The organism is Burkholderia sp. SRS-W-2-2016 (assembly GCF_001931485.1).
Classification (GTDB): domain Bacteria; phylum Pseudomonadota; class Gammaproteobacteria; order Burkholderiales; family Burkholderiaceae; genus Paraburkholderia.
Genome location: NZ_MSDV01000078.1, coordinates 1 through 57671 on the forward strand (window position 1 = coordinate 1; position 57671 = coordinate 57671).

The window sequence follows — 57671 nt, forward strand, 5'->3', positions numbered from 1 at the left end:
TCTTTACGCAGATCGTTTCGTTCGGCCTTCCGTGTAATTACTCAACCCGCCTTAAACACGGAAATCCTGACACCCCCGTAGCGGTTGTCGCTGGCAATGATCAGCCCGGAATCGAACGTCGCGTCCGTGAACGTTTCCCAGGTATTTGAAGACGGGGAATCCCGGTTTGAAAAATACCGGCTCCCAGTAGATTCATTTTCACGCACGATGGCTTCCGCAACGGACATAGCCTGCTCCTGCGGCATACATTCCATCGAATAGGCCTGGTCCTTCCACAGCAAATTCGCAAGAATCGCAATGGCCCGCGTCCGATCGCATTCCATTAGATCTGACGCGGCCCCACACAAGCCCAAACTTTTATAACGTGCGAGATCGTTCGAGTAATCTTTGACGAACGAGATTCAGATCTCACCAGCGGTTCTTTCGGTCAAGATAATTTTGATTCCATTCACGGTCGTCGCTCCAAATTACCCGCCAACTGCGGCGCACTGAACGCCGCCCGCACCCCACCATGATCTTCTTCTGTCGACATTCGCATGCGTCGCCTAGTGATCCGCACGGCAAAGTTACTGGCTAACGACGAATCACGAAATGGGCGGAAGATGATTCGCGACGACCGCATTTCCCAAGTAGCGTACTGCCAATGACACCGGGTTCAGAGAACAAGGCCCCGGCGCGCGCAGCGCCGCCGGAAGAATGACTGCCTTGTCACCGAAGTGGAATGTGCGGGAACACAGATTCCAGATGCACCACTACCGGAAGTAGACCGAGGGACCCGCTTAAGAACTAGCGGTGTAAAGCTGCTTTCTTTGCCTACCTTTCTTTGCAGCAGTGTACGGACTGGAGACATAGCTGACAGGTGTACGAGGACATGGTTGACACTTTCGGGCAATCGAACGCCCGGAATCATCCATGCCCTGGAACGTAAAAGACACCATGAGCCTACGACAGGAATTTGTCTCTCTGGCCGCTGAACGGACAGTGCCGTTCAGCGAGCTATGCCGGCGTTTCAACATCAGCCGCCAGACCGGCTACAAATGGCTGGAGCGCCACGCGGCGCAAGGCCCTCAGGGTCTGGCCGACCGTTCAGGTCGCCCTCATGAGAGCCCCACGCGCTCACCCGATGCAATCGTCGCAAGCGTGCTCGAACTGCGTCGCCAGCACGGCTGGGGCGGGCGCAAGATCCAGCGGCGCCTGCTCGATCTGGGTCACAGCCCCGTGCCCGCACCGGCCACCATCACGGAGATCCTGCGCCGGCATGGGATGCTTGATGAACGACAGCGCGCGCAGAGCCAGCACTGGCAGCGCTTCGAACACGAGCATCCGAATTCGCTGTGGCAGATGGACTTCAAGGGCGACTTCCCCACGCTGGAGGCAGGCCGCTGCAGTGCACTGACCGTGCTCGACGATCACTCGCGCTTTAACGTCGTGCTGGCGGCCTGCGCGCGCACCACCACACAGGTCGTGCAGGCCGAACTGGAGCGGGCGTTCCGCTGCTATGGGCTGCCTTCGCGGATCAATACGGACAAAGGCTAGCCCACCGCGCCGGGGCAACTCACCGAGCTGGCCGTGTGGCTGATCAGGCTGGGCATTCATGCGAGCTCGCTCGCTGAAGGCCGAGGTCCTGCAGCGGCACGCGTTCACCACGCACGCCCACGTGCAGCAGGAACTGGAGCGTTGGCGTCACGTGTACAACAACGAGCGACCGCACGAAGCGCTGGGCATGGCCACGCCGCTCACCCGTTACCGGCCCAGCCCCCGCAGCATGCCGCCAACGCTGCCCGAGCCGGAATACGGCGCCACCGACGAGGTCCTGCAGGTCAATTCGAATGGCCTGGTGCGTTTCCGGGGCCCCGCGCTGCGCCTGTCGATTGCACTCAAAGGATTACGCGTGGCCGCCAGGCCTAGGAGCGACGAAGACGGCGTCATCGAGTTCTGGTTTGCCCATCATCGCGTCGCCCGACTTGACCTGAGCGAGCCCAAACCCTGACCATCATCTGTCAACGATGTCCTCGTACGCGTGTCAACCATGTCTCCAGTCCGTACACAGCATCAAAGAAAGTAGGTGCCGCCCCGCACAGGGGGCAATCCACGAAATTATCTCAATGCTGCCAAGCCCTTATGCAGCAAGGGTTTCCGCGATTTTCACGGTCTATGGCAGAAGATTATTATTTGCATCAGGACAATCTGAGGACAATCTTTGCGGCGTTTCTGCAACAACTGCGCTCGTCAGTCAATCAAGAAATCCCGAAGAGCCCGCCGATTCGCTGGCGGGAGGTGATGCCAGATATCATGCTTCGTCCCACAACTCACGTGCGCGGGCGGCTTCTAGTTCCCGTCGCTTTTGCGCCAATGCTGTCGTTTGATTGCTCAGGTCACGTTGCTTCGCTTTATATTGCACAAGTACAGGGAAGTCGCGGTCGTCAAATCCAGGATTGATTGCGTAGCGATATTTGCCGGGTCCGGTTCGTTCCCATTCGGGATACCGGTCGGCGCTTTCCGCGATCAGACCGTGTTTATCGAGCAGTGGAGCTAGATGATTTATCGCTCTACGAAACGAAGCACCAGCGTGGGATTCGCCTACCCCTGGCACGCTTGCCGCGCGTGAAGTAGGCGGTCGGCGATGGGGCCATTGATCTTGGTCTCCTAATGCGTTTTGACATATTTGTGGCAGCGCTTGAATGAGTGCATTGAGATCAGCCTTGATCTGCCTCACGGGTTCAACGCCACCAGCGTTGATCTTTGTAGCGTGGGCCTCAATTGCTCGACGAACACTGCTTTGCATCCACTTCTCGACTGTCGGGGGCAATTGACGACCAAACTCGGAGTAGAGCCGGTCAAGTTCCGCCTTTGCTGGCTCTAAGTCCGATTCCATTCGTTCGATTTGAGCCTGAATTTCACTGCTGGTCGGCATGATCTGTTCCTATTTTTAGCTTTCAGGACGCTCCCGCCGGTTCCATTGCAGGGCACACTCGAACTGGCCAGCCGAGATGTGAACGGCGGGAGATACCCGCCAAGGCGGATAATGCATTGCGCCCCTATTTATATCATGCTCCGTCAGTGGTCCTCTACGCTGTCCGTTGAATCTTCGAGCACTTCGAGCGTTCCCCGCACGTCCGGTAAATGCAGCAACGCCAGCACTCGCGCGGAAACCTGTTCGTCCTCCGGGTATACCTTGACGCGAAATGTATAGGGCACCGTCCCGCCGTCCATCGGGACGAACGACACCTTATCCACTTTCACGCCGATGAACGGAAGGTCTTCGTCGTGGTCGCCGTCGCGAAATGTCATACTCGCAAGGAAGCTTCCCGACCAGTGCAACGTTCCGAGTTCGGGGTTCTTCAGGTGGGGCGTGTGGTCCGGGTCGATCAGGTCGTACGCACTGTCTGCGTCATATAACGAACGGCGCAAGGTCGGAGATAACCGGTCCAGCGACGTGTTCGGCAGGTCCGTTGCAATCTTTAGATCAAGCGTTAGTACTTCATCGTCGCCGTGGTACTCCGTGCGGGTATTGATGTGCTCAACCCTGACTGGATGATTTTCAAAGTCCATCATTGTTCGCCCCCCATCTTGTGGCGTTTCGTGACGTAGAACTCTTCCAGCTCTTCACGCTGGCCTTCGTCCGGCACATTGCGTATCAGGTCGCCTGCAAGGTCCAATGCTTCAATCGCGACAGCCTTTTCAAGCCCGTCCATGACCTGCGCGAAAGTCAGCGCGACCGGCTCGGCGTCGGTTTCTTTCCTGCTTGCCTGGGAAGCGGCGCGGGCTGCCGCGATCTTGTCGGCGTACGCAGTGCGGGCAATTTCTTTCTCCCGGTCGGAACGCAACCGCGTTGCCTGTTCCCCGGCTGCCGTCAGTTCCTCGGCGGAATTCGCGTCGGCGATCAGGCGTAGAACGTCATCCAGCGTTGGCGCGGCATCGCGCGGCGGTGTATTTTTTTTCATGCGCTGTTTGACGCTATCTGTGCGCGACGATTCGGGCGCGACAGATTCGCGCCTGACTTCTTCGACTGGTCCCATATCGCGAACGCCCGAACCGACAACCTCCAGTTCGTCGGGCGTACGCACGCCAAAGACAACTTCGGACGTGTGCAGGCGCGACCACCGCTTACCGGACAGATAGGCAATCTGTTGCTTCGGGTCATCCGCCCACAATGTCGAGTTGCGGACGCGGGCCTGCTTCATCATGATTGTCAGCACGCGAGGTTCGCGCTCGCCCTTGAGCGTCGCGAAGCAACGCACGCCAAGCCCTTCTTCGTCTTCGATGTTCCATGCGGGCACGCGATATCGAACAGGCTCGCCGTGTTCGTTCTTCTTCGTCTTCGACTCGCGTTCAGCAAACTGCCCGACGATCTTTTCCCAACCCCCGAACCATTCCCAATTCAGGCGATCCGTCAGCAGGCCTGACGTGTTGACGGCGGCGATGATTAGCTGCGCTTCATAGCCAATCTGGTTGTTGACGAAGTGCGTTTTGGCCGCGACCGCGAAAGGATTCATGCCCCATTGCAGCGCCTGAATCGTCACGGCGGCGCAGTTGCCCGGCTTCCCGCGATACGGCTCAGGCACAGTGACGCCCGCTGTTGCCATCAGGTTCGCGAAGCGCTCGATATAGCCAAGCGTGTCCGCGGTTAATTCGAAGCGCTTCAGTGCGCGCGGTTCTTCTTCAAGAGTCTCGATCATTCGGTAACCTCCTTGCTTTCGTTCGGTTTGCTGTAGGTCAGCGTCGTGTAGTCGCACTCGTCTACGCTGTAAGCGGGACGGTGGACAACCTTGCGTTTATAAGCGCCACCGTTTGGAAGCCGTCCGATTGCGGCCTCCTGCATCGCGTGCAGAATATGGGCGCGTGCGCCGTCGCTAACGGCCTGATACGCCTTCACCTGTTCATCAGCTTCGATGCGTACGTTGTGCCAGTCCATCAGCGCCGCATCAAGCGTGATGGTTTCGCCGGTCGTGCCGGGATAGAGACGCTTCAGCATGTCAACGGCATGCCGGTGTGAGTAGTCGAAAGGTGGCGGCTCCCCGGTTTCAACGAACGTCCAGAACGTCATTTCCTGGTCGATCAGCAGTTCGGAAAATTCGGGATCGCGCTCGATGGTGTAGGTAACAAGACGATTGCCGCCGACCACCGCGCCGAGGTGCCACGCGTCGTAATTCAGCACTGTCAGGTAGTGATGGCACTGGCACAGATATTCGACCGGAACCTGGTCTGAACCCTGTTCGCCCCATTCGCCGGAAAACTTGAAGTAATCGACGTTGACGTTCTTCGCCTCGAAACCTTCGCGCCGACCTTCAACCAGTCGATCAATGGACGCGGCCATAAACGGATACTTCGCGTGCCGGATAATCTGGTTGCGGCGGCGCAGGCGAACGCCCATGCGATGCGCAAACATGTCGGCTGCAATGGCCTCCATCGCCTGACCGAACCGGGTCGTTTCATTTTCATTCCGTTCGCCAGTCGCCTGGCCGGTCTTGTCCAGCCACAACTCGTACGCTGTCAGGTAGCGTGACTGCCCGATGGCAGCGGCCGAATCGCTGCCGCCGATCCCTTTGCGGCGTTCCGCAAGCCAATCGTCCCTTGAGTTCATGGGCTTATTCCTTGAGCGAAAGACCACGCTGCGCCAGCATCGCGCGTATTTCTCCAAGCGCACGTCGGCCGATACCGTGTATCCGTAAGAGGTCGGGCTCCGACGCGACTGTCAGGTCAATGGCGAGGTAAATGCCAGCGCCCCTCAACGCGTTTCGCACGCGCGTTCTCAAAGGAAGATCGATGATCCGCGTAAGGCCAAGCTCCGCCACCATGGTCCGCACTTCTTTTGCAGAGAAGAGACCGATGCCTGGAACACGCAACAATTCGGCTTGAGTAATGATCGTCAGGTCGGCGACTGTGTGGAACCCAGCGGTGTTCAACGCGTTGCGCACACGGACGCTTAGTGGCAGGTCGGCAACCCGCGTACGTCGGATGACATCGCCGGGCCGCAGGACAGCAGTACGGGCTGCGTTCTCATCGCTGACGCCCTGGGGGAGCGTTGGCATCTGGTCGCCCACAGGCAGGCGGTTAGTCATTGCAGCGGCTCCGCCAGAACACGGATGAACACTGTCCACAGACCCGTTTCGATGTCCCGATACTGGCCGGTGATGACGGGTCGCCGCGCCGCGACAATTGAGTCCCGCACTGTTAGCGCGTATGAGTAGGTATTAGCGCTATTCGGTCCACGAACAATATGGTTGTTTCCACCTTCTTCATTGGGCATTGACCAGTGCTCTACAAAATCGATTCCCACGTTGCGCTCCCGGTCGAGAAACATGGCTCGAAAGATAGTCGAGCAGTGCAGCCCCATTCAAGGAATATAGAAAAACGCAATTGCGCAGAAATTGATAATTGCCGAATTTTTTGAGTTATTTCTTTGTATTTAAATTTTTTCAAGGGGCGTCAAAGCCCCGCCGGAAGGCGGTCTAGGTGAAACCACTTACGAAATAATTTCGTTTATGAAACGACGGTACACGTCTGCGTACTTCTATGCACTTTTGAAGCAAGTGACCGTGATTGACCGAATTCCTTTTCACGTCTAGTTTTTATTTTCGACGCTCGGAGAGAGGAAGTTCGGCATGGACCCGCTTATAGACGATCTGCCTTTTTCAACGGCTGGATAGGCTGGCGCGATGAATACCGTCGATCAACGAACGCGTCTTACTGGCTCAGACGGCAAGACGTATCCGCGCAGCTATAAGGCCAACCGCGAAACGATCCGGCAAGCCATTGAAACGGACCCAGCCGCGACGAACACGGCAATCGCCAGGCTGACCAATGCATCGCGCGATACGGTCATCGACGTGCGCCTGAACATGACGGCTCGCGCTGGCGCGATGGTTGATGCGCGCTATGTGACGATGTGTACCGCCATCGCCGAATGTCACCGTGTCGATGAAGTCAAGGACTTGCGCGACAAGGCACTCGCGCTCGAAGTCTATGCGCGGCAAGCCAAGAACACAGATGCCGAACGCAAGGCGTGTGATATCCGCATACGCGCGGAACGTCGCGCTGGCAAGTTGCTCAAGGAACTGGCCGCAGCGGAATTGCGCGCAACGAAGTCGCACGGTGGAGCGAACATCGCAACGGTGTCGCCTGGGGCGACACCGGTAGCTCAACCACAGACGCTTGCAGACCTCGGCGTCACGCGTGACCAGTCTTCGAAGTGGCAGAGGCTGGCGGAGATTCCTGACAAGGACTTCGAGCAAGCGTTGCGCGACCCGGCGAAGAAGCCTTCCACAAAAGCGCTTATCCGGGAGATTCGCGACGACGTAGCCACGACCATCAACCGCATTCCCGACGATGTGCTCTGGATATGGGGCCGCGTGCGCGACTTCGAAGGTGACGGGTATCTGTCGAAGAATCCCATCGCGATCTATGACGCGATGACAGACACGATGCAGGCCGACATGCGGCGCATCGTGCCGGGCATGGCTGCGTTTCTAAGCGCAATGTTGGAAGGGGTTAGCCATGACGGGAGTTAGCGCCACATCGCACCCCGCAGGCGGCGCACGCGAAACCATCGTGCGGGCGGTACGCAAGGCCATTCTCGAACTTGAAGCCGAAGATGTTCAGCGCGTCGAATGCAACACGGTTGCAGACCGCGCCCGTACGCGACTTGAAAGCGGCAACGAGTCGATATGCGCGAGATACGGGTTCATGCAATACCTGCTCGATGTCACACGCCGGGAACTGGCGCGCAGCTATGGGGCGGAGTCACACGAAACACAGGCCATACAGGGCGACCTATACACGGGCACGTTGCAAGCCCGCTATCCGGTTCCACATCAGCGCGGCGAAAGCCCGCAGTACGTGCTGCTCGATCTCCTTACACCCGAACAGGTTCGATGGAATGCGCGCCAGCATCGCAAGGTCGGGCGCGCTCACTTACGGCATGCGGATGCGCTCGACGCATACGCGCATACGAAGGCCAGCAGCGGCGACGCAGCCTAACCCGATGGTGCAACCATGACTGACTTCAGAATCGAAGGAAAGCGTGTCATTTTCGTTTCGACACGCGTGCCAACGCTGGCCGACTATGAGCGTGCGGCGCGTGTGGTACTACGCGACGCGGAAAACATCACGCATCACGTTGGCGGTCGTCTTGCGGCGCTGCGCGATCAGGACATGCGCGCACGGGCGTTGCTGTGCGATGCGTGCGGTACACCGGCCAGAGACCTACTGCTGGCGATCAACGACGCGTTGCAGTCAGAACAAACCTGACCGCCTGAGAATGTCTGCGGCAGCGGCACATAACAGCATGCGCTAACCCAAAGGGCGGCGTCATGAGCTGGCTCAAGATCGAATCCAACACACCCGACAAGCCCGAAGTGTGGGCGATTGCGGCCGCACTGTCGATGGATCGCGATGCGGTCTTCGGCAAGCTGTTTCGCGTATGGCGCTGGTTCGATGAACACACGGAAAATGGTAACGCTCGAAGCGTTACCAAAACGTTAGTCGATGAAACAGCAGGCGTTAGCGGTTTCGCAGATGCAATGATTGCAGTTGGCTGGTTGTCGATTGACGACGACGGTATTTCGATGCCGCATTTTGACTGGCACACAGGCGCATCCGCGAAGAAGCGCGCCCACACGGCCATTCGCGTCCATCGGCATAAAACGGCTAACGCTCAAGGAAACGCTGATGCTAACGATGCAGGTAACGCTTTGAGCGTTAGCGAAACGTTACCCAGAGAAGAGAAGATAAGAGAAGAAGTAAACCTAAAACCAAAACCTAAAAACATACGCGCTTCGCGCTTCGACGCGCAGGCGCGTCTTGAATCCTTTGGCGTCGAAACGCAGATTGCGAGTGACTGGCTCACGCTGCGCAGCGGCAAGCGGCTCAAACCGACAGAAACGGCTTTTGCCGGCGTGTTGCTCGAAGCGCAGAAAGCCGGGCTGTCGATGAACGACGCCTTGCGCCTCTGCTGCACACGCGGATGGGGCGGCTTCGAAGCACACTGGCTGCTTGACCGCACGCACCACGCGCACGGACCACCGCCCGCGCTCACCCCGTTGCAACAACGCGAAGCCGAACACCGCCGCGTTGCACAGGGGCTGACCCGGATGAACGGGTCAGCGCCGGAAGTCATCGATGGAGCGGTTACGGAGGTGCATCGTGTTGTCGGTGGAGACGATCCCGGAATCCTGGATGGTTAGCCTGTTCGCGCGGATGCAGGCGACTTTCGGTGCGCGCTTCACGGCACTGTGGGCCGACGCCGATCTCAACCTGGTTAAGCGCGTGTGGGCTGAAGCGCTCGTCGGAGTGAAGTCCGACGATCTGCGCCGGGCGGTGGTCGCGCTGGCAGGCGAGAAGCGTCCCCCCGACCTGCCCCGCTTTCTCGAACTGTGCGAACCTCGCCCGGCCGCGCAGCGTCCAGAGAACGGAATCGCACGTCTGCCGCGATACGAACGCGCTGACCCCGAGATTGTTGAAGCGAACCTTGCGCGTATGCGTGAACTTCTCGCGCCGCTAGCAAACCGCAAACCATCGCCGCAATGGGCGTTTGACATGCTGCTTCGCAGTTGCGGGAAAAATGGCGCGGCTCTCACATACGAGGCGCGGCGTATCTCGATTGACGCGGTGGTGTCGCTTGCTGGCCGCGCGTTCTATTCGAACGCGTCACCCGATCTTTGCGCGAAGTACCGCGCAGTCTTTGCTGCCGCTCTGCATGCGCGCGGTGATGCGCTGCCGTCCCGCGTGCCGGGCGAAGACGACGAAGAACCGCAAGAGGTGACCGTATGATCGCGCTCGCCTTCACGATCCTGGGTGAACCGGCCTCAAAAGCGAACAGCCGGGAAATTGGCACGCTCCGGTTCCGTGACGAAACTGGCCGCGTCAGAACCCGCCCGACAGTGCGCAAATCCGACAAGGCGCTTGCATTCGAACGATTCGCGCTTCGACAGATTCCGCCGCGTTGCCGTGTGCAGCTAACCGGCCCGGTGCGCGTCACGTTGCGGATTTTCTACGCATCCGAACGTCCGGACCTGGACGAATCGGTGGTTCTCGATGTGCTTCAGAACCGCTATGCAACCGTCAAGGTCGGTGGCATGAAGGTACGCGAACTGGTGCAGCGTGGCGTCTATGCGAACGACCGGCAGGTCCGCGAGAAGCACGTCTATCACGGCATCGACCACGCCAATCCGCGTACCGAAATCGTCATCGAGCCGCTGACTGCCCAACAAACCGCGCTGGCGCTCGAATCAACGGTAACGGTGGAGGTATGAGATGAACCTGAAACAACGGGAGATGAGAGTGATCCGCTCCGACCAGATACGCGCCCGCGCACTTCACGATGCCGACAGACTTCGCGAAGCGCTCGCGCTGATTGCGGACATCGCCGAAGGCTCGACCACCGCCAACAGCCTGCCGAACATCGCGCGCATCGCACGCGCTGCGCTGGTGGGTGCCGAACCTGCCGATCCGCGCCTGAGCGCGGAACCAGCAAAGCACTGACGACGAAGCGGTCAACTTGAGCACGTGTCAATTCCGATATCAGCCACCATGAGCACGAACACTTTCGCCTTTGAAACGACGGAAGCGGCGCTACGGTTCGCGTTGCGGTATGCGTCGCAGCAACACAGTTCATCCGAATTGGCTGGACTGATGCACAGTCGTACTGCGCCAGGCGTTGGGTTGACCGGAACGGACGGCGCGACCCAGGCCGGTATGGTACGCGCGGAAATAGCAAAGTTGACGCCCATACAGCAGGCGGTAATTGCCGGTCGTTACGCATTGCCTGATGTGCCTTGTACTTGTGGCCGTCCATGCTGCTGCGGACATACGCCGAACCGCGAGTGGATAGAGGCAATTTCCTGCCTCGCTCGCGAGACGACGCCCTTATTTGCCGGTCGGGTCACTTACTTTCGCCTGCGGCAAACTCTTATAGGCAATGCGTTGCAGGGTGTGCGCGTGACGGACACAGATCTGGCAGCAGAATATGGGGTTCACCGTCAGACGGTCGCGGAACATAAGGCCAAGCTCGAATCTACGTTGCTTGGCACCCGCCTCCAGACTGGCGAGTTTGAGAGGTCTTATGCGCGCGTCGACGCAATATTGCGGGGCGCTGGCATCGTTGGCGGCGACTAGCCTCGCCTTTAACAATGCCGACCTTCCATCATTAAAGCGGGTTATTCTCGGTTGTTAACACAGTCAGTCCAACTTATGTTGCCCGAAGTTCCATCGAGTTTATGAATTTGAAATCCTCGGCTTCCTTTCTCTTGAATGAGCAATTGAATTCGAGCGACACCAGGGGCAAGCTTGTCAGGATAGTTGCTATGACTCTCAAAAAGAGTCATACAAAATCGCGTATCTTCGGCATTTAGATAATCTCCTACTTGATAGCGATCAACCACTTCCCGAATAAATCTGATTAAATCATATTTTATTTTAAATAAATGTGCCCCGAGCGTAATGCTTATTGCGCGACCCATTCACATCCCCCTTGATATTTAAGATCGGTTATACAAGATTACTTAATTTGTATTGATTTTTCATCATGCGTGAATTTCGGCCCTACGATATATACTTCATTGTCTAATTCTGGGCACACACTCATTGTGGTCATGATGATCTGATGAACGACATCCGACCCCTTGGAATGGCTTGCTATGATCTTTTGGAAATTATAACTTCTCTCAACTTCCATTCCGCCGTCCTCGATGCCGTCCAATATCAGCAGCCGAGGATAGCGAAAATAAGCTTGCTCAAGAGAAGATAGCAGGAGCGCCAAGTGAAATCCATGGCGTAAAAATACCATGGAACTCGCCGAAAACTGCTTTTGTCTATCGATGGAAATTTGGTTTCCTGCGAAGTCAATATCAACTTCGCTCGCCTCTGCGAACGCCGCTTCCCGGAACAAGTCTTCCTTCAATATGGCTTTCAAATTATCGGCAATGGACAAGTATGCGGCGCTCCGACGGCCCGTTTGCTCGCGCGTTACTGCTTCGATGCGCCCACGTGTCCAATCCAGGCGACGCTCCACCTCACCGAGATTTACTGTTAGTTTATCAAGTAAATCGGCAAGCTTCTTCAGCTCTAACGCATTTCGAATTTCCTGTTCTTTACCACCGATTTCTCTAGATATATTTTGAATAATTATTTGCTCCGGCGATCTCCATTGAGTCTGATTTCTTTTGAATTCAGACTCTAGTGACTTCATGCCAGTCTCTGCAGATGGAATCTCCAACTCAATAGAGTTCAGCTCTTCCAATTGCTGAACACGGATGGCACCGGATTCACGTAGCTGTAGGGCAAGCTCATTTCTCATGCGAGCCAATTGAGAGCGTGCCGAATCTTCAGCGATGGCAGATTTGCACAGCGCACAAGTAGACTTATCTTCCTTCGTGCTTTCAAGCTTTGAAAAGCAGCTTGGGCAGAATGAGAACACTGCCGTCCCCAAGTAGGACTCCGCTATAACGGATTCCTCTAAGCTAGATATCCTCTCTTCAAGCTCTTTCAAAAACAGCTCAGAATCGGCAATTTCCGCCTGAAGGTCAAGTTTTCGTTGTTTCAGCTTCGAAAGTCGGGCATGAGCGTCACTTAACCTCTGCCTGAGAGAATTATCTTCTTTTGAGGAGGATGTTTTGCTCAGCAACCCATTGTTGAGATTTTCAATTCGAGACTGGAGTACTGATATCTCACTAGCAAGCGTTTGTATCTGATTGTCAAGGAACTCAAGTGATATATTGGTTCCTGATTGTCCAAACGTGTGATAGATCGTTTTAATACTCGTTCGAAGTGCAGAGGCCTCTTTGTCAGCGGCTGACTCAGTCAATCTCAATTCATAAAGTTCGGTTGAGTCGATTCCAAGAAGATAGTCCCCGACCGCTGCGCGCGTAATGCCACGATCAAACCGATCTGCCCGAAACAGGTCCGACGAGGGCGTTTCTTGATCCGAATAGACCAAGCGCATCAATTGATGCATAGTGATATTGGAGCCTCCATCACCGCGAAGCTCGGGCATTTCCAGTAGCCGAAACATCACCTGAGAAAAACTTTCTTTCAATTCGCTCCGTTTAAACGGATATTGTTGCCACATTGACGCGCTTGCTTCCATTGCGGTCAATGCACCACCCCAAAATATGGATAGCGGCTGCATGGGCTGTGTGCTAACGAATCGACGCAGTGTGACGACCGCCTCATTAGCGGTAATTTCGAGATAAATTTCGTTACACAGCTGGGCTATTTGATTGAAGCTAATATTTTCCGAACCGAGGGCAAAGGCAATGAAGCGAATTGCCGTAGTCTTGCCAGAACTGTTTTCGCCGGTGATAACATTCAACCCTGCATGGAATGAAATATCCATGACCGATCTGCCGTCTTTTTTTACAACCAGACGATTGACGAGAATGGTAGGCTTATGCAGGATCATATCTATGCTCTATTAGGCCAGAGCGGTGCTTTAGCCCATTGTTTCCGTTGACAGGTAGCTTGAGAAAGTCCGAAAGAACAAACTTCCCTACGACAGTTTGTCGATCTTGAAAGCGTGCGACCGCAGCTGCTAGGTCAGCTGGTAAGTCGTTTCCGGAAAGCGACAATATTCCACGCTTCAGCAAATCGGCGTCTAGAAGATTGGCTGCGACCAACCCGCTCAATGCTGCAAAAAATATCGGGCGCATTCTTTCGAACGCGGTCCGGTTTCCCGAAGTGCTGCGATATGGATTTTCTGTATCCTTTGCCGCCGTTCGCATACTCCGGTACTCGGCAGGAAAAGTAAAACTGAGCATTTTGTACGGGTAGACAAGGAAATAATCTGCAATCCGTGCTGCATCGATAGACAAGTTAATATTTATTCTGGAAGACGACTTTGCGACAGCCAATATTCTTATTGCCCCATGATAGGGATCAAGCGCTGGTTCGTATATCAGCATGCGTCCCACCTGATGTGGCAGTTTCCGGCCAAGAAATAGACTAACGCTTGGATGTCCATTTTATTTAGCATAAGCGGATTGCTTTCTAGCATTTGAAGCGCGGGCGATATAACTTTCTCCAACATCGCAGTGTCCACAACTTCTCGCGACGCATGTGCTTGCACCAGCGGTAATACCGATTGTTCAAAATTCACGACGATTTCTGCCATTAAGAACGTATAGATCGTCTGCGCTGATTTCGAACCTTGTTGGCGCATGATGGCTTTATAAGCCGATTGCTTCCGAATTAACGCAATCTTGAGTAAATCGCTACGCCCCGACGCGCTTAATTTCTCTTCAAGTCCACGAATATCCGAGCTGGTTTCGTTCGAAAGAAAATGTTCAAGTTTTTCTGTCCATGCAGACAGTGTTTGATCGGCGAGAGTTTCTGCGAGATATTGTTCAACAAGCCGCGCCATTGCCGTAGGCTCTCGAACCGCATGATACGTTTTGTTAATATCCCTACCCGCAAAGTCCCCGCCAGCTGTGTTGTCGCGGACTGTAGTCATAACGCTCGCCATATCGGACTATTACTTTTTATTAACGTCGCGTCCCGCAATGTCGCCGCCGGCCGTATTTCCCTTAATAACCGTCGAGTTTCGCGATCTATCGACAATGATCTTCAAAGTCCAGCCTGAAACCAAGCCACCGAGAAAGGTCAAAATTTGAGAAAGATGCTCCATGCATAGCCCCGTACATTGTTTTAGATCGGTAGCGCCAACCGGTAATCAATACTTAGTCGATCGCCTCGCATCGTAGCAGTGACCGATGTAGCCCGTCTATATTCGTCGGGAGAAAATGGGACGCCTCTCACACGTGTGTAGATGCAGATGGAAGAAAGGCGATGGGGAAATGCGAAATTCTTGACATTCGACAAAAACCGTCGAAAATACCCGGTGTTGACAGCGCCACAGCCATGTCCAAAGCCCGCCCCGTGCGGGCTTTGTCGTTTCTGGCGTCCGCATTTCTGCACCTCCGCAGGAGTTCTCCGATTGCTTCATCCATCTAACGCGTCTCCCGGCGCGCGGCTATGGCATATCCCTGTATGTCAGTGAATTTACGTGCGTAGTTGCGGCCGGTGCGGCGGCAACCCAAAACACTTACGTGACTATGTTCTCGCGCATCCGGACGAATTTGCGTTGCAGCCACCCCAGCAGCCTTCTGCATCGGATTGGTGATATCGCCTATGCAGGGACTGACGGCTGCGCATGCTGCGCACACGTTCGCCTCCTTGCTGTCGGCGTTGTGGTCGGTGCGCTGGTTGGCGCGGCGCTGATGCTCTCCATTGCGCTGTCGCTCGGCGATGTCTGATTTTTAATCAAAGAAATCAAAGAGGCGATGCAATGGCGCGAGGCGGCAAGCGGGATGGCGCAGGACGCAAGGCCGGAACCGTATCGCACCTTGGGCGTGAAGCCCACGACAGGGCTGCGGAAACGGGCGAACTGCCTCACGAATTTCTTTTGCGCGTCGCACGTGGCGAAGACCTGTTTTTCGATGTCGTCACGGTCAGCGGCCGGGCTCGGCGAACGCAGCGAAAGCCGACCTTTGCAGAGCGGATCGACGCAGCGAAGTCCGCCGCGCCGTTTTTCCAGCCGCGCCTGGCGACAACATCTGTCGCACATAGCGGGTCGGTCGGACTGCTGGAAGTCGCAAAGACAGTCAACGAGGAAACCAGCGTAGCGGTCGCAAAAGAAATGCTGCGCGACGCAGGATATGAGGTTGACGACTGACAGAACGCTGACGGACAGGTTTGCTGCGCAGGCCGTTGCCGCGCGTACCAATCTGATCGTCTACGCGCTGCTGGTCGATCCACGCTATCGCGCGAACGCTTTCCATCGGTATGTCGCTCGCGCGCTTGAGCGCGCCGTAGCGGCCGGGCGCGGACGGCTGCTGATTGTCGCGCCTCCGCAGCATGGCAAGTCGGAACTGGTATCGCGCAAGCTACCCGCCTGGATCATGGGCCGGTTCCCGGACTGGCCGATCATCGCGGCGAGCTATGGCGACGATCTGGTTGACCTGAACGGCGGCGCAGTGCGCGCGGTGTTGGCGTCGCCCATGCATCAGACGATTTTTGGTGCGTGCAGGCTTGACCCGAGCAACACGGCGAAGCGTGACTTCCGCACGACGGCAGGCGGCAACTACCTCGGCGTGACAATCCGAAGCGGCGGAACGGGTTTTCCGGCGAAGGTCTTCATCATTGATGACCCGTTCCGCTCGCGGGCGGATGCCGAATCGCCGACGTACCGCGCGCACGTGAGGGACTGGTATAGGTCAGTGGTGTATCCGCGCCTGACGGAAGACTCGATTCTGATTGTCATGCACACGCGCTGGCATGAAGACGACCTTGCTGGATGGTTGCTTACCGACCACGCACAGGAAAAGTGGCAAGTCATCAACCTGCCTGCACTCGCGGAAGATGGCGATCCGATGGGCCGCAAGCCTGGCGAACCACTCGTACCAGAGCGCTTCAGTGCGGCGGCGTTAGACCAGAAGCGCGTCGCCGTGGGCTCGCGCGAATGGGCGGCGCTCTATCAGGGGCGTCCGCAACCGGCTGGCGGCGGAACATTCCGACGTGACTGGTTGAAGTATTACGACGCGGGCGATATCCAGCGTGCCGTCTGGGCAATGAATCGCTATCTGCTGGTCGATCCGGCGCGCACACAGAAGAAGACTTCCGACTTCACTGCCATGCTTGTGATCGGTCTGCATGTGGACGACAACTATTACCTGCTCGATGCGCTGTACGACCGGATGAAACTGGCCGACCGTCCGAAGATGCTGATTGAACTGCATCGCAAATGGAAGCCGCTCGCAACGGGCTACAAAAAGACCGGTCATGAACAGGAACTGGAGTACATCACAGAGAAGCAGAACCGGGAAAATTACCGGTTCCCTGTGGTGGCACTGTCGGAAGCAGGACCGAAAGAAACCCGCATTGAACGTCTTGCGCCCGATTTTGAATCGGGCCGGTGGTGGCTTCCTGGTACGTTGTGGAAAGCCGATAGCGAAGGCGTGGTGCGCGACCTGATTGCGCAGTTCATCAACGAGGAATATCTACCGTTTCAGGCGGGCCGACACGATGACTTTCTCGATTGCATGTCCGGTATCAAGGATATCGGCGCACGGTTTCCGCGTCTGCGCGAACGGCGTCCCGCTAGCGGAAACGATGTTCTGATTGTGTAGACGGTTATGCACGTTGCCATGAAGGGTTTCACCACGGTCAGGCAGGACGTGGTAATCCCAGGCGCGCGCTTCGAAGAGGTCAAGGAAGAACAGCTTACCCAGCCTGTTAGCAGACTGGCGGAACATGTCCGTGGCGCATGGATCGTGAATCGCGACCATCGTGTCAGTAACGGCATCGAGCGTGTCATGTTGCAGTGTGCGCGGCAACGCAATGGTGAATATGACGCGGAAGATCGCGCGAAGCTCGGCGGCATCGATATCTTCATCAACATAACGGGATTGAAGTGTCGCGCGGCCGAAGCGTGGATCAAGGACGTTCTGGTCAATGCGGCCGATGAACCGTGGACGATAGAGGCGACGCCAATCCCGGACCTGCCCGACGACCTGAAAACGCAGGTTGTGCAGATGGTGCGCGCCGAAGTGCTGGCGCGCGGCTACGTCGATAACGCGCAGATTCGCGACCGGGTGAAGCAATTGAAGGCAACCGCGCTGCGTGAGATGCAGAAGCTGGCCGCTGAAGCGTCCGGCCGCATGAGCGACAAGATAAACGACCAGCTACAGCAAGGCGGCTGGCGTGCGATCTTCGAACAGTTCCAGAGCGATATCGTCACCTATCCGGCTGGTGTGATGAAAACGCCAGTCGTGCGAAACCGGCGCTCCCTCAAATGGGACGGCAACCGGATCAACACGACAACCGAAGCGATCATGGTCTGTGAGCGCGTCAGCCCGCTCGACCTGTATCCATCGCCGGAAGCGACGAACCCGCAAGACGCCAACAACGTCATCGAGCGTATGCGGATGACCAAGGCGCGGCTTTTCGAATGTATCGGTCTGCCGTTCTTTGACGAAGGCGCGATACGCATGGTCATTGCCGAGTATGAAAGCGGATTTCGTGACTGGCTTTCAATGGATGGCGAGCGCGCCCGTGCCGAGAAGAAGCAAGGCACGCTATGGCGCGATAACGAAACCATTGACGTGCTTGATTTCTGGGGCCGCGTGCAGGGTTCGATGCTCCAGGAATGGGGTATCGAAGTCGAAGACAAAGAGGCGCAATACGAGTGCAACGCGTGGTTCGTCGGCCACTATGTAATTCGTGCGCTCCTGAATCCCGATCCGCTTGGACAGCGCCCGTATCGCGTTACTTCGTTCAACAAGCTGCCAGGTCAGTTCTGGGGCGAAGGCATCCCGCAACTGATACGCGACCTGCAACGTGCCGGTAACAGCGCGGCGCGGGCGCTGGTACGCAATATGGCTTTCGCATCCGGCCCGGTCATCGAAATAGACGTAGATCGTCTGGACGAATCGGAAGACCGGCCAGACACGATTGTGCCGTGGTCCGTGCGTTACATGAAGTCATCCAGTGCGCCGGGCGGCGGCGGTCCCGCGATGCGCTACAACGTCGCGCCGTCGATTGCCAACGACCTGATGGCGATTTTTACCCGCTACATGCAGATGGCCGACGACTTCTCAGGTATCCCGGCATACACGTACGGCAACCAGAACGTAGGCGGCGCTGGGCAAACAATGGGCGGTCTGTCGCTTCTGTATGGCGGAGCGCTGAAAGGCATCAAGAACGTCATCATGAACATCGACCGCGATTGCATCGAGCCGATGATTACGAGCATCTGGACATACAACATGCTGTATGACCCGGACCCGAGTATCAAGGCAGACGCCAAAGTCATCGCCAAAGGCGCGGAAGGCATTCTTCAGAAAGAACAGGCGCAGGCCCGAAGCATCGAAACCTTGCAGGTTGTCACGCCGTTCATCCAGCAAGGCGTTGTGCCGCCACAGGGCGCGCAGTTCCTGATTCGCACATGGTTGCAGCAGAACGGCTATGACCTGTCTGACTTCTTCCCTGACAGCACGGTTGACCAGGAGATTAGCGGCGCGCTTGGCGCGGCTCCTGGAAGCGCACCAACACCGGGAAGCCCGCCACCTTCAGCGCGACCGGGAACGCCGCCGCCTGCCCTGGATGGAAGACAGGCGGCAGTGCAGCAGGTAATGCGGAACAGCCAGATACCCCCCGCATGACCCTATGAGTCACGCACCAGGAGCTACCCATGAGGCTCGACGGATTTGAGGTGCTGGTTGCCGATCCAGTGTTCGACCTGTTCTTTGGCGACGGCCGCGTACACAGCATTACGGCCGACGATCAGGCGGTAATCAGTTTTGGCAACCGGATGTTCACATACGATTCGCGCGGCATTGGCCAGCACGGACGGCGCTCGCTCTACTGGCATAACCCCGTGTTGCTGGTGCCAATGAAGAATGAACGCGAGTGGTCTTTGCAGCGTCGTCTTAATGCTGCGATTTCCGCCGAACTGCGGCCGGGAGGTTAGCAATGGGCCTTCAATCACTGGTCGGTCAACCCGGCGTATGGCAATCCGCCGACAGCGAACCGCGCAACCTGCTGTTTGGCCCCGACAGCGCGACCAACCTGTCACACATCATTCAGGTGGACGCGTCGCCCATCATCGTACGTGCGTTCAATCTGGATACGCATGACCGCGTACTGGTGGAAATGGTGGACGGTGAAGGTGCAGGCAGGCACTTCGCGCCGTTCTGTCCGCGCGGTGGTCAGGAAAATCTCGTTGCCTCGCGCAATCTGCTGCCTATCGGCATACCCGGCCGCTATCGTTTCGTGCTGGATCGCGACGACGGCGGAACGCCTGCCCTTGGACTGGTGACAGTGCGTTATCACGAAGTCACGATGATGCATGAGTGGCTGACCGCTTACCTGAAGTAGAGGAACCCGCCATGTCACTCGATGCCGGAACCGTCGCACGGACCAACACAACGGCGTTCCAGGACAGCGACCCGAGCAATGTCGTTTTCGATTCGTCCTCTGTGACCAACGTCTCGGCCGTGCTTCAGGTGGATGACGAACCTGTGATTATCCGCGCGCACCATCTGGGCAACGGCGAACAGGTATGTGTCGAACTGGTGGACGGCAGCGGCGCGGGCGAGCACTTCAGCCCGTTCATGCGCGGGGGTTCTCAGGTCCGGCTCACTCGCCGTTGCAATGTCGTCGTGCTGGCGATGCCGGGACGTTACCGGTTCGTTCTGAACGGCGTGCCGGGCGTGGCGTATGTGCGCCAGTTCCGCGCGTCGATGACACATGAATTTCTGCTGGAGGGTCAGAAAATGGGCTGCTGTGATGAATTCCCGACGAGCCTGCCGCCGTCCGGGCCAGCCGGTGGAGACCTGACCGGTAACTATCCGAATCCGGGTGTCGATCCGCTGAAGGTAGCCGATGGAATCGGCGGGAACAGTTCGGCGAAACTTATCCTCGCGGCTGCGCTGTGCAGCGCCATGCAGGAATGCTTTGCCCGCGTATTCACCAGCTGCGATGGTTCGTTTCATCAGGTTGGTGAGGCGATTCCGACCTGTGACGAGATGCGCCTCGCCATCGAAGCCGCAGCGCCGACACTCGTTGATTGCAATGGTATTCCGCTTGCGCGCGGTTCAAGCGTGCCGACGTGCATGCAGATGAACGCCGCGCTTCGCGATACCCAGGCGAGTCTGAGGGATTGCAATGACTCACTGCTCCCGTTAGGCACGAACGTGCCAACGTGCGAACAGATGGGTGACCGGATTACGGCCGCAATCGGTTCTATTCCGGCAGACCGGTTTCTTGAAGTCGTGGAATACGACCCGGTAACGCACACGATCACGTTTCGCGTCGGTGACGACGGCGCACCGTTCGTCGTCAACCTGTCGGACCTGTTGCCGGTAGTGGTCGGTGCGGGCCTGTCGGGCGACGGCACGATTGGCAGTCCCATAGCAATCCAGTTGCGTCCCGCCAGCGGCCTTGCCGTGGATTCAAACGGACTGGCGTTGCTACCGGCTGCCACGTCACCGCCATCCTTGGCGGAAGGTACGGATTTGCCCACTTCTGTCTTCGGCTCGCGCACCGCGTTGCTTGCCATGCCGGATGGCTGGATCGATATCGGCGGCCGTAAGGTGCCTTTCTGGAACTGACACAGGCTGAAGGAGAACAATGATGGTTTCCGCTATTCCCGTCGTCAATGATGCCACCCGACACCGACCGCTTTCGAACGGCGAGACGTTGCAGGCGAGCGTGATCCAGCTTTCCGGCGACGCAGGCAATGCCGTGCAGCTTGGCGCGGACGGAGGTCTATTCGCAAGCTCCGGGAAGCCTGGCCGATATGCGATGACCATCACCGACAGAGACTTCCAGCAATCCGACTGGATCAGCGCGGGCAGTCCATCGTCGTGGAACATCGGCGCGACTCAACTGGTCATACCCGACACGCTCCTGAATATCGTCTGCCTGTGTTTCGTGAATGTGAGCGTGTCGCCTGTTTCATCGAGCGCACTGACCTACTACGACTCCACCTTGACCGGGGGACAGAGCCAGCCACTTTTCATGCTCACAGGAAGTCCTGCCGGGCGTCTTACCGTCAGGCCCGACAGCAATGTTCCGGTTCCGTCGTGGGGCATCTATCTCGTCAATCCGCTGCGGGCGCAATTGCCGCCCGGCTCGACGCTTTCGCTCGGCCGGACTCTGAACGGCGTGAATTACACAGCCAGCAACGGCATCATTCGCGTCTATGAGCACCTGACGCTGGTTCCATTGAACTGAATGTGTGCAATACACCATCTGCTTATAAGAGGTGACCCATGACTTCCCGTCCGACATCGACGCCAAAACCGAAGGTTGTCCAAAGAAGTGTCCCAAATCCAATTCGCCCGCCTGTCATTCCTGTGGGCGTGAATGCTCAAACTGCTGCATCCGGCTCGGGCAGTTCTGGCGCTGTGCCCGTACGCTCGAAGACGTGCAACTGTGGCGGCACTGGTCTGAAATAGGTTTCACGCCGGTATCGCATCATGAGACCGCCGAACGCCCCACAGCTTGAGGCCATCGGGCAACTCCAGAGGCGCGAACTCGCATGGAGCGTACTGGTTGCATGGCTCAACGATAACCGGCTGCGCGCACAGGAAGAATGCGCGTGCGCCGATGACGATACGCATGTACGTCGCGCTCAGGGCGCGGCCCGTTGTCTTGCCGAACTGGTTGGCATCCTGACACCGAAGTAACCCCGCAATGCCCGACGATCAATCGCCGACCGGCAGCAATGCCCGTCGGCTTTTCTGTTTGTGACTCCGCCCGGCAGACGTGCCGCCCGGCTCACAGGAGTATCAACATGGGAATCCCGCGTCAGTTACAGGCCCGTCTCGATCAATACGAAGCAGAAGCGAAACGCCCAGCGACCGCTCCGTCCGGCGATGCTGCAACGGCTACCACCGGAGCGGCACCGGCCGACCCGGCCGCGGCCAGTTCTGGTGCGTCAGTCGCCGCCGACACGTCTGCACAGGACGGCGCACAGGGGGCGCAAGCGACCACGCAAGACGATGCAGACGACGTTTCCGCATTTCAGTCTGATGCGAGCGCAGTGCGGCCCGTTGGCGACTCTGCTGATTCGCTTTTTAATGACCCGCGTTACAGGCGCATGGAGGGACGATACAAGGCCCAGGTCAAGCGCCTGGAAGATCGCGTATCGGAGTTGACGGAAGACGCACGCGGAACGTCTGTGATTGCGGACCTGCTTGCGCAGACACGTTCTGAACTCGCCGAACTTCGCGCCGAGAAGCGTGGCAAGGCACAGCCAGAAGCACCGACCGAACCGGTCGTTCCTGAACTGACCGATGAAGAGAAAGACATGTTCGGCGACTTCGCGCCTGTCGCCGAAAAAATGATTGCGAAAAGCACCGCGCCGCTACACGCGAAGATCGCCGAGCTTGAACGGCAGACCGGCGCAGTAGGCCAGCGTGCATTGCAGACAGACGAAACGATGTTCGTTAATCGTGTGCGTGCCCAGGTGCCTGCATTTGATTCCATCGTGAACGATCCCGACTGGCCCGAATACACGAAGCGCAAGGTTCCGCTTACTTCGCTGACGCTATTCGATGCCTTGCAGGACGCTCATAACGCCCGTGACCTCGAACGCGTAAGTGCAATCCTCAATGCCTTCGCCTCCGGGCGCGCGCAAGACCCGGCAACCGCATCTACGGCAGCGGCGTCAGCGCGCAACGCAGGACACGTAACCGCAGCAACCGCAGCATCGGCCACTTCTGCCCCTGCCGGCGCATCCACGCCCCCAGCCGCGAACGGTCTTGCGCAGTTCGCTACCCCAGACCGAACCGCCGCAAACCCTTCGGGCAAGCCCACCCCGAAATTCCGCCAGAGCGATTACCAGGCGCGCATGAGTGACTTGCGCGGCCGACGTATCACGACCACGGAATTCGAGCAGTTCGACAAGGAATTCCAGGAGGCTAAACGGGCGGGCCTCGTCGCATAGCGCATTGCGCGACTCGTCGCGTCAGGCGCGCAGGAGTCCATCATGTCTATCGTCGCATCCGCTGGGTACAGTCAGTACTCGGCCGTGCTGATTACGCCGCTATTTGGTGACCGTCTGATTGCTCGCGCCTATTGCGAGTTTGTTGCGGGCGATATCACCAACACCGACTACAACGGCGACATCACCAAGCACGGCGACCGTATTACGTATTTCATCGAGCCGGAAGTCGAAGTCCGCGACTATCAGAAAAACGCGAAGCTCCAGCCGCAGGAACTGGAGAGCGAGACCGTAACAATGGTCATCGATCGCGCGAAGTACTACAACGTGAAGCTGGATCGCGTCGATGAAAAACAGATTCAGTTCATCGACAAATGGGTTGAAGCATTCCTTCAACGCGCGAGCTACAACGTCAAGTTGCAGATTGATCCTGACGTGATGATGCGGATGGCGCTGCAAACCGCATCAACCAACAAGGGCATGAATGCGGGCAAGTTGTCGCGCTCGCAGGCGCTGGGAGAAGTTGGCAATCCCGTGCCAATCACGGCCGCGAACGTCATCGAAGTACTGACACGCGTGCGTATCGTGCTGCGCGAGGCATGCCGCTGGCAGGACGGACAGATGTTTGTCGTGTTACCTGAAGCGGCTGAAGGCGCGTTGATGGGTTCGGACCTGAAAGCTGCATACCTCACCGGCATGGCGCAATCGCCGATTCTCAACGGAAAATTTCCGTTGCAGGTAATGGGATTCACGCTTTATTTCAGCAACAACGTTCCGTGCGTGCTCGACGTGGCAACCAACACTAACGCGTATTGGGTCATTGCCGGAAACAGAAAGGCGACAGGCTTTGCGCAGCAGCTTGAAGAACACGAAATCGTTTCAATGGATGACACGTTCGGCAAGTACTACCGTGGGTTGTGGGTCTATGGTCACAAGCCGTTCCTGCGCGATGCGCTCGCAGCGCTGTATTGTCACTTCTGAACGCTCCTGAATTCATTTCCTGCTGGAGAACGACATGGCTTATCACCGTCTGTATCACGGCGGCACAGGGGTATTTAATCCCGATTGGGAACAGTACCCTGCAATGCCGCTTGCGCCGGGCGATGCACTCGCACCGGCCGCGCACAAGGAACACGTCGCGTTCGGCATGACGCGCCTGCTTGACTTCGCGCAGTTTGATTCACGTCGTCAGGCCGGATTGCAACAGTATCTGGAACGTGCCGCGACGCTCGGTATGCCATTGCAGCAGGGCGACCTTGTTGGAATGTGCATTGTGCCCGCGAAGACGCTTTTCTACGGATACGCGTGGGAAGTCGAAGAACCCGAGGCTGGCGTTACGTTCACGATTCGTAGACACAGCAACGGCGAAGCTCTGGCGACTGTGAACGGCGCTTATGCCGATTCTAATGGCGAAGCGTTCGCCCTCCCGGTATGGATGCACGATAACGACATCATCGACGTGGAACTCACGTCATGGCCTGCAAACGGCGTTTTCGATCTTCGGTTTTCGGTTTCGCCGATTGTGTTCTGGCCGAAGATTGGTAACTGACAGGTTACGGTGTAGTAACTCACAGGTTACGTATGGGTAACTGATGCGGCTACGCCGCACGGGAGACGCGAACATGCCACGGCAATTTGGTTATCAGGACGCGCACGGGTTTTTCTACTCAGAGCATCCTGCGCTGCATTTCGAACCCGGTCTCGTACCGGGCTTCTATGACACCGATACGAAGACGTTCACGCCGACCGGCAACCCAACGCAGCAAACCGGAACCATCGTGACGGATGCGGGTTTCGGTAATGCCGAAACGCTGAAGTCCGGACTGTCGGAAGACAAGGGAGCGGACACCGCTCCGCTCGAAGGCGTGGCCTTCACGCAGACCAATGCCGAAGTCGAAGCCGCAGCCCGCGACGCAGAATTTATTGAACTGAAGCGGCAGCTCGAAGAATCGAACCGCGAGAATGCTCAATGGCGGGCGCGTGACGAACTGGCGCAACAGTCCACCGCTGAAAGCGTCGAACTGCCACCGCCTGCAACCGAACCCGAACCCGAGCCCGCACCCGAACAGGACGCGCCTCATGCTGGCAAGTCTGTCCGTCGCGCACATAAGGACTGACCGTGAGCACGATGGCGGGCACAGTCGGTTCGCTGGTTGACGAGGTTGCGCAACTGCTGAACGACGCGGAACCGGACTACCAGAATATCCGCTGGACACGCATTGAACTTGTCGAGTATGCCAACGATGCCAGTGCCCAGATTGCGATGCTTCGACCGGACCTGTTTGAGCAAACGGAAACCATCGACCTCAAACCGGGCGACCGCCAGACGTTGCCGGATGGCGCGTTGGTGTGGCGCGTTGAGGGCACACTGAACAGTCGCGACGAACTGATTGGGCGACCGTTCAGAGGCGATGCGACCGCTGCGCGGGTGGCAAGCCTATGGTTCGATGCGCTCGCCTGTCGCGATGCATGCGGCCCATTCACGGCATCGCCCCCGAAGCCCTATGCAATCAGTTCATACGTGTTCGATCCCGATGGACCGTCTATGTTCTACGTCGATCCTCCCGTGCCTGCCGGGCAGAGCGTGCGCGCTGTTGTCTCACTCTCGCGCGTGCCGACGCGTGCCGACGAAGATAGCGATGTTCCTGTCGATGGCCGGTTTCATAACGCGGTGATTGAATTCATGCTGTACCGCGCGTTCTCGAAAGACGAGGACAGTCAGACCAGTCTCGCCCGAAGCAATGGGCACAAGACGCACTTCTACGAAATGATCGGTCTGTCAAAGCGCGCGGAAGATGAATTCTTCGGTGTGAAAGCCTCGCGAGGGGTTAGCGGTGGAAACACAGCACCAAAGTCTGATTGAGCGTGTTCCGCTCGATGCCTTCCTGCCGTACGTCATCGCGGGCGCGACGCTGTGCCCCGAGTCAATGGCGCTCGCCTATGTGCGCGATACGTGCATTGATTTCTGTGTGCGTAGCAACACACTGCGCCGTCGAACCGTCATCGACCAGCAATGCGGTGTCAGTGACTATCCCTTGTGGCCCGACCACGACGAACAGATTGTGCGCGTCAACGAGGCACACGTTAATGGAACGTGCTATCGCGGCGCGCGGGATGCGTGCTGTTTCGAACATGGCGGCGCACGTTTTACGATTCGCGACGGTGCGCTGCATATCTCGCACGACGCGGCGCACGACCGGCCGCAGGCCATTGAAGTGCGCTTCACCGTGAGCCCCACGCGTCGCGCGTGCGAGATTGACGCAACCCTCTTTGACGACTGGCAACCGGCAATTGCAGATGGAACACTCGCGCGCCTGTACATGTTGCCAGGCTATCCATTTACCGCGCCACAGTTATCACTGGTACGTGAACGCGCTTACAACGTCGCGGTCAACCGTGCCCGTATCCGTAGTCTCAAGAGCGACACAGGCGATACGGCAATGGCGCGTGGCATGCCATTTCTCTAGATCATGCGAAAACCTTCTGCTTTGCGAATCGATGCGCGCGTGACGCGGACGGCGCTCGATCTGCGCGCATGTGGTCACACTCCTGTTCGCGCGTGCGACGCGTCGCTCGATATCCGGCGTGCAGGCTATCGCGACGACCGTCCGTGCGGACAGTGTGGCGGCTGTGGCTGTGGTTCGTGTTGCCAGCCTGTACACAAAGACCGGGCCATAACCGTTCGGGCGTTCAATAACGACGATGCGGGGCGACTGGTATTTGTATGGGGCGATGCGCTGCGCAGTCTTGATGTCGGCCTCTATCTGGCTGTGCTGAACGTGTGCGGGCGAGCGCTCGCACGCTTCACGATCCAGTTGGGCGAATCTGAACGGCCAGTGGCACGCGCAGAGAACTTCCTTTCTCCGGCTGGATGCGATCCGCTAAACGGCTGCGGTTCGCCGTGCGACGTGTCGCCCGCCTGTACTTGCCTGCCGTCTCCCGTTATCTACATCCCGCCGTTCGACGTTCCGGCGCGTGGAGGTGCGTGATGTTTGTTCCGGTACTCGGCTTTGCTGCGCGTCTGCGCTGCCGTCTGAATCCGGGCGATGGTCTTCTGCCGCTTGGTGCAAACGATTCGGCCCGACTCGATGCCGCATTGTCGGACACGGGCGCATACACCCGGCTAACCGTGGGCGAGCCCGACGATTTTGAAATCGTACGCGTGACGGGTATCGTCAACGGGCAGGTGACGATTGAACGCGCACAGGAGAACACGCGAGCGCTATCGGCCGCGCCTGGGACATGCGCCGCGTTCGTATGGACGCCGCAGAACCTGACTGACTTTATCGTGCAGGGCTTCGGCGGGCAGACCGGATCGGTTTGTGAAGTGCTGGCCGGTTCAGGGCGTGTGACGGTCGAGCGTACCGGTTGCAGCATAACCGTAGACCGGCCCGCGATGCGGGGCGCGACGTGGCGCGCGGGTTCGCGGGAGTACACACAGGACACGGCAGGCGAAATTGCATCGGCTCCGTTTTCCGGGCTTGTCGATGGAACCTGGCCGAACGCGACGGTCACGGTACGCGATGGTTATATCACTGCCGTACAGGCCGGTTCCAACATTGTCTTTAGCGGCGCGGGATGCTGCGACGGCGGCGGGACGGGTTCCGGCCCGCCTGGCCCGCAGGGCATACCGGGGCCGCAGGGGCAGCCTGGCGTGCAGGGTATGCAAGGTCCGCAAGGGGTACAGGGTCCGGTAGGTTCACAGGGGCCAGCGGGACCAGCCGGGCCCCCTGGAGTTGCCGGACCAGCAGGAGATGCTGTACTCAGTGGCGTCGGGCCACCTTCTGCAAACATTGGCCGGAATGGTGACTTCTATATCGACCAGTTGGCGAATGCTGTCTATGGTCCGCGCAGTGATACCGGCTGGGGTGCGCCAACCTCGCTCGTCGGCCCAGCCGGTCCACAAGGTACGCCCGGCATGCCCGGCTCGCCCGGAACGCCCGGCGAACCGGGGGCACCTGGGATCGCGTCGAACTGGTCTTTGCAACAGGACGGCGGCACGGTGTTCGTCATTGGTCCGCCTGGCGAATCGTTTTCGGTGGATACCGTGATGGGAAACACTCTCGTGCCAGGTGCGACGATATCCGCCAATGGCCGCGCGGTATCTTCGATTGACGTAGGACCGTCCCCGGTGACACAGACTGTCTTTATACGGTCGAACGGCCTGTTCGTGGGCGTCGGCTCGGTAACGACGTAGAGGTATTCCGTGACGCACATCCGGATTACCCGTTTCGGCGGCGTGGTTCCGCGTTACAACCCGGCGCTCGTACGCGAGAACATGGCGAGTGACGCCGCGAACGTGCGGCTCTGGCATGGCACGCTTGCGCCGTTCCGCACGCCCGAGCCGGTCTTTACCGCGCCGCTCACATCGGCGAAGACAATTTACCGCTTCGGCTGCTGCTGGCTCGCATGGGACGACCCCTGTATCAATGTCGCGGAATGGTTGCCGACATGCGAGCGTGTCTACGTGACGGGTTGGCAACCGTACCCGGTCACGGCCGCGCTGCCCGCTGAAGGCTGCGAATTCGACTGGCGACGCGTTGGCCTGCCGCTTCCAGTTACCGCGCCGGTTGCAACGCCGCAGGACACAGCATTGCCCGAGCGCATAACGAGCGCACGCAACTACGTCTATACCTACGTGGATAGCTGGGGTGGCGAAGGCTGTCCGTCATGGCCGAGCAATGAACTGCTGGACGCCGCCGAAGGAACAGCCGTAAGCGTTTCAATTCCCGCGCTTCCCGATGCCGGTGAAGAATGGGACATCGCGGCGATCCGCCTTTACCGTGTGGCGTCAGGATTCAACGACGGCACGAAGCCAGGCGCGACGACCGCGACACGCTTCCTGCTGGTCGCTGAACTCCCACCCGTTGCTCAGGAGTATGTCGATACGCTCACGACCGACGAGCTCGCGGAGATGAACGTTTCCGAACAGTATGCGCCGCCGCCTGATGGACTATCGGGAATAGAACAGCTACCCGATGGTGTACTCGCGGGCTTCGTGGGTAGGCAGGTCTGGTTCTGCGAACCCTACGAACCGCAGGCGTGGCCGGTTGACACCATGCTGGCCCTCGATGACACGGTGCGCGCGTTGCGCTGGCGCGATGGCGTGCTCTACGCGATGACTGACGGGCATCCATATGCGATAGCCGAAGAATGTACGGAGGGTTCGTGCTGCCGCAAGGCGTACCGTTTTCCGAAGGCTGCACCGATTGCGAGCCGCAGAAGCGCGGTTGCCGCGCCGCATGGCGTGGTGTACGCCAGCGATATCGGGCTTACGTTACTTGCCACCCGGCGCATGGCGACACTGACCGCGCCGTGGTTCGCCCGCGATGACTGGCAGGCGTTGCGACCGCAGACGATGGCCAGTGCAATGGTCGATGGTCAATACTTTGGCGCGACATGCAGCACCGCGTTTCTGTTCGACATGCGCGATGGCACGGAAGACGACGGCGCGGGCGATAACGACCTGATGCCGCTGACGCTCACGCCCGACGGGTTGCACACGGCGCGGGACGGAAAGCTCTATCTTGCGTTCGGCAACGTGATTTGCGAATGGGACGCGGGCGCAGACTTCCTGCCGTACCGGTGGCGTAGCAAAATGAATGTGCTGCCCGGACTCACAAATCTCGCCGCAGCGAAGATCGTGCTCGACGGCTATCCGGTTCCGCAGCTTGCGCCGCACGGTGTGCGCGTCTGTCACGTTGCAGACGGTCGCATGCTGCTGGATCGTCGGGTGCGTCACTCGCGCCCGTACCGCTTGCCGTCAGGGCGGCGGGCGCTCGATTACGCGGTGGACGTGTCAGGCGTGGAGACGGTGCGGGAAATACATCTTGCCAGTAGTGTGAACGAGCTTAGCGCAGGTTAGTCGGCCCAACCTCCAGTTTCAGATGTGAAATTTGTAGGCGATAACTGATTGTGCTTCCGGCTGCTCATCCTCTAATAACTGGACTCTTGCAGTATGAAACACGAAGTACATTGCGAGAATGAAGGCGCCAAGAGACATAGCGGCAAAGCCTAGAGCGAACATGTATCCAAATCGGGATAGGGCCAGCTTTGCGGCGTCCTCTTTAGGGACGCGATTTGCTTTGAAATCGTTGATGAATAAAGCAAAACGCCGTGCTTGAGTGAGCGCCCAAAACCATCGCCAGATCATCAGGAACAGAGCCACTATAAGGCCATAGGCGCAAGCCGACGCCGCATAGCTCGCTGCAAAGCGGATTTCGGAGTTCCCATTTCCAGCCAGAACGGTTGCTGCCGCAGCCAAGCCGGCACCGTTCAATATGACAAGGTGCTTCACGGCCTCCAATTGCCACTCTAGATGGTCAGATACTGCCTTCCCTTGGGTCTCACGCAACAAAGCGTCCAGGTCGGAGGCTTCAGCGGGTGGCATGTCTTTACGGTACGTTTTCGTTTGCACTAGGCTGGCTCCACTCATTGGGTAACGACGCTTATTCTAGCGGGAGAGCAATTTGAATATTTCCGTAAATTCCCAGGCGAACGTCTCCTATGCTCAGGTGCAGGAGGTTGCTCGAATGCTTCCCGACGCGATTGCTGAAACGTTCGACGGTGTTGTGCCCAATCTTCTAAAGGCTGTCAGCGGAATGACTGGCGCGGTAACTGGTATCGCGCCCTATGCGTTCTTCTGCGTCGCGGAAGTCAACGACGAGGTAGTTGGGTTTCTTGGGGGCGTGATGGACAGCGACGTGTTCAGTGACCGCAAATTCGCGCGGGACGTTCTGGCGTGGGTGCGACCATCTGCACGCGCCACCACCGTCTACCTGGATATGGTTGCGGAATTCGAACGATGGGCGGCGGCATCGGGTGCGATAGAAGTTCGCGGCACGCTACTGGCTGATGATAGCGCCGAACGCATAGCGTCCGCAGCCGTAAGGTATGGCTACAAACGCGCCGGGATCGTGATCGTCAAGAAGGTGTCGAAATGAGCGGCGGCGGTGGCGATGCTACGGCCATTACCAACTGGCCGGGTATGCAAGACCCGATGCAGTCGGGTGTCTATGGGGCAATCAATCAGGTCTGGTTCAACCAGCAGGCGAACGCGAATACATGGGCGACGCAGGCCAAGGCGAACGATGACGCCAACCGCGCGCAACGCGACAGGGACATGCAGACGTGGAGCCAGCAGCAAAGCGACTGGCGTACTGCGTGGGCCATCTCACAGGCGGCCTATGCGGCGGCGCAAGTCCTGCTTGCCAACAATGCGCTCAACGCAGCGAAGGATGCGGCCGACAAGCAATACGACATCGCCGACCGCCAGCAGAACATTGCGGAAGAAGAATACGCACGTTACAGCGCGCACTTTGCGCCATGCGAGAACGCCACCGTCGATATTGAGTGTGCTCGCCCTGAATACACTGAACCCATTGAAGACGAGGCAAACCGTGCCGCAACCGAAATCCGCGTGCAGTTCGGGCTGTCGCGCCAGCAGGCACAACGGCGACGCAATCGTTACTGCATTGGCGCAGTAATCGCACTGGATCGCACAATGGCGATTGAAGAAGCCCGCTCCGTTGCCGAAGCCAAGGAACGCACGCGCCGTTATCTGGAAGAACGGCAGGAACAGCGGCGCGACAAGTTCTTTAATCGCAAGCTCCAGCTATTCAACATTGGCCGCAACATCAAGGCCGATGCAGTGAACGAACTGCGCGCGTCGGCGGAAGGTATTGGACGCGGGACCGATATCGAACTGGCCGCGCGCAATCAGTATTACGGCGCGATCCTCTCCAGCCTCGGCGGGCTGATTGGCGCGTTTCTTCCGAACAGCAGCGTACCGCAGGCCAGCCGTTCGGCGGCGAGCATCGGCGGCGTCAGTTCGTTTGGCAGTGTGTCCAGTTTTGGCGGTGCGACGCTAATGGGTCCGGGTGGCCTCGGCTACGGCATGGGCGCAAATATGGGCGGCTCGATGTGGGACGCCAACACAGTCGGCCCGTCTTCGACCTTCGCATAGGTGCGAATCCATCATGGCCTACTACGGTCTCGCCGGTTTCGCGAGCGACTTCAACCGCGTGCGCGACGATGCGCTCGACTCGGGATTTCGCGCGAAGCAGCGCATGCGCGAAGACTGGCTTTCCGATTACCAGATGCCCGGCCAGATGCTCGGGGCCGACGCAAACGAACTATCGAATTCGCTGAAGTACGACACCCTGAATCAAGGGTACGGCGACATGTTGAAGTATGGCCTCAACAATGCGGCGCTTGGCGCAACGACATCGGGCGTCAATCTGCATCAGGCACAGGCCGACGATACGCTTGCCGGGCTACGCGCACAGGCCGTCAGGAGCGGCCTCACGACCGACACCGATATTGCTAACTATGTCGCCAACAACATTGATCCGGCTGAAGCGTCGGCGAATCCATACCTCGCGAACGCGGGCTATGCCGCGCAACAAGGCGCGTATCGCAAACTGCTGGCGATGGGTACAGCACTCAGCGGCCCGGCTGGCGATGCGCTCGCGGGCCAGGGCGCGGCTGGACTCGGCTACGGGCTGACGCCCGGACGGGATGACGCGGGCAACCTGATCTTCACCGATGCGCAGGGACGAGCGAGCGGCGCGTTCGGTCTTGCGGGGCAGATACCCGCCGCACTGGCGTTGTCTGGTGATACGGCTTCTGCCGCGCAGTACTACGGCAACCTCGAACGGATGCGTGCCGACGCGGCGAAACTGACAGCGCAACTCCAGCAGCGTGATGCGTACGCCGATTTGCGTTACCAGACCGACCTTGAGCGGCAACAGATGCGCGACGAGGTGACGCGCGAGGGCTATGCAAACCGTCTGCAAACGGCGCAGATGCGCGGGCAGAAAGGACGCCCGTCAGCGATAGGCATGTCGGCAATAGGTGGCGGTGGTGGAACGGTGGGCGTAGCCATGCCCGGCGCACCGATGGCGCGATATGGCTTTGCCCAACCCTACGGTGCGTCGGCAGGCACCACGACGGGCACGGCTGCCAATCCGTTCATGACCGTCCCGTCCCCGGCTGGTCTCTCAGACGCTGCGGCCGTGCCCGTGTCAGGACCGGCGCTGCCCGCGCCAGTCATGCCACCCGGTTTGCCCGGCGTCCCCGCCTATGAGCCCGCGCGACTGACGCCCAACGCAACTGCGAGACTGGCGGCGCTTGCTGGTGCGACTCCAGCCGCGCCAGCTTCGGTATCGACGCCCGTGCCCGTCGCGGGCGTTCCGCCTGTCGCGAGCACTCCTGTGCCTGCTTCGGCTCCCTCACAGGTAGACCCACAATCCGAACTCAACGACGCGAGCGCCAATTATGACCGCGCTGTGGCGGCGCTTCGCAAGCTCGAAAGCGATGCGGGCGGAATGACGGTCTACGGCCCGCGAAACGGAAAGCCGGGGTTCGGCGTTGCGCATCAGGCGCTCAGTAACCAGGTCTACGAAGCGCAGACGCGTCGCGATGCGGCGCGCAAGGCTGCGGACATGGCGCGGTATCAGCGCGAAATGCAGCGTCAACAGGATGCACAGCGCAAGCAGCATGAAGACGAACTTGCGGCGGGTCGCGCACTTGCCGCGCAGTACATGCCTCGCGGGGGAGCGTCGCAATGAAGCCCGCACAATCGTATCTTGATCCTGTCTATGACCGGTACGAACAGACCGCCGCGCAACAGGCCGGTATTGACCCGACACTGTTGCGCGCAATCCGCACACGCGGCGAACGAAGCAATGCCGACCAGGTTTCATCTGCGGGCGCACGCAGCGTCTATCAGATTATTCCCGCGACTCGCGCAGGCCTGATAAAAAACTATGGTGTCGATCCGTACTCGTCGCCGCAGGCCGCAGCGCTCGGCGCGGCACTTGTGCTGAAGGAAGGATTGCAGCGCAATCGCGGCGACGCACAGGCTGCAATCGGCGAGTATCACGGTGGCATTGACCGCCGCAATTGGGGCAACGTGAACGCCGCCTATCGGGCGCGCGTCGGCGGCAGTGCTTCGCTTGCCGCGCGAGATATCGGCCCGGCCGCGCGGCAATACAACGTGTTGCCCAATGCGCCAGGCGAGACCGGCGATACCGACGAGCCGGAAGCCATCAGCGCGAGCCCTGCACAACCACAACCCGGCCGCACGGAACAGAGCGATTCATTCGCCAGTCTCTACCGCCCGCCAGTGTCCGCGCGCCAGCCTGGCACGATGCCGCAAACCACTAGTGCGGACGGTGCGCCTGACTGGTCCGGCTGGCTCGACGGCTATATCCGCACCGTCCTGAACGATGTCTGACCCGACGCCGTACAACCTGCCGCAGGATGATGCGACACGGCGCATGCGTGCGCTCGGCATGTTGCCCGATTACCAGCCGCTCCAGCGTGAACCCACGCTACCCTATGGCGACGTGAACGGACCTTCACAGTTACAGCCGCCGCAACAGCCGGACCTGTCTGCGTGGTCGTGGGATGCCTACAAGACGGCTCGGGCATTCGATGGCAAGGACTACGAGTATCGGCGCGATGTATGGTCGGACTACGTGGGCAAGGTATTGCCACAACTTGCGCGGATGACGGGCGACGATCCCGCCACGCTGCAATCCTATTTCCATCAACAGTACGCGCATGACCAGCCGGTTGCGCCAAAGCGTTCCCTTTACCAGACTGCGTCCGATACCGGTATGACGGCGGCGAAAGGCGTCATCAGCACGGCCAAATCCATTTCAGACCTGTTCTCTCCCACGTCGGCCGCTTCACAGTACTTCGGTCAGGGACTCCGTGATATCGACCGCGCTTATTCGCCAGTTATCGCCGACGAAATGCTACGGCGTGAGCGGCTGATTGCCGAAGACAAGGCGGCTGGTGGTTCCGGCATCGGCCCGACACTCCAGTATATGTATCGCAATCCGCTCCAGACCGGCGCGGAAGCAGCCGGGATGATCGCACCGTTTGTCGTGCCGGGCGGTGCCGCGCGCATGGCCGCGTATCTGCCGATGGCAGCGGAAACCGCAGCCGGAATTGCAGGGGCCGCGCCGCGTGCCGCCGCTCTTGCCAATATGGCGCTCGGCGGCGCAGCGGGCGCGGGACAGGTGCGTGGCAATGTGTGGGACCAGATTAGCGCCATACCCGACGCGGAGTTGATGACGCGCAGCCCGGAATATGCGCAGCTACGCCGGACAATGAGCGAACCGGATGCGAAAGCCGCCATCGGTGCGAATCTCTCGCGCAACCTGCCGGAAGTGCTCGCGGCGGGCGCACTCGGCGCGGCCGGTGGCGTAGTCGGCGCGGAAGGCGCACTGGCAGGCCTGCCGTCGCGCTTCGGTCGCACCGGCACGGCGCTCGCCGAAGCGGGATCACAGGCCGCTCAGGCGGGAGCGACGCAGTTCGCGACGAACTACGGATTGCAGCGCGCATTGCCGCAACAGAGCCTGACTGCCGACGTTGGCACCGCTGCGGCTCAGGGTGGCATCTTTGGCGCGCTGACCGGCGCGGCGGTGGGTGGACACCGGCCGGCCGAAGCGCCCGCGCCGTTGCCTGACGAAGCGCCGCCTGCCAGCATTCCGTTGCTGCCAGCCCCAGCAGCAGAGCCGGACCCGACCGTTGCGGCGGAAACCGGTACGGGTGGCGCGGACAGTCCGGCCCGCCCTGGTGCGAACTTCAGGATGCGCGGGAGAACGGCCGAAGACATTTCCGCTGACGTTCAGGCTGCAATCGCGACACTGCCGACGATCTACAACCGTGATTACGTTGCACGGCATCTTGAGTCCGATCTTCGCAACGGCACGCTCGAAGACACCGCGCGCCAGCAGAATAGTCTAGGCCGCGCTGCGCAGGCGCTCATGCAGCGTCTGCAACTTCGTACCGAACGGCAAACGGCGACCCGCGCACTTGAAGGTCCGCAGGCTGTACCCGCACTGCCGTCGCCACAGGCCGACGCACCGGGACGCGGCTTTACGGTTGATACGTCGGGCGTCGCACGTCCACGGACGTACGCCGAAGAAACTGCTGCACGCGCGGCGCAGGCCGAAGCATTGCAGACAGGGCTTACGTCCGATGTCCGGCTTGCTCAACAACGACGCAGCGACGTTCCCGTAGAGTCTCACCCTCAACCACCACCGGCCGAACCCGCGCCCGCTGAATCTGTCGAACCCGAAGCGCCGCCCGCATCCACCACGCCTGACGCCCCCGCTGTATCCGCGCCCGAAGCGCCGCAATCACCTCTACCCGATACCGCAGTTTTGCAGAATCGCGACCGTTCCACGGCGGCCGCGATCCAGCAAATGAACCGCATCGCAGCCGACCCGGACCCGTCGCGCCTCTCGTTCTCGCGCGACTTTGCGAACGGTGCGCCCGTGGTCGAAGCGAATCCCGCGCTCGACATTCCAGCCGACCAGCTTGGCCGCGAAGACATCAGCGTCGCCGCTGATGGCCGACGCATTCCCGTGCAATATGCGGTTGTCGATGCCGGTACTTTGCTGCCATCCAATAGAGCGGACGGAACACCCGTTGCAGGCTACGCACAGGGGCACGCAGACCGATTGCGTGCGATTGCAGGCAATGGACGTGTCGCAGGGATACAGGCGGCGTACGAGCGCGGCACGACCAGCGCCTATCGCGCTGGCATCGCGCAGGATGCGCCGCTCACGGGTATCCGTCCTGATGTCGTGCAGCGCATGCACCGGCCGGTTCTGGTTCGTATCATGCCGCGTGAACACGTCACGGACGATATCGGCGACGTGTCAAACACCAGTGGCACGGCTGCGCTATCAGCCGTCGAACAGGCGCGCAACGATTCGCAGCGTTTGAATACCGATACGCTCGAAGCGCTGGAGTTTGACGAGAGCGGCGAACCATCGCCAGCGTCGATCCGTGAATTCGTGCGCGCGATGCCAGTCAGCGAACAGGTTGGCATGCTCAACCCGGACGGCTCGCCCACGCGCCAGGCCGTTGACCGCCTGATGGCCGCGACGTTCCAGCGTGCTTACGACGACCCCGAACTGGTGAGGCTATATGCACAGGCGACCGACCCCGAAGCGCGTACCGTACTTGGCGGCATGGCGAACGCGGCCGGGGCAATGTCACGCCTGCATGGTGCGGGCGACCTCGATATCAGGCCTGTCGTCGCAGAAGCCGCGAAGATCGCGGTCAATGCCCGGCGTCGTGGCGTCAAGCTCGATGACTTCGCGCGGCAAGGCGACATTGCGCTGTCGCCTGACGCGCATCGCATTGTCGAACTGTTCGCGGCCAATGTACGTTCTGCAAAACGTATTGGAACCACATTGCAACATGTCGCCGATTTCGCCTATAGTGAGGTCTCCAAACCAACTGAAGATATGTTTGGACCCGTTGAGCGCGCCTCGCGCACGCGGGTACTTGAACACGTACTGGAGCAATCGCATGACACCGCAAGGCCGCAAAATCTGGGGCAGCGCGCAGGGAGTGAGCCTGCTGGACAAGATGCTCACCGGCAAGCCATTGACCGACGAGGACCGGCAGACCGTGAACCTGTTGAAGCAGTCCGGCCCACCGAACCGCGAAGCGCTCGACGCACATCCGCCGTTACCCAAACGCACGCAGAACCCGGCCCGGTAACGCATGAAGAAGCGGACACCGCGCCGCTTCTCACACACCCAACACCTGAAGAACTGCGCTCGCGCGAGGCCCAGCAACGGCATGCGCAACAGCAGGAACAGCAGCGTACTGAAGCGGCCGACCGGCGAGCAACAGCCGACGCACAGCGCGAGGACTTCCGCCTGACCGGTAGCGACCGCGATGCAGACGTTGCAGCCGCAGCAGGACAACGGTCAATCTTTGACCACGCCCCCACCGAACCAGAATCCGCACCCGCCAGCCATGCGGCGGAAACGCGAGTCGAAGCGCCGCACGCCTCGCCCCTCACAATCGAGCGCCTGACCGACAAGGCAATCATCATCAAAGGTGACACCAGAGCGCACATTGACCGCATCAAGGAGGTCAAAGGCGGAATCTGGAATCGCAAGCATTCTGGGTGGATTTTTTCGGCGAAGCGAGAACCGGTTATTCGTGAACAACTCGCCGACCTTTTAGGAGCAACGACAGGTGACAGAACTACCGCAGTGGATATGGAACGGAATCGCGAAAGCGGTCCCGCTCAGAACCGAATGGGCGCGCAGGATGTTCGCGGCGACGCAGAGCCAGGTCGTGAGCGAACTGGACAAACAGGCCGCGAAGATGACGGCCGAAGGAATACCGAACAAGGTCATCGTCGCGTATCAGACCGTGCTCCCCCTGTGGATCGAGCGCAAGGCGATTCGTCATTACGTGAGCGAAGCGAACGACCCCACGCTGGCGAGCATGCTGCCGGAACTGACCGAAGTGAGCGAAGCGGTACACCTGATGACGAAGCAGTACAACCTGAGCGGCACCGAAGCGAAGACGTTGTACGAACTGCTGGAGAAGGAAACCGCGATCTAGCGCAACGCATTGCAGAACAGAAGCACGCCGACCAGCACATTCCCGTCCACGTCGGCGATCTGTCCAATATCCGCGAAACACTTCCTGTCCTGCTACCCGAGCAACAGGTAGACGTAGCGAAAGCGGAACGGCGATTCCACAACGACGGTCAGCCCGGCATTCTCTTCACGAACGGCACGGGCACCGGCAAGACCTACACGGGTCTTGGCATTGCCAAGCGCTTCGCGCGACGTGGCAAAAGCAATCTTCTCTTTCTCGCGCCGACCGACGCCAAGGTGAAGGACTGGATCAAGGACGGCGCGAATCTCAACCTTCACATCGACCAGCTCGATAGCACGACGACAGCCGGGCACGGCATGGTCGCGACCACCTACGCAAATTTCGGTCAGAATCATGCACTCGTTCATCGCGATTGGGATTTGATCGTTGCCGACGAGTCGCACTATCTGATGTCGAACGAACAAGGTGCATACACCGATGCACTTCACCGGTTGCGCGAACTCACGAATCACCCCGACGCGCTTCTCATGAAAGCGCAGGCGTATTTCAGGGAGGAAGGCGATACGCTTCGCGAAGCGCGCCGGGCGCGCGTTGACGAACTCACGGCTCAGGGCATGCGCAAACCGGCCGCAGAAAGTCAGGTAGACAAGGAATTTAGTGACCGTCAGGCCGCCTATAACCGAAAGGTAGATGCGAAGTACGAACAGATCAGGGGCGACCCGATGAAGAACGTCGTCTTCCTGTCGGCGACGCCGTTCCCTTATCACAAGAATCTCGACGCGGCGAACGGCTATGTGTGGCCCGCGTGGAAAAACAATACGAGCGGAGGCCCGAGCGAGCGCGACCGCTTCTATATCGACAACCTGGGCTATAAGTGGCGCTATCACCGGCTCGAAACGCCTGACGCTGAAGTCAATCAGAGCTATCTGGAGCGTGAGCTACACCGCCGCATGGTTGAATCTGGCGCAGTGTCCGGACGGAAGCTGGAACTCGATCAAGATTACTCGCGCGACTTTGTTGAGCTTGAAACCAATGTAGGGCGACGCATTGATGACGCGCTGAACGCAATCCTCGACTGGCAAGGCCAGTATGGAATGCTGCGCCAGTTCATCGGGGGACGCTTCGACTATCACGCAAAAAACCGTCTGCTGGAAAACCTGAAGGCGCGGGACGCTGTTGAACGCGCGAAGAAACACCTTGCACTTGGCCGCAAGGTCGTCGTATTTCACGGCTACAAAACGGGACATACCGATAACCCGTTCATTTTTCCATCAACGCGTCCACCCGAGATTCGCGGCGAACTTGCCGGACCCGGTGAACCGTCGCGAGACCCTGATACTCAGTGGCGCGACGAAGTAAAGCGGTTCAAGGCGCAGTTTCCTGATGTATCGCGGATGGACTTCAACCGCCTGGGAAACCCCATCGATGCGTTCACGACCGCGTTCGGCGACCGGCTTGCACTCTTCAATGGCGACGTGCCCAAGGGCCAACGGTATCGCAACATCAAGGCGTTCAACGACGACGTGGGCGGCAAGGACGTTATCCTGGTCCAGATGAAGGCCGGTAAGGAAGGTATCAGCCTGCACGACACCACCGGGAAAAAGCAGCGCGTGCTCATGGCATTGCCGTTGCCGACCAGTCCCACCGACGCAATCCAGATGGAAGGCCGCATCTATCGCACTGGAAACCAGTCGAATGCACCCGTCGAATACCTGAAGGCTGGGCTCAACTTCGAACAGGCTACCTTCGCCAATACCATCGCCCAACGCACACGCACGGCCGAAAACCTTGCGCTTGGGCATGGTGCCCGCGACATGGAACGCGCGTTCAAGGACGGCTACATCAACAGTTCGTCGTTCGAGCCGCACCTCGGCCAGGGCGTCGGCGGGAAAACTGCCGACCGGATGATTGAACAGATGTCTCCGTTCAGGAAAGCGGAGACACTTTATTTTGCCAAACAGAAGGAACGCGGTCGGCGCGACCAACGTGCAGGGACTGACTGGTACGCCACGCCTGAGCCGGTCGGTCTGAAAATGGTCGAATGGGCCGGACTGCGACCCGGCGAGAAGGCCCTTGAACCTTCCGCTGGCGATGGTGCCATCGCGCGGTTCTTTCCGGAGAACACAACCAACACCTTCATTGAACCGTCCAGTGCGCTGCAATCGCGACTCGCGCTCAATGCGCCCGGTGACATCAAGGCGACGCGCTTTGAGGATCACCATATCGGCAACAAGTACGACGGCATTGTGATGAATCCGCCGTTTGGTTTGGGCGGCAAAACGGCGATTGAACACGTCACGAAAGCCATATCGCATCTTCGCGATGGCGGGCGCATTGTCGCGCTGATACCTGAAGGCAGCACGGCTGACCGGCGCTTTGAACAGATGATGGAGAGCGATGCGGCGAAGCACGTCTACAGCGTGGCTGATGTTTCGTTACCTCAGTCCGTATTTGAGCGTGCGGGGACGTCGGTTAAATCGCGTGTCGTTGTGCTGGAGAAACAGACCAACCCGGAACGCGCGAGTCTTCTGCACCAACGCAATATCGACCTGTCAGGCGGTGGCGATATCAAAGACCTGTTCAGACGTATTGAAGATGTCCAGATGCCGTCGCGCCTTCCTGTGGAAGAGGAAGGACGCGCTGCGGAAGACGCGCAGTTCTCGCGCACCGATGCCCGGCAAGCCTCGCCGTCTTTCGCCATGTCGGCGGCTGACGTGCGCGACGCTATCCGCGACGACCCGGCCAGCGCTCACATTGACGTATATCCATCCATTGCACTCGCGCCCGAACATATTCGCGCCCAGGCCGCCGCCGAAGTTGGCGGGCGCGTCGAAGGATTTTATGACCCGCGTACCGGGCGCGTAGCACTCATTGCGGAGAACATCGCGACGCCCGAACGTGCGCGCGAAGTCGCACGTCACGAACTGGTTGGGCACTACGGGCTGGAAAACATGGTCGGCACCGACGCCATGCAGACGCTTGCGCGCAAGGTGACGCTCGCGGAGAAAGCGGGCAACCGGTCCTTGCGTGACCTGGGTGCTGAAGTGGACGTGTTGCAACCCGGTCTTTCGCCCGAGCGTCGTGCGCGGGAAATGATTGCGCTAATGGCCGAGCGCAACATGCAGAACAGTTTTACCCGGCGCGTGCTTGGTGCTGTGCGTACTTTCCTGACGCGCATCGGGCTTGTCCGCAGTGATACCACCGATGCGCAGATTGCCGGACTGCTACGCGATACAGAGCGCTATCTGAAAACCCAGGGCCGCAGCCTGACCGACGCCGCCCCCCGTCCCGAAGCAGAAGCCGCATTCTCCCGTACGGCTCACGGCGCGACGTCGCCCGCGTCGCGCACGTCCATACCGCTCGCGGAACGACGTGAAACGCTGGCTGAACGGCTTCAGTCTCTGCGCGCCAATCCGCGCCGGTCGCTGCGCGACGCTCAACGCGTGCTGTCGAAGGGCGGCACTGCGCCGCAGCCGAAGTGGCTGGAAAACACCGTAACGAACCTGTTCGACTACCGCAATCCGCTTGAACAGCTTGTGAGGCGTAGCGGCAGCACGGCAGCCGGGCGAACCTTTATTAACACGATGCGAACGTTCGAAGCGAAGACACAAAAAAACATCCACGACTTCGAACACGACCAGGTAGCGCCGATGATGAAGACGTTAGCGGGCGCATGGAACAGCACATTCAAAGACCTGCCCTGGTACAGGGAACACGGCTATCGCCAGTTTCTGGAAGATATCGGCACGATGGGCAACCTGGTCAAGCACGGGCGGGAACGCAATGCCGTGATTGCCGAAAAGACCCAGGGCCAGGATTTGGCCGGGTCGGGACGCACGAACCAGCAGATTGCTGCAATCACACGCGACCTCGCCCGCGAAGCGCCCGGACTCGAATCGTTCTACGAAAAGCTCTATCGCGATCATCTGAAGCCGATCCTTGAACAACGCGACAACACGCTTCGCGCTGCTGGTTTGCTCACGCCAGAAATGGAAGCTGCGCGGCCAAACTATCGCTGGTACGTGCCGCTCACGGGCGATCCGAACGAGACTGAAGATGCACTATCCCGTTCGTCGGCCGTCAGTCTCAAGTCTCCACGGGCGAAAGAGGCAACGGGGCGCGAAGGCACGCTATCGCAGAACGTGCTGCACAACGTGCTGGAGCGTACCGACGTGGCAATCCGGCAAGCCGGTATGCAGGACTTCAAGCGGGACTTCGTGAGACTCATGGAACAGTCGCCCGCCGCGAAGGGACTCGCGTCGGCTCGCGTGAATGATGGATCGACCAACGAGATTTTCGAGAAGTACATCGGTGAAGATGGCTTTATTCATCGTCGGGTAAAAGCGAGCGCAGGCATGTCGCCCGACGCGCTGGTGTTGCACGACGGCAATCGTACAACCGTCGTGGATGTCGGCAACCAGAAGATTCTCGAAGCGTTAAACGGCGCCAACAAGGCGGATATTGATGGCGTCTTTGCTTTGCCGGATCGTGCTACGCGGCTGCTTTCCGGTATCTACACCCGCTATAACCCGATGTTCCCGCTGATGAACAAGATTCGGGACACGCAATCACAGCTTTCGCTCATCATGGCCGATGCGCCAGTTTCCGACAAACTGGCCGCAGTGCGTCGGGCGGCGGCAAACAACGTGACGTTTTCAACGCAGTGGCGCGACAAGCCCGACAGCGTTTACCACCAGTGGCGTGAGAAATACGAAAAGCTCGGCGGTGCGACGATGTATAGCGACCTGTTCCGCGACGAGACCATGCGCAACATCGAAAACGAATTCGCGAAGACCGCAGGCGCGACGCCCGCACATCGAACGAAGGCCGCAGCCGAAAAGATTGGCGATTTCATCGACCATGTGAATGAACACATGGAAATGACCTCCCGCGTAGCACTGTTCAAGGCACTCGTTGATTCGGGCATGTCAGAACGCGACGCGGCCCTATACACCAAGAACACAATGAACTTCGAGACCAAGGGCAAGTACGGGCGGCAACTTGGCGCACTGTACACGTTCGCGGGTCCGGCGCTGTTCGACGCGCGGCGCATGGCGCAGTCGCTGCGCTCGCCCCGTGGCGCGGCCGTGCTCGTTGCACAGTTCGCCATGATGTACGGTCTGTACGGCGCGATGAAAGCCATGAGCGGCGACGATGACGACGGCATTGCGCGGCTCGACAAGGTGCCGCTCAGTCAGACCGGGCGATTCCTGACGTTGCTGGACCCTAACAACCCGGACGGCAAGGGCTGGAAATTCCCGGTTGGCTTCGGTTATGGCCGGATCGCGCTCACGCTTGCGGCAGCATTGCATCGTTATGCCGATGGCGTGGACGACGGCGCGACGTTCGCGGGCAACGTCGGCAAGGAAGCGCTGATGTCCAATTTCTCGCCGCTGGAACCGGTAGACATTGACCCGACACGGGACGTTTCCGGTTGGGCCATGCAGCAGTTCACGCCCGCGCTGATGAAACCCTTGCTGCAACTTGCGATGAACCAGAACGCTCAGGGCAGCCCGATCCACAAACCCGACGAATGGACCGGCAGCAAACTGCACTTTGGCGAAAGCTGGCCTGCCACGTCGGCGATTTTCAAGGGGGCGGCGAAATCACTATTCGACGCGACCGGAATAGACGTGTACCCGGAAACGCTCCAGTTCCTGTTACGCAGCTATGGCGGTAACGGAACAATGGACGCGATCCGGGCAACTCAATTGCTCGGCGAGAAAGCAGACACCGAGTGGACTCTTGGTGATATACCCGGCGCGCAGACCTTCGCATCGAAAGTCATCAATCAGGATACGGTCGATTTCCGGCAGAACTACGCCGACCTGCAAAAACTCGTTGCAGAGCGCAAGTACGCGCAGGAAAACGATACGCTTCAACGCTTCGACACATCGCACCCAAACGTTGAACAGGGGCTGGCTATCTACCAAGCCGCCAACAGCGAAGTCAAAACACTGTTCAAGGAACGCAGGGAAGCGGAACGGATTGAAGACGCCGCTCAACGGCAGCAGGCCGTACGCGACCTGAACCGGCAACTGCGAGTAATCCAGATGACCGCAAACCATGCGTACCGCGAAGCGCAGCAATGATTCATCCACGGACCCAGGAGGTACGCCATGCGCCATTCGATTCCAGTTCTGTTCGTCACGCTCGCCTTGGTCGTGCTGGCAATTTCTGCCTGTACGCTGATTCATATTGAGGGTGACTCGAACACCGTCAGCGACATAGAAGGTCATAGCGCTACGATGTCATTGCCTGCCTCCACGTCCGCCCCGACCATTTCCCAATAGGTGCCAAACGCTTCACCATCTGTTTATAATCTGAGTGCCGTCAAAACAGCGACGGCTCAGGCTTGGTCGCCTGAACTTCTGTAACCCGCACGCCTGCCCAGGCAGGTCGTGCGTCTGCCTCTGCGCGTCTGTATCTTTATGGGCGGGCCGTGGCAGGGAGGCGTTCGCGCCTGCCGGTAGTGGTTACAGAGCCGGTCGACCAACCCTGTCAATGTGCCCGCTCACCCACCTTATACGCGAGTGTCGGGCGATCCACATAAGTAACAGGGAGATCGCACCATGAGCAAATCCGCCGCAACTTCCAATCGCGCTTCGCGTCCACCTGTCGATGCCCTCCAGTACGAGAAACTGGCGTTCTCCGCTCTCGAACTGTGCGAACGGCAAGGCCGTCAACTGGCGAAGCTTGTTGCTTTTGCAGCCACCATACACGCTACTCCTGCACTGACGGCTGGACAGAGACACAGCCAGCGCAATTTGTTGGAACTGTTTGTCGATACGGCAGAGGATTATCAGAGAACCCAGGAGCATGAAGTCGAACTATTCAAAGTCATCGCGCTCAACGCCAAGGGATTTTCTGAAAGTCACCTGACCGCTGACGAGGCTATCGAGCTTCTGACGGAAGCGCGCACACAGGCCGCTTCCACTTCTCACTAACGACGTTCGGCGATCTGCTGTGTCACCTGGAAAGGCGCGATTTGTCGCGCCTTTTTCGCGCAGACATGCGTCGTGAATGGATCGCTTCGCGCCTCTGTCAATGTTTGTTAATTTCCGGCTATCTCGATTTGATTTCGTTGACGTGCCGAAATTTAAATGGTCATGTAATGGGTTTCGCAGCGAACGCTGCGTCGCTAATCTTTTCGGGGAGCACGAAGTGGCAGAATTTGACCCGATACGCGAGAGCGTCACAGGACGCCAGGCGTATTTTCTGGATGTGCCAGGCACTAGCAGCGCAGCAGCGTTATCGGTTGTGTCGTTCAAGGCAACCGAAAAGATGGGCGCACCGTCCGAAGTGGTTATCGAAGTAACGCACCCCGAGCAGCTTTCACGCGCAGATTATCTGAACCTTGACGCGACGTTCAGCATCATGTCCGACGATGGCAAGCCACGAAAATTCAGCGGCTTCATCGAGCGCTTTTCCACGATTCAAACGACGCACGATTACGTAAAGTATGAAATCGTGTTGAAGTCGCATTTCGGGCGGCTCGCGGCAGTCACCCGAAACAAGGTTTTCCAGCACGCCTCAACGCCGGACATTCTTGCGGCAATCCTGCGTGCTCATGGAATGCGTGAGCATCAATTCAGTTTTCGGCTGCGCCACCAGTATGTGACGCATGATTTTCGCATGCAACACGGCATGACCGATTCAGCGTATGCCCATATGCTCCAGGAGAAGGCGGGCATTTACAGCTATATCCAGGAAACGGAATACGGCGACCAGGTGGTCTTTGGCGACGACCTGGATCATTACCTTTACGACGAGCCGCAACGGATCGTGCCATACCGCGAAGCGGCAGGACTCGAAGCGGGCGGCGTTGAGGCGGTCACGTCGATCAAGACCCATACCGTGACCGTGCCTCAGTCGTTCATGGTGTCGGATTACAACCCGGCAAAATCGTGGGAGCGTCTGAAAGATGAAGCCAACGTGGCACCCGGCGATTCCACGACTTACGGCCAGTCCTATGTGTACGGGACTCACCACCTTGACCAGGCGGGCGCGAAATGGGAAGCGCAGCTTCGCCACGAAGCGGCGATTGCTTGGCAGGTAGTCTTTGAAGGCGAGAGCAATGTTCTGGCTTTGCAGCCGGGCTATGTACTGGAAACGGATATTGTCTTGCCCGATGCGCCGAAAGGCCAGTTGATTATCGAGGTCACGCATACCGGTGCTCGCGATTCATCCTATACGAACAGCTACAAGGCGATTCCCGCCGACCGCCGTTTCCGTCTGAAGCTTGAGCCTGAGAATTGGGCCAGGGTGACCGGCACGCTTTCAGCCCGCGTCACAAGCCCGGACTCCTATTCATACGCGTACATCACGAAAGACGGCCATTACTGCGTTCGGTTCGATGCGGATTTCGAAACATGGCCTAACGGTGGCGAAAGTGTACCGCTACGCCTGGCAAAACCGTTCGCGGGCAAGCTGCAAACCGGCATGCACTTTCCGGCACTGGACGATGCCGAAGCCGTGATTACGTGTAGAGATGGCGATCCCGACAAGCCCGAAATCAGCGCTTTCCACCACCATAGCCAGGCGCGCGACCTGGTAACGAATGACCGGCGCTGGCTCTCGCGCAACATGATCCGCACGCAGAAGAACAACAAGCTGCGCATGGAGGACTGGACGGGCCAGGAAGGCATCAAGCTCAGCACGGACCATTCGGGCAAGTCGCAACTGAACCTCGGTTATCAGGTTAATAACAAGCTCGAATACCGGGGCGAAGGTTTCGAGCTTCGCACGTCCGGTTACGGCGTGAACCGCGCGGGCAAGGGCATGATGCTCACGGCCTACGACCGCCCTGGCGCGACCGGCCAGCAACTGGACATGCAGGAGACCATCGCGCAGCTTGAGAGCGCTCTGGCGACCGCGAAGGCGCTCGCCGCGTCGGCCAGCAGCGCGAAAGCGGAACCCGCCGACACCGACGCCCAGCAGCAAGTCAAGGACGACCTGGATGGCCTGGAGAAGCCCGGGCTGCTGATGAGCACTCCGGCGTCGGCGGCTGTTGTGGCTGGCGGTGGCATGCAGTTTTCGGCGCAGGAAAGTATCAACGCGGTAGCCGGAAAGAACGCCGACTGGAGCGTGCTGAAACGCTTCACGGTCGCGGCTGGAGAAAAGGTTTCGCTGTTCGCACAGAAACTTGGCGTGAAGATTTTTGCGGCCAAAGGCCCCGTCGAGATTCAGGCGCAAGGCGATGGAATGTCATTGATTGCGGACAAGGATGTGAACGTTGCCAGCGTCAACGGCAAGGTCAAAGTGTCGGCGGCGAAGGAAATCATCCTGGAGTGCGGCGGCGCGTTCGTGCAAATCAAGGACGGCAGCATTACCCTCGGCGGCCCCGGCGATCTGTTCCTCAAGACCATTACCGTCCAGAAAAAGGGCAAGGCATCCATGTACGGCGTGACACCGTGGTCGGTCTTGCCTCAACCGAATATCTGTCTCGAATGCATGATCCACGCCGCCGAAAACGGCACGATGGCGCTGGAGCGCTAAACACTTCCGCCTCTACCCCGGCGCGTACCGTCGCGCTTTTTTTGTACAGGAAGGCTTATAGATGGCACTACATCGAAGAGCGTTGCAGTCCCGCGAGACAGGGAGCGCGCATGAGTGACACAGGGAACACGATAGGACGCCTCGTTGGCATACCGGCGATTGCCAATACGCCCATGTGGGCGGCCAATCCGCCCGTCGTTGCGGAAACGCCTGAAGAAGCGGCGTGGCTGGCGAAACTGCACGCCGGGCGCAATGGATCGGTGACCGTTCCCGAAGTCGGTGCGGTCTTTAACGAAGCGAATGCGCTGGTCTATGCCGTCGATACAGATACGGCCGAACTCCAGGGCTGGCAGGAAGCAATGCCACTCACTGTACGCACGGCGAAGTCCTGGCAAGGTGAGGACGGCGCGAAGGTCCTGGGTAAGGGCGACCCCGCCATCTGCATTGAATGTCTTGTTCACGCCGCTTCGAACGGTGTCATTACCCTGGAGCGTTCGTGATTCCCGGCTCAGTAAATGAACAACTTCGGCATTATCGGAAACGTCACTACAGCGGCCGCGTACTGGCGCTGGTCGATGGACTCCAGTATGACCAGCAAACCGGGCAGCAACTTGCGCCCGAAGATGACATGGTGATCTCACTGTTCGCGGGCACGAAAGACATTGCGCTCGCGCACGCGGGGCCGTGGCTGATCGACCCGAAGATGGCACGGGACCGTGTTGCGGACTTGGGCGAACTCGAACTGGCACGCCCTGGCGTGATCTGGCTGATTACCTCTGATAGCCTGGAAAGACAGGCCGAAAAGCTGCGGCCGCACCTGAATACCAGGCTGCCAGCCGGGCGGTCTGCGCTGCTGCGCTTCTGGGACCCCAGGGTGTTACATGCACTCAACGCGGTTTGCCAGAACAAGACCGCGCGCGAGCTTTTCAGGACCGCCGAAGCATGGCAATACCTCAACGAAGGACAACGGTTCACCATCAACGACAATGCAACTCACTGACGAGCAATGGGCGCTACTGAAAGTCCATGAAGATCACAACTACGTGGCCGTGATACGCGGCGACATCGTGCGTGATTATCCCGTATTGGCTAACGATCCAACCTTGCGCGACCGGCTGAATGCGGCCTACGCGCGGACGAAGGAACTTGAATTTGTTCACGAGCGGCAGATCGTTCAATTTCTCTATCTTGAGGCGATTTCGCCGGGGTTTTATAGGAAGCCTGGCGTAGCAGCATGGCTGGAGAAGAAAGGAATGCCGTCCGAACAGCGTTTCGACATGATGATGGACGTAGCGCGCGCCAAGTTACGCGAAAGAATGGAGAACAAGTAAATGGCAGTGTTGGCAATACCGCTCCTCGAAGGGGCGGGCGAAGCGATAGCAGCCGCATGGTCGGCGTTCGTTTCGTCGGGTGCAGCAACGGCGACGGCTGGTGGTGCAGCCACGGCGGCGGTTCTGGCGTTGCCGGGAGACACGGCAAAGGATAGAGACAAGGCAAAAGCGGAGGCACAGCCTATCGCGCGCACGCGGGAACAGCGCTGCAAGTGTCCGGCTGAAAAAGGTACTAAAGCGCCTGTGCCATATGAAATGTCTGAGCTTTCAGCAAGGTACCAGTACTACATAACCGGGTTTACTCCAGGATGGGAATGGAAGTTCAGTAACAAGGATTTCGACGGTTTTGAAAAGGCGAAGTGTTTGTTGCAGGAAGCTAAAGCCAACTATGACTTTTTCTTTGATAACAAGGGAAAGCCGAAATTTTTCTTCTTCTATGGGAAAGGACCTAAAAATCCAGGAGAGGCGAAATCAAAGCCCGCGTATGACAGCATAATGAGTCAGGCCAGAGAGCAGAGCAATGTCGTCATTGCCAATCCACCAACTAGTTTGCGGTGGTATTTTATGCAGAAGAATTTCTTTCAATGGGCCACCGTAGAGTTCGGAAGCAACGGGTTTCCGATAACCACTGAACACAAAGAGATGCTGATAAAGGAAGGCGCCGGATCATGAACAGTCACGATGTTCTCGACATTGAATTGAGGCTTACATTCCGCCTTAACCAATCTGCTTTGCCGTCTCCCTCTCAGCAAGGCGACGACGTTTGGAGATTTGCTCAAAGAGCAGAGCATGTCGGTTTTGACCTGAATCAATGGTTTGTTATGGGGGACCCAGATGTCCCGGCATTCAACATCGCGGGACCATCCGATGCGCTTATTGAAACAGCATCCGGCGAGCCAGGCGCATCTTCGAGTAGTACTCATGTTTGGAACGGGCTTGAAGGAACAGGCGGTGCAGGCTTCGGAGCAACCTACGAGTTAAAATGGTTGTCAAAATTTGATTTCAGAGCAGAAGGCTTCGATTGCTTACGCTCTTACGAGCGCGTCGCCGAGCTTGTTGTTGGAGCATTAGAAATCTGGCCCGGCGCGGTGGTGCAAGTCGGTCCTTACGCATACTCCGCCACGAAGGTTTTCCCCGACCGCCCTGGCGTCGGCTGGATGCTCTACCTGCCGCACACGCTCACCCCCGCACAAGTGCCGGAAGCCCGCGCCCTGATTCCTGTCATGCGCGACGATAAACAGCAAGGCACGATCATTGTTAGCGTGACGGACGAAGTGTTCGACGTGAACAACCGCGATCACCTCAAGGTGGCAAACGATATCGAAATCCGATTGGCAGACCAGGACCTGTTGCCGCGATTCGTTGATCTCTGAGTTCGGCTCGCTGCCCTGTTTCAACAGGGTTTCTTCATGTGAAAAGGCCCGCTCCACGCGGGCCTTTTCAGTGTTATACCTGCCTCCAGTGATTGACACGTTGAAGCGTCGCGTTACGACGCCACCTGTTCCGTTCTACCGCGATCTTCTTCAGCAGCCGTGATACGTCCTCGCGCTTATTCACTTTATCCGCCTGTTGCATAGCGGCCTGATATTCTTCAGGCGTCGGCTCGACACCATCGCAGCACCTGTTTACTACTACCGTAAGCGCATCCATCGACGGCCCGGCATAGCGCTCGCGCAACGCGACCAACGCGTCGGGCGTAAGGCGAGTCAGGTCGTCGTTCTGCAAGGTAGCTGCGCTAATCTTCAGCACTGGCTCCAGCCATACAAGCAACTCTGACGTATGCTGCTTTCTCACTTCGAGCGAACGAAGGTTGTCATAGCATCGCTTCCTATCGTTGTTGTCCAGGGTGGCGGGCGCGAAACGATACGTGAATTCCGTTCGCTCCCATCCCATGTACTCGCGCACGTGAGTGACATTAGCTCCTAGATTCATTTCTGCTGCCTCCTAAATGGACTCACAAAAAAAAACCCGCACCTGAGTGCGGGCTCTGAACACCTGGCGCAGTCCGGAGGATCGGGCCGCGCCGGTACAACGCGGTTCTATCCATCCGGGCACGCGATGGGCGTACGAATGCCTTTCGCACCTGTGAATATCTTTTTCATTGCGAGTCCAAACTGATTAATGGAAGGCGCAACTGATTTTTCAGTGTTGCCTTTCCTTCTCGTTCGTCTGTTCAGGTTCATGTTTTTTCTCCAGCCGCCTATAGGCGAGCGCTTCGGGCGTTGAGGTTGTCGGTCTTACCCTGCCGACCGTGCGCGCTCGGCGTGGGTTCAGCCTGAGAGGAAACGGTCTCGACTACCAGACTCTTAGGGCATAGCAACTGCATCGGGTTGCAGGAAAGAACCATTGCGAGGCTTTTGCGGGTACGGTCCCGCAACACGGGCAATGCTTCCATATCCTTGAATGCTTTCGGTGTGCAGCCGAAGGCCTTAGCGCACTGGTCTATGGTCATATGTCGGTACAGCCGCCACGCGACAACTGGAGATTTGCCTTGGATCAGGTACGCCATGACGGCATCAGGGTAACGGGTGTCGTCCGGGGCATATTCCATCGCACGCGCCTTTCGCGTGCGAATGGACTGAACAGGTGTTGTTTCGGAACCGGGCTTTGGAGTTAGCTGCGCGACCGTGCAGTCGTAGATATCTGCACATCGCTTCAGCGTATCTATGTTTGGCACGTTGTAGCCGTGCTCGTGCCAGAGGATCGTGTCCCGCGAGAGTCCCGCCAGTTCGGCCGCTTCGCCAGGTGAAAGCTCTCGATAGAGACGCCATGCGCGCAACATATAAGTTCCTTGCTCGATCAGCCTCGCCACCTCCTCGGGAACTGGCTCCGAAAACACGCGCGGAAAGAAAACCTGCTGTTTCGGGCGACGGGGGCGTTTCAGGGAGTCCGGTTCCTGCGGCGGTGCGGACGGGCCGGTGGGCGTTGCGCCCGGCGACGATGGGAATTCCACGGCTCGCAAGGCCTCCTGCATTATCCGTTCTTCGGGCGTCAGAAAAAGGCGTTCGGCCCGTTCCCGTTTAGTTTGTGGCGCGGGAGGTTTAATTGGGGACGGCTCGTCGCCGATGGATGCGGGACCGGGCAGGCTGGCCAGGCTGGCAAGTGAACTCCGGTATGTGCCACGCGGGGTATGTTTTTCCACTTCGGCCGTCTGCGCCCGCAGCGCGGCATTCCTGAATTCCATCAGGAGATTGAAGACCCTGATTGGCAATTCGACCGACTCGCGATTACCTTCGTGATCGGTAGTAAAACGGCACCCGGATAAATCAAAGCCGTAATTCATTTGTAACCTCGAACGTCGAAGCGGCCTGACTGCCCGCATATATCACTGATTCGGCTCTGCCGAGTGAACAAGCATCCGCATCCGGTTTTCCCAATCGCGGGCGTCACCTGTCGTAATCATGACTTTCCGGCCTAACCGCATTTCGTGCGGGCCTTTGCCCGCGTGGCGTAGCCGGTAATAGAAAGACCGGCTGAGGTGATAAGCGTCGCAGAACTCGTCAATCGTGAATGCGCGTCGCAAATCTGTGTCAGCGACCGCTGGCGATGCGTCGGTAAGCGCGCCCGATGTCACACCGGAAACTGACGGGCTGGTCTCCTGTTGCATGGCATTGCTCCTTGTCGGGGCAAGTAGGCCCCTAAAAAGTATTTATAAATGCCAGTACATGCCTGTGGATAAGTGCTTTTTTTTATTGCAATCCTGCCGGTGATTAGTTAGTTAGATGAAAAAAAAGCACACGTTTCTAAGCGTGTGCTCCATGCGGTAAGCTGAGACGAGTTACGCGGCGAGCCGTACCGACGCGCTGGTCGGGCGTTCCAGCAGGCGGACGGCGCGGGCGCGATGTTGCGGCGACAGATGCGCGTAGCGCAGCGTCATTTTCAGGTCGGCATGCCCCAGCAGTTCGCGGACCGTATTCAAATCTACGCCTGCCATGACCAGCCGGGATGCAAAGTGGTGGCGCATGTCGTGCCAGCGGAAGGCGTTCAGTTCCGCAGCAGCCCGGATATCCGGCCATGCCTTCAGGTCGCGCAGCGGAGCGTCGCCCGACTCGTTGGGAAACACCAAGCGGTTGACCGCGCGAGCGTGCCAGCGTTTCAGTATCGCCAGTGCTTCGGCATTCAGGGGAACGTGGCGCAGCTTGCCAGACTTCGCGTTCTCGGAACGAACGGTGACAAAGGCGTGTTGAAGGTCAACATCGCGCCATTGCAGTTTCAGAAGTTCGCCACGGCGCAGACCCGTGTGCAGGCTCACGACAATGGCGACTTCGGCCGCATCTTCATGGTCTGCGCCGTACTTCGCGCACAGCAATGCGCGGCGCGCAGCAAGGACCGCATAAAGCCGGTCCTCTTCTTCCTGGTCAAGGAAGCGCACTTTGCCATCAGGCTCAGCCTGCTTGCGTACCTTCTTCATTGGACTGACGGGGATCAGTTCCCACTCAACAGCGCGTGCGAAAAGACCCCGCAGCGCGTTCAGCTTGCGGTTCAGTGTGGACGGCTTCAATCCTGCTTTCAGTAAATCCGAACGCCAGGCTTCAATCGTCAACGCAGTGCATTCATCCAGCGCCGTGTCCAGCAGCTTAGGAAACGACATGCGGATCATCTTCGCCGTCAGAGTGGCGCGTGCCTGTGTCATCTTCGTTTGAAGATGGCACTCGTAACGCTCGTCAAGGAACGCACGGATGGTCGGCACGCCTGCGACCTTCTGAACCGCAACGCGTTGCGCCTTGCGCTCGACTAACTGAAGGGGCGAGTCGCTTTTGCGGTCAAGCAAAGCGATTTCGCGGCGGCAAAGCTCGCGTGCTTCTCCGGGCTGAAGGTCAGGCCAGCGCGCGATGTTGCGGCGGCCCTGAGTGCCGTCCGGCTTGACCCAGCGATAGGTGTAGGCAACGGTGCCCACGGGAGAAACCTTGATGCCGAAGCCGGTCAGGTCCGCGTCCTGGAACGCCTGGTATTTTCCGTTCGGTGAAATGGCGCGAATGAATGCGCGGTCGATGCGGTGACGTGTGCCCATGCTGCGATGTCCTCATATATAGATGGGGCACCGCGCCGCAAGCTGGCCTGACAGGACAAAATCAGGACAAAGCCTGCGATGTACAACGGTGCATGCCCAGGCATCAACATACACACAAGTCTTTGATTTTTAAATCAAATGGAACGTCCGCGCACACCGGTAGACAGAAAGAATCCCCCGCACAGGGGCAACACCAATAGACCGAAAGCAAAACAAGGAAAGGCCAACACCCTAAGAAAACAAAAAAAAGCGCCGGCCCGCGCCAAGGGCAAAAAGCAATCACCAACTATACCGATACCCCAAATTCCCAAACACCCCCTGCCGATACTCCCCCCCAAGATTTCGAGCATATTTCACATTGGCATAAAACTCGCCACGCTTTCCAAAACCGGCAGTCACCCCAACCCCCAATTCATACCAGGTTCGCGCCAGCCCCAACCTGAACGGCGTCCCTCCAACCACAGTCTGCCCAGGCGCAAGAAAGTCATGCAAAACATCCGCCGTAAAATAAGGCGTCGCAGCAGACGTCCGCGTCTCGTTATATAGATCAGGATTAAAAACCCGCACCCCAACCCGCCCACGCAACGCATTCATCGTCGTCCCGGAGACATCCGAAACGTTATCGCTGAACCGGTTTAGCTTCAGATACTGATACATCAACTGCGCCTGCGGCTCGACCGCGACCGCGCTACTCCCAATCTGAAACGGCTTCCCGATCTCCTGAGACAACGCAACTCCAAAACCGTGTTGCGACGCGGCGTTGCCGTTGACATCGCTATAACTGTTCTCGTAATGCGTCAATTGCGCAACGCTATCGAAATACGTGCCGTCGCCCAGATAGCGCGTCCAATACCCACCGACACTCTGCGCATGCATATTCATCGAACCCGTCGAGTTCGACAGCGACTCATTGATGCTGCGCGCCGAGTCGCTAAAGCTCGCACTCGCCGTTCCGAAAGTAACCGTCACCCCCGCGTGCGTACTCCCCTTTCCAGCCGTCTGATCGAGCGTCCAGTCCTTACCGAACTGCGCGAAAAAAGTCTTCGCATCGGCCGAGAAACGATCGTTGGCATTTGCATCGAGACTCTGTCCGCCAATGCGCCCCCACACGCCATTGCGATTCGCCGGCTGCTGCCTCTCGACGGCGACGATGTCGCCCACGCGCTCATGCATGCGACCCAGAACCTCGAAACCGTAATCGGCGTTCAACGCCGGCGTCAGCGTATAACCGACCACCCCAGGCCGGTACGCGATCGGCGCGGGCCGCGGCAGCCCGCCTTGGAACGGCGGCGACGGATCGCCGGAACCCGGCAGCAGATAAGAACGCAGATACCAGTTATCAGCGCTGCTCTGGCCACCTCGATACAACAGATATTCATAAGCACCCGACTGCACCGGCGCAGCCAGATGGAACGCGGATGCGCTCGTCGTCGCACCGTTCGCGGTAACCACGACGGGAATGCCATCGCGTGTCGTCAGTGCACCGGGACCGCCGGTATTGGTGATTTTCAGCGCGCTAGTGCCGCTCGCCGCGCCGCCGTTCACGATCAATTGATCCGTCGGCGAATCGTCCGCGCCGAGATAGGTGTTCAACGCCAGCGTGCCGCCGTTGCCGACATAGCTGGCAGTGCTTACCGTCTTGTAGCTGCTCGCCGCGGCCGGATCCCCGCTCGGCGCAACGAACGCGACGGTGCCCGCATTGACGAGATTGCTCAGCGTCGAGTTCGCGCTCACGTTCCAGTTGCTGGTCGCGTCGAGCGTCAACGCCGCCGTCGCGATGCGACCTGTCAGCGTCGTTTGGTTGGTCAGCAGCACGTTGCCGCTGCTGGTTGCATCCGAAACGATGTCGCCGGTCAGGTTCTCGCCCGCCGCGGTCATCGTCACGTTGCTGCCATTCACGAGACTCAGCAATGTGCCGTTGCCGGCGCTGACGGCCGCGCCACCCTGCACGGTCAGCGCGGCATTCGCGCCGTCCGCGAGGAAAGCGGGGCCGCTCGACGAAGCGACGCTGCCGCCTGTCACCGTCACGGCGCTGGCCGCGCCATTGGCCAACGTATCCGACATGACGATGCCCGAGGTCACCCCCGTCAGCGTCGTTCCGGTAAGGCTCAACGCGCCGCCGCTATCCGCGCGCGCGCCATTGGCCGCCGCGCTGTCGATCGATGATCCGGTAGCGACGATGCTCGCACCATTGCGCGCCACGATACCGTCGGCCCGATCACCAGCAGTCTTTACCGTGCTCGTGTCGAGCGTAACGGCCGCGCCATCGGTTGCGACTACGCCGTCGGCCGCCTGGCCCGTGCTGCTGACTCGCGCGCCCGCGAGCACCGCGCTCCCGCCGCTGCCGATCTCGACCCCGACCGCGTTATCGCCGGACGTCGCGATAGTGGCGCTGGCATTCGTTACTCGCGAGCCCGCGCCGGTCACGTACAGACCGGTCGCGTCGTCGCCCGAGGTCGTGATGGTGGTAGCCGAATCGGCCGAGATCGTTGCGCCCGCACCGGTCGACGAGATGCCGTCGCTCGCGTTGCCGGTCGTGTCGATGTGCGTACCTGTGAGCGCGATCGTCGAATTCGCGCCGAGGTTATTGATGCCGTGTCCCGAGCCGCTCACCGAGATCGAAGTCGCGCCCGCGCTCACGCCGCCACCGGTATCCGTCGCGTCGATCAGCACGCCGTCCGCGCTGCCGCCCGCGACGATACTGCCCGCCCCTGACAACGCCACCGACGCGCCCGCTCCGGTCAGATGCACCGCCGCGACGCCGTCGTCGGCCCGGATCGTGCCGCTGTTGCTCAGGGTGGCGGTTGCCCCCTGAACCAGCGCGCCCGTGCCGTTGGTGACGCGGATCGTCGCTGCATTATCGACCGTGCCCTGCGGTCCCACCACGACGCCGGTCGATCCCGCGCCGCTCAGCGTGATCGTGTTGTTGTTGATCAGCGTGCCGAGATTCTGCGCGACGAAGCCGGTGACGCCGGCAGTACTCGAAGTCACC

53 protein-coding genes and 1 pseudogene (1 of these 54 running past the window's edge) are annotated in these 57671 nt (G+C 58.9%); 37 read left to right on the top strand and 17 right to left on the bottom strand.

The genetic code is table 11. The features are described 5' to 3' along the window. Window positions 1–41: 41 nt before the first annotated feature. A complete protein-coding gene (locus BTH42_RS31850) occupies window positions 42–227 on the bottom strand; it encodes a hypothetical protein (RefSeq protein ID WP_143752279.1) in 186 nt (61 codons plus the stop codon). 685 nt (window positions 228–912) lie between these two features. Here BTH42_RS31850 and BTH42_RS31855 point away from each other — a divergent pair. Continuing rightward, a pseudogene (locus BTH42_RS31855) lies at window positions 913–1990 on the top strand (helix-turn-helix domain-containing protein). Window positions 1991–2290: 300 nt separating this feature from the next. On the opposite strand, the gene BTH42_RS35155 reads toward BTH42_RS31855, so the two are convergent. The 6 genes from BTH42_RS35155 to BTH42_RS35160 all read right to left on the bottom strand — a co-directional run bounded on the left by BTH42_RS35155 (window position 2291) and on the right by BTH42_RS35160 (window position 6280). Continuing rightward, window positions 2291–2914 carry a hypothetical protein gene (locus BTH42_RS35155; RefSeq protein WP_143752280.1) on the bottom strand — a complete coding sequence of 208 codons (624 nt, stop codon included), beginning with the start codon at window positions 2912–2914 and terminating at the stop codon, window positions 2291–2293. A 143-nt stretch (window positions 2915–3057) separates the two neighbouring features. Next, window positions 3058–3555 (bottom strand): hypothetical protein, encoded by a 498-nt coding sequence (locus BTH42_RS31860; RefSeq protein ID WP_075305162.1) that lies wholly within the window; start codon window positions 3553–3555, stop codon window positions 3058–3060. Continuing rightward, on the bottom strand, window positions 3552–4679 hold the full coding sequence (locus BTH42_RS31865; protein ID WP_075305163.1) for a RecT family recombinase: 1128 nt from the start codon (window positions 4677–4679) through the stop codon (window positions 3552–3554). Before BTH42_RS31865 ends, BTH42_RS31860 begins: the two co-directional genes overlap by 4 nt. Beyond that, window positions 4676–5584 carry a YqaJ viral recombinase family protein gene (locus BTH42_RS31870; protein ID WP_075305164.1) on the bottom strand — a complete coding sequence of 303 codons (909 nt, stop codon included), beginning with the start codon at window positions 5582–5584 and terminating at the stop codon, window positions 4676–4678. Before BTH42_RS31870 ends, BTH42_RS31865 begins: the two co-directional genes overlap by 4 nt. 4 nt (window positions 5585–5588) lie before the next feature. Then, a complete protein-coding gene (locus BTH42_RS31875; protein ID WP_075305165.1) occupies window positions 5589–6062 on the bottom strand; it encodes a DNA-directed RNA polymerase subunit alpha C-terminal domain-containing protein in 474 nt (157 codons plus the stop codon). Further along, a complete protein-coding gene (locus tag BTH42_RS35160; protein ID WP_178392279.1) occupies window positions 6059–6280 on the bottom strand; it encodes a hypothetical protein in 222 nt (73 codons plus the stop codon). The genes BTH42_RS31875 and BTH42_RS35160 overlap by 4 nt, the downstream gene beginning before the upstream one ends. 379 nt (window positions 6281–6659) lie before the next feature. On the opposite strand from BTH42_RS35160, the gene BTH42_RS31880 reads away from it, so the two are divergent. From BTH42_RS31880 to BTH42_RS35165, 8 genes are all read left to right on the top strand, one after another. Continuing rightward, entirely contained in the window at window positions 6660–7511 is an 852-nt protein-coding gene (locus BTH42_RS31880) for a hypothetical protein (RefSeq protein ID WP_075305166.1), read from the top strand. Then, window positions 7498–7980, top strand: a complete 483-nt coding sequence (locus BTH42_RS31885) for a hypothetical protein (RefSeq protein WP_075305167.1) — start codon at window positions 7498–7500, stop codon at window positions 7978–7980. Before BTH42_RS31880 ends, BTH42_RS31885 begins: the two co-directional genes overlap by 14 nt. Before the next feature lie 15 nt (window positions 7981–7995). Then, window positions 7996–8250 carry a hypothetical protein gene (locus BTH42_RS31890; RefSeq protein WP_075305168.1) on the top strand — a complete coding sequence of 85 codons (255 nt, stop codon included), beginning with the start codon at window positions 7996–7998 and terminating at the stop codon, window positions 8248–8250. A 62-nt stretch (window positions 8251–8312) separates the two neighbouring features. Then, window positions 8313–9185: a hypothetical protein gene (locus BTH42_RS31895; protein ID WP_075305169.1), complete on the top strand. Its 873-nt coding sequence runs from the start codon at window positions 8313–8315 to the stop codon at window positions 9183–9185. Further along, on the top strand, window positions 9178–9771 hold the full coding sequence (locus BTH42_RS31900) for a hypothetical protein (RefSeq protein ID WP_075305170.1): 594 nt from the start codon (window positions 9178–9180) through the stop codon (window positions 9769–9771). Before BTH42_RS31895 ends, BTH42_RS31900 begins: the two co-directional genes overlap by 8 nt. After that, entirely contained in the window at window positions 9768–10253 is a 486-nt protein-coding gene (locus BTH42_RS31905; RefSeq protein ID WP_083654999.1) for a hypothetical protein, read from the top strand. The genes BTH42_RS31900 and BTH42_RS31905 overlap by 4 nt, the downstream gene beginning before the upstream one ends. A gap of 1 nt (window position 10254) precedes the next feature. Then, window positions 10255–10482 carry a hypothetical protein gene (locus tag BTH42_RS31910; protein ID WP_075305171.1) on the top strand — a complete coding sequence of 76 codons (228 nt, stop codon included), beginning with the start codon at window positions 10255–10257 and terminating at the stop codon, window positions 10480–10482. 48 nt (window positions 10483–10530) lie between these two features. Further along, window positions 10531–11115, top strand: coding sequence for a hypothetical protein (locus BTH42_RS35165; RefSeq protein WP_143752282.1), 585 nt, complete (start codon window positions 10531–10533; stop codon window positions 11113–11115). A gap of 41 nt (window positions 11116–11156) precedes the next feature. On the opposite strand, the gene BTH42_RS36520 is transcribed toward BTH42_RS35165, so the two are convergent. Genes BTH42_RS36520 through BTH42_RS31930 form a run of 4 tightly spaced genes read right to left on the bottom strand, consistent with a single transcriptional unit; the run spans window position 11157 to window position 14446 of the window. After that, window positions 11157–11459: a DUF3223 domain-containing protein gene (locus BTH42_RS36520; protein ID WP_075305173.1), complete on the bottom strand. Its 303-nt coding sequence runs from the start codon at window positions 11457–11459 to the stop codon at window positions 11157–11159. Window positions 11460–11497: 38 nt separating this feature from the next. Continuing rightward, window positions 11498–13399, bottom strand: a complete 1902-nt coding sequence (locus BTH42_RS31925) for an AAA family ATPase (RefSeq protein ID WP_075305174.1) — start codon at window positions 13397–13399, stop codon at window positions 11498–11500. Then, the gene (locus tag BTH42_RS35170) at window positions 13386–13898 is read right to left on the bottom strand and encodes an ABC-three component system middle component 5 (protein WP_143752283.1); all 513 of its coding nucleotides are present in this window, start codon (window positions 13896–13898) and stop codon (window positions 13386–13388) included. The genes BTH42_RS31925 and BTH42_RS35170 overlap by 14 nt, the downstream gene beginning before the upstream one ends. Then, window positions 13892–14446 (bottom strand): ABC-three component system protein, encoded by a 555-nt coding sequence (locus BTH42_RS31930; protein WP_075305175.1) that lies wholly within the window; start codon window positions 14444–14446, stop codon window positions 13892–13894. The genes BTH42_RS35170 and BTH42_RS31930 overlap by 7 nt, the downstream gene beginning before the upstream one ends. Window positions 14447–15280: 834 nt before the next feature. On the opposite strand from BTH42_RS31930, the gene BTH42_RS31935 reads away from it, so the two are divergent. From BTH42_RS31935 to BTH42_RS32005, 15 genes are all read left to right on the top strand, one after another. Next, a complete protein-coding gene (locus BTH42_RS31935) occupies window positions 15281–15667 on the top strand; it encodes a hypothetical protein (protein ID WP_143752284.1) in 387 nt (128 codons plus the stop codon). Next, window positions 15657–17120 carry a phage terminase large subunit gene (gene terL / locus BTH42_RS31940; RefSeq protein ID WP_075305177.1) on the top strand — a complete coding sequence of 488 codons (1464 nt, stop codon included), beginning with the start codon at window positions 15657–15659 and terminating at the stop codon, window positions 17118–17120. Before BTH42_RS31935 ends, terL begins: the two co-directional genes overlap by 11 nt. Window positions 17121–17138: 18 nt before the next feature. Beyond that, a complete protein-coding gene (locus tag BTH42_RS31945) occupies window positions 17139–19154 on the top strand; it encodes a hypothetical protein (RefSeq protein WP_143752285.1) in 2016 nt (671 codons plus the stop codon). A 29-nt stretch (window positions 19155–19183) separates the two neighbouring features. Beyond that, on the top strand, window positions 19184–19462 hold the full coding sequence (locus tag BTH42_RS31950) for a hypothetical protein (RefSeq protein ID WP_075305179.1): 279 nt from the start codon (window positions 19184–19186) through the stop codon (window positions 19460–19462). A 2-nt stretch (window positions 19463–19464) separates the two neighbouring features. After that, a complete protein-coding gene (locus tag BTH42_RS31955; protein WP_075305180.1) occupies window positions 19465–19869 on the top strand; it encodes a hypothetical protein in 405 nt (134 codons plus the stop codon). A gap of 11 nt (window positions 19870–19880) precedes the next feature. Next, window positions 19881–21104, top strand: a complete 1224-nt coding sequence (locus BTH42_RS31960) for a hypothetical protein (protein WP_075305181.1) — start codon at window positions 19881–19883, stop codon at window positions 21102–21104. A 19-nt stretch (window positions 21105–21123) separates the two neighbouring features. Then, a complete protein-coding gene (locus tag BTH42_RS31965) occupies window positions 21124–21729 on the top strand; it encodes a hypothetical protein (protein ID WP_143752286.1) in 606 nt (201 codons plus the stop codon). 562 nt (window positions 21730–22291) lie between these two features. Continuing rightward, window positions 22292–23446 (top strand): hypothetical protein, encoded by a 1155-nt coding sequence (locus BTH42_RS31970; RefSeq protein ID WP_075305183.1) that lies wholly within the window; start codon window positions 22292–22294, stop codon window positions 23444–23446. Window positions 23447–23488: 42 nt separating this feature from the next. Beyond that, window positions 23489–24424 carry a hypothetical protein gene (locus BTH42_RS31975; RefSeq protein ID WP_075305184.1) on the top strand — a complete coding sequence of 312 codons (936 nt, stop codon included), beginning with the start codon at window positions 23489–23491 and terminating at the stop codon, window positions 24422–24424. Window positions 24425–24458: 34 nt separating this feature from the next. Next, window positions 24459–24992: a hypothetical protein gene (locus BTH42_RS31980; RefSeq protein ID WP_143752287.1), complete on the top strand. Its 534-nt coding sequence runs from the start codon at window positions 24459–24461 to the stop codon at window positions 24990–24992. Between the two features lie 73 nt (window positions 24993–25065). Beyond that, window positions 25066–25560: a hypothetical protein gene (locus BTH42_RS31985; RefSeq protein WP_075305186.1), complete on the top strand. Its 495-nt coding sequence runs from the start codon at window positions 25066–25068 to the stop codon at window positions 25558–25560. A gap of 11 nt (window positions 25561–25571) precedes the next feature. Continuing rightward, a complete protein-coding gene (locus tag BTH42_RS31990) occupies window positions 25572–26306 on the top strand; it encodes a DUF6682 family protein (RefSeq protein WP_372237303.1) in 735 nt (244 codons plus the stop codon). After that, entirely contained in the window at window positions 26278–26910 is a 633-nt protein-coding gene (locus BTH42_RS31995; RefSeq protein ID WP_143752288.1) for a hypothetical protein, read from the top strand. The genes BTH42_RS31990 and BTH42_RS31995 overlap by 29 nt, the downstream gene beginning before the upstream one ends. A gap of 521 nt (window positions 26911–27431) precedes the next feature. Beyond that, window positions 27432–28640, top strand: a complete 1209-nt coding sequence (locus BTH42_RS35725; RefSeq protein ID WP_218642032.1) for a collagen-like protein — start codon at window positions 27432–27434, stop codon at window positions 28638–28640. A gap of 9 nt (window positions 28641–28649) precedes the next feature. Next, window positions 28650–30308, top strand: coding sequence for a hypothetical protein (locus tag BTH42_RS32005; RefSeq protein WP_075305190.1), 1659 nt, complete (start codon window positions 28650–28652; stop codon window positions 30306–30308). 18 nt (window positions 30309–30326) lie between these two features. Here BTH42_RS32005 and BTH42_RS32010 read toward each other — a convergent pair whose 3' ends face one another. Then, window positions 30327–30860, bottom strand: coding sequence for a hypothetical protein (locus tag BTH42_RS32010; protein ID WP_143752290.1), 534 nt, complete (start codon window positions 30858–30860; stop codon window positions 30327–30329). Window positions 30861–30912: 52 nt separating this feature from the next. Here BTH42_RS32010 and BTH42_RS32015 point away from each other — a divergent pair, with 52 nt between their 5' ends. The 13 genes from BTH42_RS32015 to BTH42_RS36220 all read left to right on the top strand — a co-directional run bounded on the left by BTH42_RS32015 (window position 30913) and on the right by BTH42_RS36220 (window position 51041). Next, entirely contained in the window at window positions 30913–31386 is a 474-nt protein-coding gene (locus tag BTH42_RS32015) for a hypothetical protein (protein ID WP_143752291.1), read from the top strand. Beyond that, window positions 31383–32408, top strand: coding sequence for a hypothetical protein (locus BTH42_RS32020; protein ID WP_075305193.1), 1026 nt, complete (start codon window positions 31383–31385; stop codon window positions 32406–32408). Before BTH42_RS32015 ends, BTH42_RS32020 begins: the two co-directional genes overlap by 4 nt. Before the next feature lie 13 nt (window positions 32409–32421). Further along, window positions 32422–34014, top strand: a complete 1593-nt coding sequence (locus tag BTH42_RS32025) for a hypothetical protein (protein WP_075305194.1) — start codon at window positions 32422–32424, stop codon at window positions 34012–34014. Then, a complete protein-coding gene (locus BTH42_RS32030; protein WP_075305195.1) occupies window positions 34011–34682 on the top strand; it encodes a transglycosylase SLT domain-containing protein in 672 nt (223 codons plus the stop codon). Before BTH42_RS32025 ends, BTH42_RS32030 begins: the two co-directional genes overlap by 4 nt. After that, window positions 34675–44931, top strand: coding sequence for an LPD38 domain-containing protein (locus tag BTH42_RS32035; RefSeq protein WP_083655001.1), 10257 nt, complete (start codon window positions 34675–34677; stop codon window positions 44929–44931). Before BTH42_RS32030 ends, BTH42_RS32035 begins: the two co-directional genes overlap by 8 nt. A gap of 27 nt (window positions 44932–44958) precedes the next feature. Next, on the top strand, window positions 44959–45132 hold the full coding sequence (locus tag BTH42_RS35730; RefSeq protein WP_178392280.1) for a hypothetical protein: 174 nt from the start codon (window positions 44959–44961) through the stop codon (window positions 45130–45132). A 279-nt stretch (window positions 45133–45411) separates the two neighbouring features. Further along, window positions 45412–45786 (top strand): hypothetical protein, encoded by a 375-nt coding sequence (locus BTH42_RS32040; protein ID WP_075305197.1) that lies wholly within the window; start codon window positions 45412–45414, stop codon window positions 45784–45786. A gap of 76 nt (window positions 45787–45862) precedes the next feature. Continuing rightward, window positions 45863–48337 carry a type VI secretion system Vgr family protein gene (locus tag BTH42_RS32045; RefSeq protein ID WP_256702475.1) on the top strand — a complete coding sequence of 825 codons (2475 nt, stop codon included), beginning with the start codon at window positions 45863–45865 and terminating at the stop codon, window positions 48335–48337. 110 nt (window positions 48338–48447) lie between these two features. Further along, window positions 48448–48837: a hypothetical protein gene (locus tag BTH42_RS35180; RefSeq protein ID WP_075305198.1), complete on the top strand. Its 390-nt coding sequence runs from the start codon at window positions 48448–48450 to the stop codon at window positions 48835–48837. After that, window positions 48834–49337: a DUF4123 domain-containing protein gene (locus BTH42_RS32055; RefSeq protein ID WP_178392281.1), complete on the top strand. Its 504-nt coding sequence runs from the start codon at window positions 48834–48836 to the stop codon at window positions 49335–49337. Before BTH42_RS35180 ends, BTH42_RS32055 begins: the two co-directional genes overlap by 4 nt. Continuing rightward, window positions 49324–49668, top strand: coding sequence for a hypothetical protein (locus tag BTH42_RS32060; protein WP_075305199.1), 345 nt, complete (start codon window positions 49324–49326; stop codon window positions 49666–49668). The genes BTH42_RS32055 and BTH42_RS32060 overlap by 14 nt, the downstream gene beginning before the upstream one ends. Continuing rightward, window positions 49669–50340, top strand: coding sequence for a Tox-REase-5 domain-containing protein (locus tag BTH42_RS32065; protein WP_075305200.1), 672 nt, complete (start codon window positions 49669–49671; stop codon window positions 50338–50340). After that, complete coding sequence (locus BTH42_RS36220; RefSeq protein WP_256702476.1) at window positions 50337–51041, top strand: immunity 52 family protein; 705 nt, start codon at window positions 50337–50339, stop codon at window positions 51039–51041. Before BTH42_RS32065 ends, BTH42_RS36220 begins: the two co-directional genes overlap by 4 nt. A gap of 73 nt (window positions 51042–51114) precedes the next feature. Here BTH42_RS36220 and BTH42_RS32075 read toward each other — a convergent pair whose 3' ends face one another. The 5 genes from BTH42_RS32075 to BTH42_RS32095 form a co-directional block, all read right to left on the bottom strand. Further along, a complete protein-coding gene (locus BTH42_RS32075; protein ID WP_075305201.1) occupies window positions 51115–51600 on the bottom strand; it encodes a hypothetical protein in 486 nt (161 codons plus the stop codon). Window positions 51601–51868: 268 nt separating this feature from the next. Next, window positions 51869–52951, bottom strand: a complete 1083-nt coding sequence (locus BTH42_RS32080; protein ID WP_075305202.1) for a helix-turn-helix transcriptional regulator — start codon at window positions 52949–52951, stop codon at window positions 51869–51871. A 42-nt stretch (window positions 52952–52993) separates the two neighbouring features. Continuing rightward, window positions 52994–53275 (bottom strand): helix-turn-helix domain-containing protein, encoded by a 282-nt coding sequence (locus BTH42_RS32085; protein ID WP_075305203.1) that lies wholly within the window; start codon window positions 53273–53275, stop codon window positions 52994–52996. Between the two features lie 171 nt (window positions 53276–53446). Then, the gene (locus tag BTH42_RS32090) at window positions 53447–54679 is read right to left on the bottom strand and encodes a tyrosine-type recombinase/integrase (RefSeq protein ID WP_075305204.1); all 1233 of its coding nucleotides are present in this window, start codon (window positions 54677–54679) and stop codon (window positions 53447–53449) included. 279 nt (window positions 54680–54958) lie between these two features. Next, on the bottom strand, window positions 54959–57671 hold the 3' portion of the coding sequence (locus BTH42_RS32095; RefSeq protein ID WP_075305205.1) for an autotransporter outer membrane beta-barrel domain-containing protein. The gene runs 2588 nt beyond the window's last position; the window shows 2713 of its 5301 coding nt (coding positions 2589–5301); its start codon lies off the right edge, out of view; it ends in the stop codon at window positions 54959–54961.

What these genes read in the sequence shown, in the direction of transcription:
- BTH42_RS31850 (WP_143752279.1), bottom strand. Translation starts at nt 227, where the DNA reads ATGTCCGTTGCGGAAGCCATCGTGCGTGAAAATGAATCTACTGGGAGC.
- BTH42_RS35155 (WP_143752280.1), bottom strand. Translation starts at nt 2,914, where the DNA reads ATGCCGACCAGCAGTGAAATTCAGGCTCAAATCGAACGAATGGAATCG.
- BTH42_RS31860 (WP_075305162.1), bottom strand. Translation starts at nt 3,555, where the DNA reads ATGATGGACTTTGAAAATCATCCAGTCAGGGTTGAGCACATCAATACC.
- BTH42_RS31865 (WP_075305163.1), bottom strand. Translation starts at nt 4,679, where the DNA reads ATGATCGAGACTCTTGAAGAAGAACCGCGCGCACTGAAGCGCTTCGAA.
- BTH42_RS31870 (WP_075305164.1), bottom strand. Translation starts at nt 5,584, where the DNA reads ATGAACTCAAGGGACGATTGGCTTGCGGAACGCCGCAAAGGGATCGGC.
- BTH42_RS31875 (WP_075305165.1), bottom strand. Translation starts at nt 6,062, where the DNA reads ATGACTAACCGCCTGCCTGTGGGCGACCAGATGCCAACGCTCCCCCAG.
- BTH42_RS31880 (WP_075305166.1), top strand. Translation starts at nt 6,660, where the DNA reads ATGAATACCGTCGATCAACGAACGCGTCTTACTGGCTCAGACGGCAAG.
- BTH42_RS31885 (WP_075305167.1), top strand. Translation starts at nt 7,498, where the DNA reads ATGACGGGAGTTAGCGCCACATCGCACCCCGCAGGCGGCGCACGCGAA.
- BTH42_RS31890 (WP_075305168.1), top strand. Translation starts at nt 7,996, where the DNA reads ATGACTGACTTCAGAATCGAAGGAAAGCGTGTCATTTTCGTTTCGACA.
- BTH42_RS31895 (WP_075305169.1), top strand. Translation starts at nt 8,313, where the DNA reads ATGAGCTGGCTCAAGATCGAATCCAACACACCCGACAAGCCCGAAGTG.
- BTH42_RS31900 (WP_075305170.1), top strand. Translation starts at nt 9,178, where the DNA reads ATGGTTAGCCTGTTCGCGCGGATGCAGGCGACTTTCGGTGCGCGCTTC.
- BTH42_RS31905 (WP_083654999.1), top strand. Translation starts at nt 9,768, where the DNA reads ATGATCGCGCTCGCCTTCACGATCCTGGGTGAACCGGCCTCAAAAGCG.
- BTH42_RS31910 (WP_075305171.1), top strand. Translation starts at nt 10,255, where the DNA reads ATGAACCTGAAACAACGGGAGATGAGAGTGATCCGCTCCGACCAGATA.
- BTH42_RS35165 (WP_143752282.1), top strand. Translation starts at nt 10,531, where the DNA reads ATGAGCACGAACACTTTCGCCTTTGAAACGACGGAAGCGGCGCTACGG.
- BTH42_RS36520 (WP_075305173.1), bottom strand. Translation starts at nt 11,459, where the DNA reads ATGGGTCGCGCAATAAGCATTACGCTCGGGGCACATTTATTTAAAATA.
- BTH42_RS31925 (WP_075305174.1), bottom strand. Translation starts at nt 13,399, where the DNA reads ATGATCCTGCATAAGCCTACCATTCTCGTCAATCGTCTGGTTGTAAAA.
- BTH42_RS35170 (WP_143752283.1), bottom strand. Translation starts at nt 13,898, where the DNA reads ATGCTGATATACGAACCAGCGCTTGATCCCTATCATGGGGCAATAAGA.
- BTH42_RS31930 (WP_075305175.1), bottom strand. Translation starts at nt 14,446, where the DNA reads ATGACTACAGTCCGCGACAACACAGCTGGCGGGGACTTTGCGGGTAGG.
- BTH42_RS31935 (WP_143752284.1), top strand. Translation starts at nt 15,281, where the DNA reads ATGGCGCGAGGCGGCAAGCGGGATGGCGCAGGACGCAAGGCCGGAACC.
- BTH42_RS31945 (WP_143752285.1), top strand. Translation starts at nt 17,139, where the DNA reads ATGAAGGGTTTCACCACGGTCAGGCAGGACGTGGTAATCCCAGGCGCG.
- BTH42_RS31950 (WP_075305179.1), top strand. Translation starts at nt 19,184, where the DNA reads ATGAGGCTCGACGGATTTGAGGTGCTGGTTGCCGATCCAGTGTTCGAC.
- BTH42_RS31955 (WP_075305180.1), top strand. Translation starts at nt 19,465, where the DNA reads ATGGGCCTTCAATCACTGGTCGGTCAACCCGGCGTATGGCAATCCGCC.
- BTH42_RS31960 (WP_075305181.1), top strand. Translation starts at nt 19,881, where the DNA reads ATGTCACTCGATGCCGGAACCGTCGCACGGACCAACACAACGGCGTTC.
- BTH42_RS31965 (WP_143752286.1), top strand. Translation starts at nt 21,124, where the DNA reads ATGATGGTTTCCGCTATTCCCGTCGTCAATGATGCCACCCGACACCGA.
- BTH42_RS31970 (WP_075305183.1), top strand. Translation starts at nt 22,292, where the DNA reads ATGGGAATCCCGCGTCAGTTACAGGCCCGTCTCGATCAATACGAAGCA.
- BTH42_RS31975 (WP_075305184.1), top strand. Translation starts at nt 23,489, where the DNA reads ATGTCTATCGTCGCATCCGCTGGGTACAGTCAGTACTCGGCCGTGCTG.
- BTH42_RS31980 (WP_143752287.1), top strand. Translation starts at nt 24,459, where the DNA reads ATGGCTTATCACCGTCTGTATCACGGCGGCACAGGGGTATTTAATCCC.
- BTH42_RS31985 (WP_075305186.1), top strand. Translation starts at nt 25,066, where the DNA reads ATGCCACGGCAATTTGGTTATCAGGACGCGCACGGGTTTTTCTACTCA.
- BTH42_RS31990 (WP_372237303.1), top strand. Translation starts at nt 25,572, where the DNA reads ATGGCGGGCACAGTCGGTTCGCTGGTTGACGAGGTTGCGCAACTGCTG.
- BTH42_RS35725 (WP_218642032.1), top strand. Translation starts at nt 27,432, where the DNA reads ATGTTTGTTCCGGTACTCGGCTTTGCTGCGCGTCTGCGCTGCCGTCTG.
- BTH42_RS32020 (WP_075305193.1), top strand. Translation starts at nt 31,383, where the DNA reads ATGAGCGGCGGCGGTGGCGATGCTACGGCCATTACCAACTGGCCGGGT.
- BTH42_RS32025 (WP_075305194.1), top strand. Translation starts at nt 32,422, where the DNA reads ATGGCCTACTACGGTCTCGCCGGTTTCGCGAGCGACTTCAACCGCGTG.
- BTH42_RS32030 (WP_075305195.1), top strand. Translation starts at nt 34,011, where the DNA reads ATGAAGCCCGCACAATCGTATCTTGATCCTGTCTATGACCGGTACGAA.
- BTH42_RS32035 (WP_083655001.1), top strand. Translation starts at nt 34,675, where the DNA reads ATGTCTGACCCGACGCCGTACAACCTGCCGCAGGATGATGCGACACGG.
- BTH42_RS35730 (WP_178392280.1), top strand. Translation starts at nt 44,959, where the DNA reads ATGCGCCATTCGATTCCAGTTCTGTTCGTCACGCTCGCCTTGGTCGTG.
- BTH42_RS32040 (WP_075305197.1), top strand. Translation starts at nt 45,412, where the DNA reads ATGAGCAAATCCGCCGCAACTTCCAATCGCGCTTCGCGTCCACCTGTC.
- BTH42_RS32045 (WP_256702475.1), top strand. Translation starts at nt 45,863, where the DNA reads ATGGATCGCTTCGCGCCTCTGTCAATGTTTGTTAATTTCCGGCTATCT.
- BTH42_RS35180 (WP_075305198.1), top strand. Translation starts at nt 48,448, where the DNA reads ATGAGTGACACAGGGAACACGATAGGACGCCTCGTTGGCATACCGGCG.
- BTH42_RS32060 (WP_075305199.1), top strand. Translation starts at nt 49,324, where the DNA reads ATGCAACTCACTGACGAGCAATGGGCGCTACTGAAAGTCCATGAAGAT.
- BTH42_RS32065 (WP_075305200.1), top strand. Translation starts at nt 49,669, where the DNA reads ATGGCAGTGTTGGCAATACCGCTCCTCGAAGGGGCGGGCGAAGCGATA.
- BTH42_RS36220 (WP_256702476.1), top strand. Translation starts at nt 50,337, where the DNA reads ATGAACAGTCACGATGTTCTCGACATTGAATTGAGGCTTACATTCCGC.
- BTH42_RS32075 (WP_075305201.1), bottom strand. Translation starts at nt 51,600, where the DNA reads ATGAATCTAGGAGCTAATGTCACTCACGTGCGCGAGTACATGGGATGG.
- BTH42_RS32080 (WP_075305202.1), bottom strand. Translation starts at nt 52,951, where the DNA reads ATGAATTACGGCTTTGATTTATCCGGGTGCCGTTTTACTACCGATCAC.
- BTH42_RS32085 (WP_075305203.1), bottom strand. Translation starts at nt 53,275, where the DNA reads ATGCAACAGGAGACCAGCCCGTCAGTTTCCGGTGTGACATCGGGCGCG.
- BTH42_RS32090 (WP_075305204.1), bottom strand. Translation starts at nt 54,679, where the DNA reads ATGGGCACACGTCACCGCATCGACCGCGCATTCATTCGCGCCATTTCA.